The organism is Nitrospirillum goiasense (genome assembly GCF_034427435.1).
Taxonomy (GTDB): Bacteria; Pseudomonadota; Alphaproteobacteria; order Azospirillales; family Azospirillaceae; genus Nitrospirillum.
Map to the genome: position 1 here is coordinate 1 of NZ_JAXQNP010000003.1, position 57,671 is coordinate 57,671.

At 66.0% G+C, this 57,671-nt stretch carries 48 protein-coding genes, 2 pseudogenes and 1 other annotated feature (1 of these 51 running past the window's edge); of the genes and pseudogenes, 29 read left to right on the top strand and 21 right to left on the bottom strand.

The features are described 5' to 3' along the window. Positions 1-40: 40 nt before the first annotated feature. The 3 genes and pseudogenes from ULB03_RS14360 to ULB03_RS14370 all read right to left on the bottom strand — a co-directional run bounded on the left by ULB03_RS14360 (position 41) and on the right by ULB03_RS14370 (position 2,709). Positions 41-1,294 (bottom strand): annotated as a pseudogene (locus ULB03_RS14360) (IS3 family transposase). Further along, positions 872-988: a sequence feature (AL1L pseudoknot), on the bottom strand. (Overlaps the previous pseudogene by 117 nt.) Positions 1,295-1,823: 529 nt before the next feature. Next, positions 1,824-2,126, bottom strand: coding sequence for a cupin domain-containing protein (locus ULB03_RS14365; RefSeq protein ID WP_322483829.1), 303 nt, complete (start codon positions 2,124-2,126; stop codon positions 1,824-1,826). Positions 2,127-2,424: 298 nt separating this feature from the next. After that, a complete protein-coding gene (locus ULB03_RS14370; RefSeq protein WP_322483830.1) occupies positions 2,425-2,709 on the bottom strand; it encodes a hypothetical protein in 285 nt (94 codons plus the stop codon). Positions 2,710-2,806: 97 nt separating this feature from the next. Between ULB03_RS14370 and ULB03_RS27450 the strand changes: the two are divergent. Both ULB03_RS27450 and ULB03_RS14375 read left to right on the top strand, forming a co-directional pair. After that, positions 2,807-3,109, top strand: a pseudogene (locus tag ULB03_RS27450) (RHS repeat-associated core domain-containing protein); the annotation flags it as partial. A gap of 439 nt (positions 3,110-3,548) precedes the next feature. Beyond that, a complete protein-coding gene (locus ULB03_RS14375) occupies positions 3,549-4,043 on the top strand; it encodes a hypothetical protein (protein WP_322483831.1) in 495 nt (164 codons plus the stop codon). Positions 4,044-4,281: 238 nt separating this feature from the next. Here ULB03_RS14375 and ald read toward each other — a convergent pair whose 3' ends face one another. Next, positions 4,282-5,397, bottom strand: coding sequence for an alanine dehydrogenase (ald, locus tag ULB03_RS14380; protein WP_322483832.1), 1,116 nt, complete (start codon positions 5,395-5,397; stop codon positions 4,282-4,284). 160 nt (positions 5,398-5,557) lie between these two features. Between ald and ULB03_RS14385 the strand changes: the two genes are divergently transcribed. Together ULB03_RS14385 and ULB03_RS14390 are read left to right on the top strand one after the other, a co-directional pair. Then, complete coding sequence (locus tag ULB03_RS14385; protein WP_322483833.1) at positions 5,558-6,064, top strand: Lrp/AsnC family transcriptional regulator; 507 nt, start codon at positions 5,558-5,560, stop codon at positions 6,062-6,064. A gap of 110 nt (positions 6,065-6,174) precedes the next feature. Further along, complete coding sequence (locus ULB03_RS14390; RefSeq protein WP_322483834.1) at positions 6,175-6,909, top strand: SDR family NAD(P)-dependent oxidoreductase; 735 nt, start codon at positions 6,175-6,177, stop codon at positions 6,907-6,909. 387 nt (positions 6,910-7,296) lie between these two features. On the opposite strand, the gene ULB03_RS14395 is transcribed toward ULB03_RS14390, so the two are convergent. Both ULB03_RS14395 and ULB03_RS14400 read right to left on the bottom strand, forming a co-directional pair. After that, on the bottom strand, positions 7,297-8,172 hold the full coding sequence (locus ULB03_RS14395; RefSeq protein ID WP_322483835.1) for a dienelactone hydrolase family protein: 876 nt from the start codon (positions 8,170-8,172) through the stop codon (positions 7,297-7,299). A 64-nt stretch (positions 8,173-8,236) separates the two neighbouring features. Beyond that, a complete protein-coding gene (locus tag ULB03_RS14400) occupies positions 8,237-9,499 on the bottom strand; it encodes a CaiB/BaiF CoA transferase family protein (protein ID WP_322483836.1) in 1,263 nt (420 codons plus the stop codon). 209 nt (positions 9,500-9,708) lie between these two features. Here ULB03_RS14400 and ULB03_RS14405 point away from each other — a divergent pair, with 209 nt between their 5' ends. From ULB03_RS14405 to ULB03_RS14415, 3 genes are all read left to right on the top strand, one after another. Further along, a complete protein-coding gene (locus ULB03_RS14405) occupies positions 9,709-10,110 on the top strand; it encodes an acyl-CoA thioesterase (protein WP_322483837.1) in 402 nt (133 codons plus the stop codon). A 96-nt stretch (positions 10,111-10,206) separates the two neighbouring features. After that, the gene (locus tag ULB03_RS14410; RefSeq protein WP_322483838.1) at positions 10,207-10,548 is read left to right on the top strand and encodes a hypothetical protein; all 342 of its coding nucleotides are present in this window, start codon (positions 10,207-10,209) and stop codon (positions 10,546-10,548) included. Positions 10,549-10,796: 248 nt separating this feature from the next. Continuing rightward, positions 10,797-11,885, top strand: coding sequence for a GGDEF domain-containing protein (locus ULB03_RS14415; RefSeq protein ID WP_322483839.1), 1,089 nt, complete (start codon positions 10,797-10,799; stop codon positions 11,883-11,885). Positions 11,886-11,927: 42 nt separating this feature from the next. Here the strand turns inward: ULB03_RS14415 and ULB03_RS14420 are convergent, their stop codons facing one another. Together ULB03_RS14420 and ULB03_RS14425 are read right to left on the bottom strand one after the other, a co-directional pair. After that, complete coding sequence (locus tag ULB03_RS14420) at positions 11,928-12,590, bottom strand: TetR/AcrR family transcriptional regulator (RefSeq protein ID WP_322483840.1); 663 nt, start codon at positions 12,588-12,590, stop codon at positions 11,928-11,930. A gap of 287 nt (positions 12,591-12,877) precedes the next feature. Next, the gene (locus ULB03_RS14425; RefSeq protein WP_322483841.1) at positions 12,878-13,171 is read right to left on the bottom strand and encodes a DUF3309 domain-containing protein; all 294 of its coding nucleotides are present in this window, start codon (positions 13,169-13,171) and stop codon (positions 12,878-12,880) included. 392 nt (positions 13,172-13,563) lie between these two features. Between ULB03_RS14425 and ULB03_RS14430 the strand changes: the two genes are divergently transcribed. The 6 genes from ULB03_RS14430 to ULB03_RS14455 all read left to right on the top strand — a co-directional run bounded on the left by ULB03_RS14430 (position 13,564) and on the right by ULB03_RS14455 (position 16,554). Beyond that, the gene (locus ULB03_RS14430) at positions 13,564-13,767 is read left to right on the top strand and encodes a CsbD family protein (protein ID WP_322483842.1); all 204 of its coding nucleotides are present in this window, start codon (positions 13,564-13,566) and stop codon (positions 13,765-13,767) included. 282 nt (positions 13,768-14,049) lie between these two features. Further along, the gene (locus tag ULB03_RS14435) at positions 14,050-14,790 is read left to right on the top strand and encodes a lipid-binding SYLF domain-containing protein (protein ID WP_322483843.1); all 741 of its coding nucleotides are present in this window, start codon (positions 14,050-14,052) and stop codon (positions 14,788-14,790) included. Between the two features lie 250 nt (positions 14,791-15,040). Further along, positions 15,041-15,523, top strand: coding sequence for a ferritin-like domain-containing protein (locus ULB03_RS14440; RefSeq protein WP_322483844.1), 483 nt, complete (start codon positions 15,041-15,043; stop codon positions 15,521-15,523). 68 nt (positions 15,524-15,591) lie between these two features. Further along, complete coding sequence (locus tag ULB03_RS14445; protein ID WP_322483845.1) at positions 15,592-15,840, top strand: hypothetical protein; 249 nt, start codon at positions 15,592-15,594, stop codon at positions 15,838-15,840. A gap of 65 nt (positions 15,841-15,905) precedes the next feature. Then, positions 15,906-16,367 carry a hypothetical protein gene (locus ULB03_RS14450; protein ID WP_322483846.1) on the top strand — a complete coding sequence of 154 codons (462 nt, stop codon included), beginning with the start codon at positions 15,906-15,908 and terminating at the stop codon, positions 16,365-16,367. A 37-nt stretch (positions 16,368-16,404) separates the two neighbouring features. Beyond that, a complete protein-coding gene (locus ULB03_RS14455) occupies positions 16,405-16,554 on the top strand; it encodes an entericidin A/B family lipoprotein (protein WP_322483847.1) in 150 nt (49 codons plus the stop codon). 70 nt (positions 16,555-16,624) lie between these two features. Here the strand turns inward: ULB03_RS14455 and ULB03_RS14460 are convergent, their stop codons facing one another. The 3 genes from ULB03_RS14460 to ULB03_RS14470 all read right to left on the bottom strand — a co-directional run bounded on the left by ULB03_RS14460 (position 16,625) and on the right by ULB03_RS14470 (position 19,305). Beyond that, positions 16,625-17,914: an Hsp70 family protein gene (locus ULB03_RS14460; protein ID WP_322483848.1), complete on the bottom strand. Its 1,290-nt coding sequence runs from the start codon at positions 17,912-17,914 to the stop codon at positions 16,625-16,627. 95 nt (positions 17,915-18,009) lie between these two features. Beyond that, positions 18,010-19,044 (bottom strand): LacI family DNA-binding transcriptional regulator, encoded by a 1,035-nt coding sequence (locus ULB03_RS14465; RefSeq protein ID WP_322483849.1) that lies wholly within the window; start codon positions 19,042-19,044, stop codon positions 18,010-18,012. Between the two features lie 42 nt (positions 19,045-19,086). Next, on the bottom strand, positions 19,087-19,305 hold the full coding sequence (locus ULB03_RS14470; protein ID WP_322483850.1) for a hypothetical protein: 219 nt from the start codon (positions 19,303-19,305) through the stop codon (positions 19,087-19,089). Between the two features lie 427 nt (positions 19,306-19,732). Here ULB03_RS14470 and ULB03_RS14475 point away from each other — a divergent pair, with 427 nt between their 5' ends. The 7 genes from ULB03_RS14475 (at position 19,733) to ULB03_RS14505 (ending at position 32,344) form a co-directional block, all read left to right on the top strand. Continuing rightward, entirely contained in the window at positions 19,733-21,931 is a 2,199-nt protein-coding gene (locus ULB03_RS14475) for a TonB-dependent receptor (protein ID WP_322483851.1), read from the top strand. Positions 21,932-22,051: 120 nt separating this feature from the next. Continuing rightward, a complete protein-coding gene (locus tag ULB03_RS14480) occupies positions 22,052-24,085 on the top strand; it encodes a glycoside hydrolase family 3 protein (RefSeq protein WP_322483852.1) in 2,034 nt (677 codons plus the stop codon). Continuing rightward, a complete protein-coding gene (locus ULB03_RS14485) occupies positions 24,085-25,560 on the top strand; it encodes a glycoside hydrolase family 30 protein (RefSeq protein ID WP_322483853.1) in 1,476 nt (491 codons plus the stop codon). The genes ULB03_RS14480 and ULB03_RS14485 overlap by 1 nt, the downstream gene beginning before the upstream one ends. Further along, positions 25,557-26,951 (top strand): DUF1593 domain-containing protein, encoded by a 1,395-nt coding sequence (locus ULB03_RS14490; protein WP_322483854.1) that lies wholly within the window; start codon positions 25,557-25,559, stop codon positions 26,949-26,951. Before ULB03_RS14485 ends, ULB03_RS14490 begins: the two co-directional genes overlap by 4 nt. A 46-nt stretch (positions 26,952-26,997) precedes the next feature. Next, entirely contained in the window at positions 26,998-29,217 is a 2,220-nt protein-coding gene (locus ULB03_RS14495) for a beta-glucosidase (protein WP_322483855.1), read from the top strand. 79 nt (positions 29,218-29,296) lie between these two features. Next, on the top strand, positions 29,297-30,886 hold the full coding sequence (locus ULB03_RS14500; protein WP_322483856.1) for a carboxylesterase/lipase family protein: 1,590 nt from the start codon (positions 29,297-29,299) through the stop codon (positions 30,884-30,886). Between the two features lie 135 nt (positions 30,887-31,021). Then, complete coding sequence (locus ULB03_RS14505; RefSeq protein WP_322483857.1) at positions 31,022-32,344, top strand: sugar MFS transporter; 1,323 nt, start codon at positions 31,022-31,024, stop codon at positions 32,342-32,344. A 64-nt stretch (positions 32,345-32,408) separates the two neighbouring features. On the opposite strand, the gene ULB03_RS14510 is transcribed toward ULB03_RS14505, so the two are convergent. Next, entirely contained in the window at positions 32,409-33,335 is a 927-nt protein-coding gene (locus ULB03_RS14510; protein ID WP_322483858.1) for an AEC family transporter, read from the bottom strand. A gap of 6 nt (positions 33,336-33,341) precedes the next feature. After that, a complete protein-coding gene (gene ruvX / locus ULB03_RS14515) occupies positions 33,342-33,920 on the bottom strand; it encodes a Holliday junction resolvase RuvX (RefSeq protein WP_322483859.1) in 579 nt (192 codons plus the stop codon). A 101-nt stretch (positions 33,921-34,021) separates the two neighbouring features. Here ruvX and gatC point away from each other — a divergent pair, with 101 nt between their 5' ends. Then, positions 34,022-34,309: an Asp-tRNA(Asn)/Glu-tRNA(Gln) amidotransferase subunit GatC gene (gene gatC, locus ULB03_RS14520; protein ID WP_322483860.1), complete on the top strand. Its 288-nt coding sequence runs from the start codon at positions 34,022-34,024 to the stop codon at positions 34,307-34,309. Continuing rightward, the gene (gatA, locus tag ULB03_RS14525; protein ID WP_322483861.1) at positions 34,309-35,793 is read left to right on the top strand and encodes an Asp-tRNA(Asn)/Glu-tRNA(Gln) amidotransferase subunit GatA; all 1,485 of its coding nucleotides are present in this window, start codon (positions 34,309-34,311) and stop codon (positions 35,791-35,793) included. The genes gatC and gatA overlap by 1 nt, the downstream gene beginning before the upstream one ends. Positions 35,794-35,871: 78 nt before the next feature. Here the strand turns inward: gatA and ULB03_RS14530 are convergent, their stop codons facing one another. The 4 genes from ULB03_RS14530 to ULB03_RS14545 all read right to left on the bottom strand — a co-directional run bounded on the left by ULB03_RS14530 (position 35,872) and on the right by ULB03_RS14545 (position 39,450). Continuing rightward, positions 35,872-37,761: a DUF3857 domain-containing transglutaminase family protein gene (locus ULB03_RS14530; RefSeq protein ID WP_322483862.1), complete on the bottom strand. Its 1,890-nt coding sequence runs from the start codon at positions 37,759-37,761 to the stop codon at positions 35,872-35,874. A 380-nt stretch (positions 37,762-38,141) separates the two neighbouring features. Further along, positions 38,142-38,909: a ribonuclease T2 family protein gene (locus tag ULB03_RS14535; RefSeq protein WP_322483863.1), complete on the bottom strand. Its 768-nt coding sequence runs from the start codon at positions 38,907-38,909 to the stop codon at positions 38,142-38,144. Between the two features lie 107 nt (positions 38,910-39,016). Further along, a complete protein-coding gene (locus ULB03_RS14540; protein WP_322483864.1) occupies positions 39,017-39,199 on the bottom strand; it encodes a hypothetical protein in 183 nt (60 codons plus the stop codon). Continuing rightward, positions 39,196-39,450, bottom strand: coding sequence for a hypothetical protein (locus ULB03_RS14545; RefSeq protein ID WP_322483865.1), 255 nt, complete (start codon positions 39,448-39,450; stop codon positions 39,196-39,198). The genes ULB03_RS14540 and ULB03_RS14545 overlap by 4 nt, the downstream gene beginning before the upstream one ends. Positions 39,451-40,103: 653 nt before the next feature. Between ULB03_RS14545 and ULB03_RS14550 the strand changes: the two genes are divergently transcribed. From ULB03_RS14550 to ULB03_RS14580, 7 genes are all read left to right on the top strand, one after another. Next, the gene (locus tag ULB03_RS14550; RefSeq protein WP_322483866.1) at positions 40,104-41,300 is read left to right on the top strand and encodes an efflux RND transporter periplasmic adaptor subunit; all 1,197 of its coding nucleotides are present in this window, start codon (positions 40,104-40,106) and stop codon (positions 41,298-41,300) included. A gap of 4 nt (positions 41,301-41,304) precedes the next feature. Then, positions 41,305-44,463: an efflux RND transporter permease subunit gene (locus ULB03_RS14555; RefSeq protein ID WP_322483867.1), complete on the top strand. Its 3,159-nt coding sequence runs from the start codon at positions 41,305-41,307 to the stop codon at positions 44,461-44,463. Further along, positions 44,460-45,929 carry an efflux transporter outer membrane subunit gene (locus tag ULB03_RS14560; RefSeq protein ID WP_322483868.1) on the top strand — a complete coding sequence of 490 codons (1,470 nt, stop codon included), beginning with the start codon at positions 44,460-44,462 and terminating at the stop codon, positions 45,927-45,929. Before ULB03_RS14555 ends, ULB03_RS14560 begins: the two co-directional genes overlap by 4 nt. A 108-nt stretch (positions 45,930-46,037) precedes the next feature. Further along, a complete protein-coding gene (locus ULB03_RS14565; RefSeq protein WP_322483869.1) occupies positions 46,038-46,868 on the top strand; it encodes a transporter in 831 nt (276 codons plus the stop codon). 54 nt (positions 46,869-46,922) lie between these two features. Continuing rightward, complete coding sequence (locus tag ULB03_RS14570; protein ID WP_322483870.1) at positions 46,923-48,590, top strand: methyl-accepting chemotaxis protein; 1,668 nt, start codon at positions 46,923-46,925, stop codon at positions 48,588-48,590. A gap of 373 nt (positions 48,591-48,963) precedes the next feature. Further along, complete coding sequence (locus ULB03_RS14575) at positions 48,964-51,423, top strand: glycoside hydrolase family 3 protein (RefSeq protein WP_322483871.1); 2,460 nt, start codon at positions 48,964-48,966, stop codon at positions 51,421-51,423. 70 nt (positions 51,424-51,493) lie between these two features. Further along, positions 51,494-52,252, top strand: a complete 759-nt coding sequence (locus tag ULB03_RS14580) for an SGNH/GDSL hydrolase family protein (protein ID WP_322483872.1) — start codon at positions 51,494-51,496, stop codon at positions 52,250-52,252. 62 nt (positions 52,253-52,314) lie between these two features. Here the strand turns inward: ULB03_RS14580 and ULB03_RS14585 are convergent, their stop codons facing one another. The 4 genes from ULB03_RS14585 to ULB03_RS14600 all read right to left on the bottom strand — a co-directional run. Further along, the gene (locus tag ULB03_RS14585; RefSeq protein WP_322483873.1) at positions 52,315-53,319 is read right to left on the bottom strand and encodes a DUF418 domain-containing protein; all 1,005 of its coding nucleotides are present in this window, start codon (positions 53,317-53,319) and stop codon (positions 52,315-52,317) included. Between the two features lie 74 nt (positions 53,320-53,393). Further along, the gene (locus ULB03_RS14590) at positions 53,394-53,558 is read right to left on the bottom strand and encodes a hypothetical protein (protein WP_322483874.1); all 165 of its coding nucleotides are present in this window, start codon (positions 53,556-53,558) and stop codon (positions 53,394-53,396) included. Between the two features lie 176 nt (positions 53,559-53,734). Next, the gene (locus ULB03_RS14595; RefSeq protein ID WP_322483875.1) at positions 53,735-55,384 is read right to left on the bottom strand and encodes a tryptophan halogenase family protein; all 1,650 of its coding nucleotides are present in this window, start codon (positions 55,382-55,384) and stop codon (positions 53,735-53,737) included. A gap of 90 nt (positions 55,385-55,474) precedes the next feature. After that, positions 55,475-57,671, bottom strand: partial view of a TonB-dependent receptor gene (locus tag ULB03_RS14600; RefSeq protein WP_322483876.1) — the 3' portion only. The gene runs 686 nt beyond the window's last position; only the last 2,197 of its 2,883 coding nucleotides appear in the window; its start codon lies off the right edge, out of view; its stop codon occupies positions 55,475-55,477.

Sequence of the window (57,671 nt, forward strand, 5' to 3'; positions counted from 1 at the left end):
ATGAACCGCGCCGGGATTGTCGGAGGCAGTTTGGTTTGAGTCACGCGGCCATTGCCGATTGGTCCAGCATGGCGTGGAAGCGTGCCTCGGCTTCGGCTGGCGGGATGTTGCCGATAGGCCCCAGGATCCGCCGGTGGTTGAACCAGTCGACCCATTCCAGGGTGGCATACTCGACGGCCTCGAAGGAACGCCATGGCCCACGCCGGTGGATCACCTCGGCCTTGTAAAGGCCGTTGATGGTTTCCGCCAGGGCATTGTCATAGCTGTCACCAACGCTGCCGACCGAGGGTTCGATCCCCGCGTCGGCCAAGCGTTCGGTGTACTTGATCGAGACGTATTGGACGCCCCTGTCCGAATGGTGGATCAACCCGCCGTGCTTGACCGGTCGCCGCTCATGCAAGGCCTGCTCCAAGGCATCAAGCACGAAGGCGGCATGGGCCGTCCGTGACACCCGCCAACCGACGATGCGCCGAGCGAAGGCGTCGATGACGAAGGCCACATAGACGAACCCCTGCCAGGTGGCGACGTAGGTGAAGTCCGACAGCCACAGCATGTTCGGCCGGGGTGCATGGAACTGGCGGTTGACGTGGTCCAGAGGACAAGGCGCCGCCTTGTCGCTCACCGTGGTCTTCACCGGCTTGCCCCGGATCACGCCCCGCAGGCCCATGTCCCGCATCAGCCGGGCGACCGTGCAGCGAGCAACAGTTCGGCCCTCTCGCCTGAGCTGGTGCCAGACCTTGCGCACGCCATAGACAGCGAAGTTTTCGTCGAATACCCGCCGGATCGCGATCTTCAGCGCCGTGTCCCGCCTGGCCCGTTCCGGCAGACGGTCTGGATCGGTTCGCCGGGATGCATGCCGATGATAGGTGGACGGGGCGATCGGCAGGACCTGGCAGATCGGCTCGACCCCGTGCGTACCCCGATGCTCGTCGATGAAGGCGATCATGGCTTGAACCGGCGGTCGAGCTCCGCCATCGCAAAATACGCGCTGGCCTTGCGCAGGATCTTGCTGCTCCGCGCTGCCCTATGGGTCATTCGCCTGCCGCAGTTCCCGGTTCTCCCGTTCCAACGCCTTCAGCCGTTCCGCCGTCTCGCTTGGAACACCGGCCCGCGTGCCAGCTTCAACTTCGGCCTTCTTCACCCATTCGTTCAGCGTCTGGCCGGAACAGCCGATCTTCGCCGCGATCGACATCACCGTCGCCCATCGCGACGGATGGTCCTTCTCATGATCCAGCACCAATCGAACCGCGCGGGCTCGGACCTCGGGGGAGAACTTGTTCGTCGTCTTGCTCATCGTGGCTTCAATCTCTCAGGAGTGGAAGCCTCCGACAATCCCGGAGCGGTTCACGAGTTTACTGCGGATCGACCTTGGGAACGGCGCAAATACGTTTGTGCGTGTCCTATCGCACTTCCAGATCGCCTCGTACGCTCATCAGTCCAGAGTAGCTGAAGTGGATGTGGGGGATGTCTACGGTGCACCGATCCTTTGGACGATCACAGTCATGCGATCAGCGCTTTCCAAATGGCCGATTGTGGACCATCGAAAGTTGGAGCCGGAGCTGACACTTCCGGTAGAGTACTTCATGAGGGACAAGATATCTGGCAAGTATTCAATTTATCGAAGCTGTGATGGCTATATACGGCCCAGCACTTTTGACGAATGCAAGGCATTGGAAGCTGCTGCGGTTTGGAGCCAGGGACACGTCGAAGATCGTCTCCGAGACCATTTTGCGGGACGCCCCAATCGCTGGGTCGATTCTCTAAGCCTCTGCCCTGAACGGTGGAAACGAAAAGGCTCAACGTTGCTGCCGGGATCGCAGCGGTTAAGCGGCCTCCCCGCCCGTCGGTCCCCAGAACAGCACCCAGGTGGCGAAGTCGTCGCTGAAATCTTCGAAGCGATGCTCGGCGCCGGCTTCCACGAACAGCAGGTCGTGCGGCTGGAAGGGGCGGCGCTCGCCGTTCTTCACAAAGGTGCCGGTGCCGCTGATGATCACATAGATTTCGTCGCGGACGTGGGGGCCTTGCGGGTCATGGCCCCGAGGGGCGTAGACGCCCACCTTCATGGTGCCGTGCAGCAGCAGGTATTGGAACCGGTCCTCCGCCGGAACATCGGGCAGGTTCGTCACTGCGGGAGACGCCGACAGGAGCCAGGGCGGGGTTTGCATTGCGGTCCGGTCTCCGGTCGCGTTGGGTGGGGCGATCAGGTATTGGTCGAGGGCACGGCGGCGTCCTGTTCCTGCTGCAGCAGCAAAAAGGCCCGGCGTCGCCGCCGGGCCTTCGCACTTACTCAACCGCTGATCCGGCAGGATCAGGCGATGGCCTTGTTCGCCGCCAGGTAGCGGGCGTCGCCCTCTTCCACCAGGGCGGGGTGGGTCAGCCTGCCACGGAACACGTTCAGGCCGTTGCGCAGGTGCGCGTCGTCGGTCAACGCCTGCTGCAGCCCTTGTCGGCCAGGGCCAGGACGGAGGGGGCGGTGGCGTTGTTCAGGGCGAAGGTGGAGGTGTGGGCCACGGCGCCCGGCACCAGCACGGCGCCGATGACCAGGTCGGCGTCCAGCACCGCCTGCTCGATGGTGTCGATGTTGGCGTACAGCGTGTTCACGCGGCGGCCGTACTGCTGGTCGATCTGGCGCAGCCGGTCGAGCGACTTGTCCAGTATGGTCACTTCCGCTTCCAGGTCCACGTCATCGGCGCCGGATGATCTGGCCATCACCAAAATTGAGTCAGAGCCCTTATTCCATGCCGATTCGCAGGGGGAGGGCACCGGTGAAATCCTGCCGCCCAACGCCTAAAGCTATGGTCCCTATGGCGAGCCAGGCACTACGAGCACGACGAGTCTGTTCCGGTATACTGGGCAGGTCTATGATCCGGAGACCGGCCTCTATCACTACAAGGCGCGTGCTTACTCGCCAGCCTTGGGTCGGTTTTTACAGACAGATCCGGTTGGATATAAAGACAATCTCGACCTTTATGCCTACGTTGGAGATGATCCGCTAAATGCTACTAATCCAACGGGAACGAAAGCTGCTGGTACGTGGGTTCCGGAGGGGCCGCTACCAATATATGTTCCACAACAACTAGCGCCTGGAAGAACCGGAGGGAGAGGTTAATACGCTCGGGCAAGGCATGTCGTAAGGATTTGAAAATCTTGGTCAGTTGGTTTCATATCTTCCAGATCGTATTGCTGAATTAGGACTTTCCTCTGGAAACATATTCAATGAAGCAGTTCCCGACGCAGAGAATGTAATTTCTGGAGGAGGTTCTGGTGAGGAGCGAACATTCAGTTGGATAAATAAGGGGTGCCGAACTACTAATGAGCAACTCCGCAAAGATTGGGAGGCTAAGTTTGGTAAGCCGTGGCCTAAAGATCCGCAAACAGGTAAAAACCAAGATGTCTCACATGAAGATCCGCTTGCTGATGGTGGTGTTGATCATGTCTCCAATGTGGAGCCTCGCCCTCGGGATGAGCATACTCAGCGATATAAGGATGCTGGGGATTTAAACGATGGGTAAAGCGGAGGAGCGCGCTCAACGGAGGGAGTACATCGAATGGACCCGATTTATGATAAAATTGATTTTAAAAAAATAACCAAGATAACGCCTGACTTGGGTGAACGGGGCGTAAAGGGGGGATTTTCCCTCTTTCTGGATGAGGCGACTAAATATCTGTGTTCGCACGCATGGGTGTCAAGAATAGAGGAGAGTTATGTCGGGATATTTGTCGATGGTATTGTGGGTGTATTCTTATTTTTGATAAATCCGTCCAGAAGCAATGTTGATAATTGGGTTTGGGTCATTGTTGGTGATTTGCCTCCAGCATACATTACGTGTGAAGATTGCCCAAATCCTGCCGCCGCGCTGGATGGTTATATTGGCGCTATGGAGGAATGGGTTAAGGCGGCAGAAAATAACGATCCTGTTTCTGAAATAATACCTGTGAATTTGCCAGCGTCTCCAGAGAATGCGGAAAGATTGCGTGGAAGACTGAAATTCTTAGGCGAGAAAATATTATCTGAATATCAAGATGATTTGCGTGCATTCTAAAATATTGAAACAATTATTGATTATTAATTTTTCAATATTTCTGCTCTCTTGAACATAAAACATGTATTTTTCATCTATTAACAATAGCAATATTATAAACATTGATATGCCTATAAATTCAAATATGATATGTTTTTGGGTGTACTGAGACGCTATTTTCTCTGATATAGGAATCAAAAAAAGGCCCGGCGTCGCCGCCGGGCCTTCGCAACTCAACTCAAACGCTGATCCGGCAGGATCAGGCGATGGCCTTGTCGGCGGCCAGGTAGCGGGCGTCGCCCTCTTCCACCAATGCTGGGTGGGTCAGCTTGCCACGGAACACGTTCAGGCCGTTGCGCAGGTGGACGTCGTCGGTCAACGCCTGCTGCCAGCCCTTGTCGGCCAGGGCCAGGACGAAGGGGGCGGTGGCGTTGTTCAGGGCGAAGGTGGAGGTGCGGGCCACGGCGCCCGGCATGTTGGCCACGCAGTAGTGGATGACGCCGTCGACCACATAGGTGGGCTCGGCGTGGGTGGTGGCGTGCGAAGTCTCAAAGCAGCCGCCCTGGTCGATGGACACGTCCACCAGCACGCTGCCGGGGCGCATCTTGGCCACCATCTCCTTGGTGACGACGCGGGGGGCGTTGGCGCCCGGCACCAGCACGGCGCCGATGACCAGGTCGGCGTCCAGCACCGCCTGCTCGATGGTGTCGATGTTGGCGTACAGCGTGTTCACGCGGCGGCCGTACTGCTGGTCGATCTGGCGCAGCCGGTCCAGCGACTTGTCCAGCACGGTGACTTCCGCTTCCAGGCCCACGGCCATGCGGGCCGCGTTCAGGCCGACCACGCCGCCGCCGATGACCACGACCTTGGCGGCCGGGGTGCCGGGCACACCGCCCAGCAGGATGCCGTTGCCGCCGTAGCTCTTCTCCAGGCACTTGGCGCCGGCCTGGATGGACATGCGGCCGGCGACCTCGCTCATGGGGGCCAGCAGGGGCAGGCCGCCACGGACGTCGGTCACGGTTTCATAGGCGATGCAGATGGCGCCGGAGGCGAGCAGCAGCTCGGTCTGCTCCGGATCGGGCGCCAGGTGCAGGTAGGTGAACAGAACCTGGCCGGGGCGCAGCATGCGGCACTCGTGCGGCTGCGGCTCCTTCACCTTCACGATCATGTCGGCCTTGGCGAAGATCTCTTCGGCGGTGTCCACCAGGGTGGCGCCGGCGGCGGCATACTGCTCATCCGTCAGGCCGATGGCGGTGCCGGCGTTCTTCTGCACGATGACCGAGTGGCCGTGGGCCACCAGCTGGCGCACGTTGCCGGGGATCAGACCGACGCGATACTCGTGGTTTTTGATTTCCTTAGGAACGCCGATCAGCATGGATATCTCCCGGATCATCTGGGTTGGCGCCGCCTGTCCGGTCGCGCAACCGTTGCCTCGATTTCGGAAGCCAAGATAAGGCCGAAAGCCGGTGCATGTCCTTGCGTTCAGGGATAGGCCGGGGCCACAATGCGCAAGATACCATCGGTAGGGGCCTCTAATGCGGCAGGGTCTGCGAACAACAGTGCTGGATAGGATTGATCGTGCCATCCTGACCCGGCTGCAGGAGCATGGCCGCATTCCCAATTCGGAACTTGCCGCCCACGTCCACCTGTCGGAAAGCGCCTGCCTGCGCCGCGTCAAGGCGATGGAGGAGGCTGGCATCATCAGTGGCTACACCGCCATCCTGGACCCGGCCTCCTGCGGGCGGCCGGAGAGCGTGTTCGTCCAGGTGACCCTGGAGAAACAGACGGAACCCTACCTGCGCGCGTTCGAGGAGGCGTTGGCCACCTGCCCGCAAGTGATGGAGTGTTACCTGATGTCCGGCGACAGCGATTACCTGCTGCGCGTCGTGGTGGCCGGCGCCGCCGATTACGAGGCCCTGCACAATCGCATCCTGACCCGCCTGCCGGGCGTGGCCCGCGTCCATTCCAGTTTCACCTTGCGCACGGTCATGAAACGCACGGCCCTGCCGCTGGCCGATATCGTCACCGTGGGCGGCGATTGACGGGCGCGATGCCAGGCCGTAAACCGCAAAGCCAGCCGTTGCGGTGAGGCCTGGGCACCTCGCGCCCGCCGTGTCGCTGGAAGAACCTTTTTTCAAGGAAAGTGTCCCGCATGACCGAGCCTGCCGCCCCTGTCCGTTCCGGCCGCCTGAAGGGCCGTGTCGCCGTTGTCACCGGCGCCTCGCGCGGGCTGGGCGCCGCCATCGCCAAGGGGCTGGCGGCGGAGGGCGCGCACGTCGTGCTGATCGCCCGCACGGTGGGCGGGCTGGAGGAGGTGGACGACGCCATCCGCGCCGCTGGCGGCACCGCCACGCTGATCCCCCAGGACATGGCGGCCGACCCCGCCCAGTTGGACGTGCTGGGCCCGGCGTTGCTGGACCGGTTCAAGCGCGTGGACATCCTGGTGGCCAACGCCGGCATGCTGGGTTCCATCGGCCCCATGGCCCATGCCGACGTGAAGCAGTGGGACAAGGTCCTGGCCCTGACGCTGACCGCCAACATGCGCCTGATCCGCACCCTTGATCCGCTGCTGCGTGGTTCTGACGCAGGCCGCGCCGTCTTCATCACCGACCGCTATGGCCATGAGCCGGTGGCCTATTGGAATGCCTACGCGGTGGCGAAGGCGGGGCTGGAGATGATGGCGCTGACCTACGCGCGGGAGGTGCTGCAAAGTCCCCTGAAGGTGAACCTGGTCGATCCCGGCCCCATGCCCACCAAGCTGCGCGCCCAGGCATTCCCTGGGGAAAAGCCGGATACCCAGCCGCCGGTGACCCGTGTCGTGCCCACCATCCTGGACCTGGTGGCGCCCGACAACACCCGCCACGGGGAATGCATCGCCCTGTACTGAGCGCATGGGGGGCGGGGCCTTGCATTCAAGGCCGGTTAACGCATAGCTGCGTTAGCTTACGCTCCGGAGCGTAGTGATATTGGTCACAGCAGGGCCGGTCCGGCGGGCCTAGGCTTTCTCTTGTACCGGGGTTGGCCCCAACCTCTCCGGTACCGGAACGGCGACCCAGGTCCCGTTTCTGCTTCCCCGTCCGGGTGGGTTGCTCCCCGCGCCCAGCCCGGCATCTATGAAGGCCCGCCGCTCCCCCGCAGGCGGGCCTTTTTCTTTTTCTATAGTTCCCTGAGGCGCCGGGCGAGCACATCCGTGGCCTCGGCTTCCTCGCTCCGCCCTTCGGTGCTCGCTCCGGCGGACGCGGTCGCGTCCTGGGCCAGAAATTTACGAATTCATTCAAGCGTGCGGCACGTAGGGTACGCCGTGCTTCTTGAACCACTCCAGCATCTGCTTCCAGGCGGCCTTGGCGTCGACGGGGTTGTAGCTGGGGCGGTAATCGGCGTTGAAGCCGTGGCCTGACTCCGGGAACACCATCAGCTTACTTTCGCCCGCGGCCTTGTCGCCCTTGGCCAGGGCGGTCCGTATCTGTTCGACGCTGGCGACGGGGATGCCCTCATCCTTGGCGCCATAGAGGCCCAGCACCGGGGCGTTCAACTGGTCGACCAAGTCGATGGGGTTCTTGGGATGGTCGGCGTCGGTGTTGCCCACCAACCGGCCGTACCAGGCGGCGCCCGCCTTCAGGTCCGGGTTGTGGGCGGAATAGAGCCAGACGATGCGCCCACCCCAGCAGAAGCCAGTGATGGCCATGCGCCGGGTATCGGCCCGGGTATCGGTCTGCAGATGGGCCACCGTGGCATCCAGGTCGGCCATGACCTGGGCGTCCGACACCTTGGACACGATATCGCGGACCAGCATGGGGATATCGGGCACCTTGGTGGCGTCGCCCTGGCGGAAGTACAGGTCGGGGGCTATGGCATAGTAGCCTGACTTGGCCAGGCGTCGGCACAGGTCGCGGATATGCTCATGCAGGCCGAAGATTTCCTGCACGACCAGCACCACTGGATGATGTCCGCCCTTGCCCGCCCATTTGGGCACGGCGCGATACGCCCCCATGGTGGCGCCGCCAGCCACGGGCACTTGCACCATGCCCGCATCCAGGTCGTCGGCATCGGTGATGATGGTTTGGGCCGATATCGGCAGCACGGCCAGCGCGAAACCCGTGGCCAGGCCGGCCGTGGCGAAGCCCCGGCGGTTGATCCCAGTGTCGTCCATGGAAACGTTCCCTTCGGTTGCCGCTGTTATTCTATGTTGGAAATCTGCCCGATCCGCATCGCGGTCACAGCGCGCCGGCATGCCGCAGGCGCCCGATCTCTTCCTCATCCAGCCGCAGCCAATCGCGCAGCACCGCGTCGGTGTGCTGGCCCAGGGTGGGCGGCGCCTGACGGTAATTGACCGGGGTATCGCTGAACTTCATGGGGCTGCCGATCAGTTCCACCGTGCCCGGCAGCCCGCCGCCCGCCGGGCCGGTGCCGCCGGCCTGGGGGTGGGGCAGGGTGATGCGCATATCCCGCGCCGCCACCTGGGGGTCGGCGAACACTTTGTCGATGGTGTTGATGGGGCCGCAGGGGACGCCCAGGGTTTCCAGGGCATCGATCCAGAATTGACTGGTTTGCGCCTGCATGACAGTGGCCACCAGGGGCACCAGGACGTCGCGGTGGCGTACCCGCGCCTGGTTGGTGGCGAACCGGGGATCGCTGGCCCAGGCCGCGTTGCCCGTCAGGTGACAGAACCGGGCGAACTGCTCATCGTTGCCGATGGCCAGGATGATCCACCCATCCATGGTGGCGAATGTCTGGTAGGGCACGATGGTGGGGTGGGCGTTGCCCACGCGCGGCGCCAACTGGCCACTGGTCAGGTAATATTGGCCCGGATGGGAAAGCCAGGCCACCTGGGTGTCGAACAGCGACAGGTCGATGGCCTGTCCCCGGCCGGTGAGGTCGCGGTGGCGCAGGGCTGCAAGGATGGCGATGGCGGCGTAGGTGCCAGTCATCAGGTCGGCCACGGCCACGCCCGCCTTCAGCGGTTGGCCCTCCGGCTCCCCGGTCAGGGACATGAAGCCGCCCATGCCCTGAACCAGATAGTCATAGCCGGCCCGCGCGGCATAGGGCCCGGTGTGCCCGAATCCGGTGATGGAGCAATAGATCAGGCGGGGGTAGGCGTCCCGCAAATCCTCATACGACAGCCCATAGCGCGCCAGGGTCCCGGTCTTGTAGTTCTCCACCAGCACGTCGGCGTGGTTGACCAGTTGCAGGGCCAGGGCCTTGCCGGCCGGTGTCGTGAAATCCAGGGTCAGCGAGCGCTTGTTGCGGTTGGCCGACAGGTAGTAGGCGCTTTCCCCGGTGTCCTGCCCGACGTCGTCCTTCAGGAAGGGCGGGCCCCAGGTGCGGGTATCGTCCCCCTGAGCCGGCCGTTCCACCTTCACCACGTCGGCGCCCAAATCCCCCAGGATCTGCGTTGCGCTGGGCCCCGCCAGCACCCGGCTCATGTCCAGAACCTTAAGGCCGGCCAGCGGGCCGGTGGCGGGAATGGGTTGGATCATGGCGCGGCGCTACCCTGGGCGGGGTCCCTCGGTTCGTATCGCGCGATCTTACACAAGCCGCCGCGACGGCGGCTAGGGTGCATTGGCTGTGGTTCCTGGCTGCGCCAGGGGGGATGCGCATGGGCGCTACGGCGAAGCCCGCGCTTCCCCTGGACCGCGTTTCACGCTCTGATGTCCCAACTATTGCCCTGCCGAACCCGAGGTTCCCGATGCTCGATAAGAACGCCAAGATGCCCGACGAGATTCCCGTCATCCGCACCATCGCCATGCCCGCCGACACCAATCCCGCCGGCGACATTTTCGGCGGCTGGCTGATGTCGCAGATGGACCTGGCGGCGGGCAATGTGGCGGCCCGTCTGGCCCGGGGGCGCGCCGCCACCGTCGCGGTGGACGCCATCGCCTTCCTGGGGCCGGTATTCGTGGGGGACGAGGTCAGCCTGTTCGGCCGGCTGGTGTCGCGCGGGCGCACCTCGATGCGCATTGAGGTGGAGGCCTGGCGCCGCAGTCGCGACGCCGATGACAGCAACAAGGTGACGGAGGCCGTCTTCACCTTCGTCGCCATCGATGAGAACAGGCGGCCGCGTCCACTGCCGCCTGTTGACGGCTCATAACTGGGCCAAAGTTCCCTCGACATCCGGGGGCCGGGATGGGCACTGTATCCGGGCATCCCAATTATCGGGGCATTCCATTCCAGGTGGACCCGCGCCATGGCCGACCCCCGTGACGAACTGCTGCGCCAGATCCGCGCCATCCGCCGGCGCATCGACCCGCAGGTGCTTGAAAAAGCCGCGGCGGCGGCGGAACGCATCCAGACGGCGCGGGGGGCGTCCGCTGCCAGTGGGGGCGGCGCCAGCGGGGCTCCAGCCGAGGCGCCCGCTGACATTCCCTTTGATCGCCAGGCGGCCCGCGACGTGGTGATGACCTTTCTTCAGTCACGCCACGACGGCGGTCGGTTCGCCATGAAGTTGATGGAAGAAATGAAGAAGCCCGAGGCTGCGGCCAAGGCCTATGGCCAGGCCCTATCCTCGAAGCCCATCCGCAAGTCTTGATGTGGGAAATAAGATTTCCATAAAAAGAAAGAAAATTATTACAGCGCCGCCCACAGTCAAAACCACCTCCCGGGATCAGGGCATTGGGTGAGGGAACGGTTGCTGACGCCGGGAGCACTGGCGTAATCCTTCCCCGCCATGGCACTATAGCCAAGAATACCGTTGTCGCTCGGCATGCGGGGGAGTGGGCACCCCCGTGTCCTTGATCCTCATTGCGGCTGGTGACGGTAAAACAGGGAACGGACCCGGTGGGCCACCATATCAAACAGGTCGTCTGGCCGGATCGGGCCTACGTCGACGACAAGTTCGACCACCATCGGTTGTTCAGCACCATCATGACGGTGGCCACATCGGTCACCGTCAGTGGCCTGTGGGGGTGGGACTACGTCATTGACGCGGAGGGCGCGCAACGGACCATCGGCCTGCGGCTGCTGATGTCGCTCATCATCCTGCTGCACGCCTTGCTGCTGCATTTCCGTGTGTCGCGCCGTTTGACCACGGCCTATGCCTTCCTTGGCGCGTTCACCTGCCAGATGCTGTTCATCGAGGTGCTGAACCGTCTGGACCATGGCATGCAGGCGCAGTTTTCTGGATTTCTGTTCTTCACCTTCCTGCCGCTGCTGGTGATGCAATACGTGCCCTTCACCACGGGCGCCCTTTTCATGGTGCTGATCATCGCTTTGCCGCCGGTGGCCGGTGTCGTCGGCTTCGCGCACGGTTTCGAATATGTGAAATACCCGCTGCTGCTGGGCCCGGTGGGGGCCATGTTCATCTGCGTGCTCTTCGCGTTCGAGCAGATCAACTACACCAATTATGAGAATCAGCGCCTGTTGCGTCTGGTCGCCATCACCGACAGCCTGACGGGGGCGGGAACGCGCCGCCACATCACCGAAACGGCGGCCCGTGAGATGGTGCGCGCGCGGCGTTACGGTGGCCCCCTGTCGGTGTTGATGCTGGACATCGACCACTTCAAACGCATCAACGACACCTGGGGACACCAGGCTGGGGATCAGGCCATCCTGGCCGTCGTCGAGCTATGCCGCGCCACCATCCGTGAGACCGATGTCATCGGCCGCTTCGGCGGGGAGGAGTTCGTGATCGTGCTGCCGCAGACAGGCCGGGGGGAGGCGGAGCGGGTGGCGGAGCGGTTGCGCGCCGCCGTCGCGGCGACGCCGGTGGCCCTGACGCCCGATGTCAGCGTCACCCTGACCTGCAGCCTGGGTGTCACCGAACTGGCGGATGACGACGAGACGGTCGACGGCCTGTTGGCCCGCGCGGACGAAGCCCTCTACGCGGCCAAGAACGCCGGCCGTAATCGCGTCGCCGTGGCGGCCTGAGGGCGCGCACCGCCACAGGGCGGGCCCCAAGTGTGGAAGCGGTTAGGCGGGATACAGGGCGTCGCTGTGCACGCGCAGTGGCCTGGGCGTGGACTGGGCGCGGGCGGGGCCCAGGACGGCGGCCACCAGGCGCTGCGTCCATCCGGGCTCATCCACCGGTTGGTGACGGATCAGCAAGCGGCTGTACAGCGTATTGTAAAGCAGTTCCACCACGACCGCTTCATCCAGGTCCGGCGGCAGTTCCCCAGAGCGCACCCCTTGATGCAGGATCTCGCGGATGCGTTCCCGGCGGGGGTTCAGCACCTGGGTGCAATAGGTTTCCAGGACCTCGGGATTGTTCTGGCCCTCAACGATGATGCTCGCGATCACCCGGCCCATGGGGCCCGCCATGGTGCCGGCCATGACCTCCACCATGCTTTCAAGGTCGCGCCGCGCGGAGCCCGTGCCGCGGATGGGGGCGGCGACCTCGACCACCTCCAGCAATGAGGCGACGGCCAGCGCGCCCTTGGTCGGCCACCACCGATAGATGGTCGTCTTGGCGCACCCGGAGCGGGCCGCGACCGCCTCGATGGTGAAGCCGGACAGGCCCTCCTTGACCAACAAGTCATAGGCGCTGCTCAGGATCGCTTGGCGGGACTTGTCACACCGCGGGCGGCCGCGGACGGAGCGCTGCTGGGGGACCAGGGCAAGGGCAGTGTCGGTCATGGGCCTGTCATCACGCTCAAAGGACATTGGAATTTTCGTGGACGGCTTCCTGGCAGCCCCCCTGACCCGGCTGCGCGCATCCCATATCCAGTTCGTCTTATCCCATAGGCCGGCAACAAACAAGATGCGCCACGGCGACGACGGGTCAGAAAATTAACGAAAAAGACGGGAACTGCATGATGGACCAACGGGTTCACTGGTTGCCACCAAAGACGACGGCCCCAGCACATCACATGCTGGGGCCGCCTGGGAAAGTGAAGGTGCGGAAAGTGAGGGTGGGTCGGAAATCACAGCCGGCCAATCAGGATCAGGATCAGCACGATGACAATCACGGTGCCCAAGCCACCGGCCGGATAATAGCCCCAGTGGACACTGTGGGGCCAGGTCGGCAGGGCGCCGATCAGGAACAATATTAAAATGATGAGGATGATGGTTCCAAGATTCATGGCGGCCTCTCTTAGAGATCGGAAGGCATTGCGATCATGAAAAACCATTGTGACCAAAACATGTTTTTGGAAATTCGCTGAAACATAAAACGGCCTATCTGCCGAATAAGGGATGTTCTGGCGCTTTCCGTCCATCCTCTGTTATGGCCCGTCATACTCCATAACGGATGGTGATCAATAAGTGAATGTTACGGAATATATCATTGGTCATATTGATGCTGCGGCGTATCGAGCCTGGGCCTGACGAAATAAATAAGGTCATTTTCTTCCAATCGCCTACTTCATCTTTTGATGGCGATTGCCTCAGTATCCGCCCAGACACGCCACATTCCCGCCACAGGGTGTGTCGAGCATTGTCTGGTCAACGACGCGTCAACTCTTGCGGACGCATCAACTCTTGGGATGTTTTGCCCGCCCCGGTCCAGACCCTCATGGGAACTGATCCGGAGGACGCCGAAACGTCCCGGTCCGAAACCGGAGGCGCCGTATCCGCGGCCCGCATCGCAACCCAATTGAGGAGAACGACCATGAACAAGAACCGCATCGAAGGTAATGCCAAGATCGCCGGCGGCGCCGTCAAGGAAACGGCCGGCAAGGTCTTGGGTGACGATCAGATGGCCGCTGAAGGCAAGGCCAAGAAGGTCGAGGGCCATGCCCAGAACGCGGCCGGCAAAATCCAGGAAGCCGGAAAGGCGTTGAAGGACACGGCCAAGAAGGCCTTGAACGAGTAAAGCGCCGTGGTTTGCCGCTGCGCCCGCCGCCGCACCGGTGACGGTCTACGGGTCGTCACCCCCACGCCCCCAGAGGGCAGGTTCCCGGAGGACAGCCCCTCAAAGGCTGAACCTCAGGAGCAGGCCCTTTGGGACGAGCCCGTGGTCGGGGCGGCGGGCGCCTCGAGCCACCAGAAGGGGCGGCTTTCTGCGCTGTCCCCATCAACCCCCTCCGCCGCCTGGCCATCCGGCGGCGACGGCTTGGCCGGACTTGACGGCCGGCCCAATAATGGAGCGACGATAATGCCTGTGTCGTACACGTCGACGGCGGCCAAGCCGTCCCTGCACTCCCGGATCATCCCCGCCGCCCTGTCGGCCCTCATGGTTTTCGGCGCCATGACGGTGACGGCGCCGCATGCGCTGGCCGCCGCCACGCACGGCACCGACCAGAGCAATTTGGTGGAACGCGCCCGCGTAACCATCGACGATTTGCGCAAGGACAAGGAATTCGGCAACGCCCGCGAGCTGATGCGGCGCGCCAAGGGTGTGCTGATCGTTCCGCAGTTGATCAAGGGCGGATTCTTCGTGGGCGGTGAGGGCGGCGATGCCGTGCTGCTGACCCGCGGTCCCAATGGCGATTTCAGCTACCCCGCCTTCTATACCCTGGGTTCCGCGTCGTTCGGCCTGCAGATCGGTGTCGAGCAGGCGGAACTGGTCATGTTCATCATGAGCGACAAGGCCCTGTCGTCGGTCCTGCAGGATGAGTTCAAGATCGGCGCCCAGGCGGGTCTCGCCGTGGTGACCCTGGGGTCCACCGCCGAGGCGGCCACCCCGACCTCGTTGAATGGCGACATCATCGTCTGGGCGTCCGCCAGCGGCGCCTACGCCGGCCTGACGCTCAACGGTTCCATCCTGAAGCCGCGCGACAGCTGGAATGAGGCCTATTACGGCAAGCCGGAAACGGTTTCGGCCATCGTGACCGCGCGCAGCGCCAAGAATGCCGATGCCGATGGGTTGCGTAAGAACTTGGCATCCATTCGCTAAGCCGCGATCGCCGACAGTTGGGGAAGGGGCGCCCGCCCCTTCCCCTTCCTCACTGTCGCCAGAGACAAGGGTATTCGGGCCAAAAGATATAGAGGAATTCTACCAATCCAGGCCGATATGTAAGACGTTATAATAGACGATTTATGGAAACTATTCCGCATTGTTATTTGTTTATTGAAGGTCATGCTGACCCACACTTTTCGGCGTGGCAATCACGACAGGAGCAATCATTCCAGGAGAGGAGCAGACGATGATCCCACCCACCGTTCCGCCGACCACCCCCTCCGCCGGTACCGAACAGTCGATCAAGGTGCTGAACGACCTGATCGAGAAGACCTTGGATAGCGCCCTTGGGTACAAGGACGCCGCGGAGGAGGCGACCAACGACAGCTTCAAGACGCTGTTCTCCACCCGGGCCCGCCAGCGTCGCCAGTTGACCACCGCCTTGCAGGCGGAGGTGATCAGCCTGGGCGGCCAGCCGGAAACCGATGGCACCGTGCTGGGGGCCGCCCGGCGCATGTTCGTCAACCTCAAGAACGCTGTCACGGGCAGTGATCAGAGCGTGGTCGCCGCCGTCGAGGCTGGCGAGGATGACATCAAATCCAGCTTCGAAAAGGCGCTGCAGGGCGATCTGCCCATGCCGGCGCGTGAAGTCGTGGCCACCTGCTATGACAGCATCAAAGCCGACCATGACCAGATGAGCACCCTCAAGCACGCGCTTGAGCGCACTTAAGCGGCTGTTTTCCTGGGCCGCGGACGCAGGGGCGTTAAGGCGCGCCCCCTGAACAAGCAAAGGAGAGGATGATGAAGAGCGAAACCATCGACGCCGCGGCCACCGCCGCCCGGTCCGTGCGCAACGCCGCGCGCGAGGACGCCGACCACTTGACCGACGCCATCAAGGCGGAGGCCAGTGATCTGTACCGGACGCTGGCCGCCAAGGGCGAGGCGGCGGCCAAGGCTGTCGGCGGCCAAGTGGAGGCGCAGCCCATCACCAGCCTGCTGCTGGCCTTTTCCGCCGGATTCATCGCCAGCCGCCTGCTTTCACGCTGACGTGGGCCCACTGAGGTGGGACAGCGGGCGGCGGAAGAGTGCCGAGACGAACAGGGGGAGCGTTGATGGAAGGCTGGACCAAGTTGGCCGTTATGGCCTTGTCGCAACTGGGGGTGATCCCCTTTGGTCCGGTGCAACGGTCCTCTCCGGCCCCGCTGGTCGACGGCGTGGTGACCCTGGTCATCACCGGCGTGCTGGCGATGCTGGCGGTCATCGGCGCCGTTGGTTTCCTGTGCGCGGCCCTGTGGGCCGGCCTGGAACCGGCCATGGGGCCGATCTGGACGCCCGCCCTGGTGGGGCTGGCCCTGGTCGTCCTGTGCCTGATCCTGCTGCTGGTGATGCGCATGACGCTCAACCGGCGGGAGCCGCCGCCCCCGGCGGTGAACCCGGCGCTGGACCTGGACCCCGAGGTGCTGCTGGCCGAGGCCCAGCGCTTGGTGGTCAAGCACAAGGTGCCGGCCCTGCTGGCCGCAGTGGTGGCCGGACTGGTCCTGGGCAATCCCGGCGCCCGGTCCGTCCACAAGTGATAGCAACAGCAACCCCTAGCCCATGAGGAGGGCCACGATGTCTACCAAACTGCGCGCGCTTGTTCTTTTATCCATGCTGGGCATGGGGGCGCTGGTCAGCGCCTGCCATACGACCGCCGGCGCCGGCCAGGACATTTCCGCGACCGGCGACGCCATCAGCAAGGAGGCCCACAAGGACACGCCGTGACCTTGCTGAGACTGGCCTCTCAAGAAAACACCCGCCGAGGAGTTCCCCGGCGGGTGTTTTGCTGTTGGCATCAACCGTACCGGCGCATGGCCTCCAGCGTCAGGCCCAGCCCGACGGAACCGAACTTGTCGCCCTCCACCACCCGCGCGGCGGGGAGTTCGCGCAGGATGCTGGCCCGGACGTTGGGCAGCAGGGTGGAACCGCCGGTCAGGAACACGGCGTCAATCTTGTCGGGGGCCAGGCCGCTGTCGGCCAGCGCCTTGCGGATCATGCCGGCGATCCCGTCGGTCAGCGGGGTGGTCGCGGCGGCGAAGCCGGGGACGGTGAAGGGCATGACCAGGCCTCGCTCGATGAAGTCGAACGGAATCTCGACCACCAGATCCGCCCCGCCCGGCTGGGCCGCAGTCGCGCTGAGGCGGATCTTGGTGCGCTCCACCGTCATGGCGACGCGGTGACCCAGATGCTCCTCCACCACATGGATCAGGCGCTCGATCAGCTCGGGGCGGGCGGATTCCCGCAGCACCTGGCGCAGTTCAGCCATGACCTTTGGGGCGTAGAGGAAGTTGATCTTGGACCAGGTCGCCAAGTCGTTGAAATAGCTGTTGGGGGCCAGCAGGCCGGCGCGCTTCATGGGCGACTGGTGACCCAGGTGCGGCATGACGCCGTGAAGCGACAGCAGACGGTCGAAATCGGTGCCGCCGATGCGCACGCCGGTGCTGGCCAGGATGTCCTTGCCGCGGTCCGCCATTCGCCGCCGCTCCGGCCCAATGCGCACGATGGAAAAGTCGGAGGTGCCGCCGCCGATGTCGGCGATCAGCGCGATCTCTTCCGCGTTCACCTGGCGCTCATAGTCCAGGGCCGCGGCGATGGGTTCGAACTGGAAGGAGACGTCGGTGTAGCCGATGTCGCGCGCGATTTCCGCCAGCGCGGTCTCCGCCCGCCGGTCGGCCGCGTCGTCGCCATCCACGAAATGCACGGGGCGGCCGTGGACCACCTGGGTCAGGGGGCGGCCGGCCTGCTCTTCGGCCCGGCGCTTGATCTCCCGCAACAAGGTCTTGAGCACGTCGCGGAAGCTGATGCGCCGCCGGTCCAGCTGCGTTTCCATGTCGATCAGGTCGGTGCCCAGCACCGATTTCAGCGACCGCATCAGGCGGCCGTCGGCGCCCTCCGCGTAAATCTGGATCGCGGCGCGGCCGAACTCCTCGCGCTTCGCGGCGAAGTCGAAGAACAGCGCGCTGGGTAGGGTCGTTTCCTCTCCCTCCAGCGGCAGCAGGCGGGCGTGAGGCTCGTGCCCATCAAGGACGTCAACGATGCCCAGGGTGCTGTTCGACGTTCCAAAGTCCAGGCCGCAATAGCCCATGATGCGCGCTCCAACGACGGCCGAAACAATCGGATTTTTAATTGGGGGCGCGGTTTGTAACGGAAATCATTCTGGGCCGCCAGGAAAAAGGGCGGTCACGCCGGCGGGGCCGTCGATTCCCGGACCACCAGGCTATGATCGAACACCTGCTTCAGGTAGTTGCCCACCTGCCCGGCGGTGCGGTTGATGATGAAGCGGGCCGCCGCCGCCCCCATTTCCACCACCGGCTGGCGCACCGTGGTCAGGGGCGGGCAAACGACACTGGCGGCGGGCAGGTCGTCGATGCCGGCGACCGACAGGGCGCTGGGCACGGGGATGCCCATCTTATACGCCACGGACAGGACCGCCATCGCCATGCTGTCGTTGGCGGCGAAAATGGCGGTGGGGCGTTGCTTCTGGCACAGAAGGGCGCGGGCGGCGGGCAGGGCGCTGTCGAAGGTGAACATCCCCGGCTGGATCAGCCGCTCGGGAATGGGGCCGCCGTCGAACAGGGCGTCCCGATAGCCCGCCTCACGCTGGGCGGCGGCGGCGTGCAAGGGGTGGCCCTGGATGAAGCCGATGTCGCGGTGCCCCTGGTCCATGAGGTGGCGCGTCATCTGGAAGGCGGCCTGGTAGTTGTCGATATCCACGCCCCAGCCCCATTTGTCGTCACCGTTGGCATCCAGGGTGGGGGAGATGCGCACGCAGTTGATGCCGCGGTCGGCCAGCAGGGACAATAGCTGCGGGTTGTCGCACAAGGGCGGGATCAGGATGACGCCGTCCACCCGCAACGTGGACACCAGCGTCTCCGTCAGGGCGCTGAAGTCGGACGCCCCCAGATCCACGTATTCCGTCACCAAATGATAGCCGCCGGCGCGACAGGCCTGGATGGCGCCCAACTGCAGTTCGGTGATGTACAACATGGCGTTGTCCGAAACGCCGCCGGGGGAGACCAGCGCGATCAGGAAGCTGCGCGATCCCGACAGGGCCCGGGCCGACAGGCTGGGGGTGTAGTTCAGGGTGCGGGCCGCCTCCATCACCCGGGCACGGGTCTCGGGGCTGGCCTTCGGCTCACCGTTGAGGACACGGGACACCGTCTTGATCGAGACGTTGGCCACGCGGGCGACATCGTAAATGGTGGCCTTGCTCAATGCGCCTCAACTCCAACCAGACTTAATGCCCTAGCACGCCTATCACCGCCGCGTCCGTGGTGCCCTGGACGGCGTCGGGATCATATCACCGGCGTCCTGCAAAGATAGCGCCTGAAAGCCCATGGGCGTGGGGAATGGAAACGGCATGTCGGGATTGGCAGGGCCGAAGAAATCCTCTTGCGCGGTCTTGTTCTCGATGATAACAAAAAGGGGCCAAACAAGGGCCCAATATTTTTTAGGCATCGGGGACAGCGCTGTCATCGCGACCCTGAAAGACCGAAACGACAAGGCGGGGCCCAAACAAACGGGAGAGACAACCATGCGTGACGCACGGGCGTTCAGGCGCGAGGTCAGCCAGTAAGGCGGCCGCCTTTAAACGACCATCATCGGATATGAGCCATCGCGCCGACCCAAGGCGACGGTGAAGGAACGGGTCTCGCCTGGAACCCGAACCATCCCCGTCGGCGGCCCCTGACAGTGGCCCCTGTCAGTGGCCATCGTCGCGGTGCACGCCGCGGTGCGCCCGCTTGTGGCGCCGTCCAGCCCTGAAACCCCGGGGCTGGCGTGGGGATGCTCATGCTCAAGCGAACCCCGAAGAGGCACGACAGAGGCCTCGAGGGTCCGCCACCTGGGGGCTGTCCCCCGCGACGACAACAATAAAGAAGCAGAATTGGGAGAAATGGGAGAAATGCGTACATACGCCCTGTTGGCCGCCACCGCGCTGGCCAGCCTGATCACCGCGCCCGCTCTGGCCCAGACGGCCACCGCGCCCGCTCCGCAGAACGCGCCCCAGGGGGCATCTGCCCAGCAGCAACTGGAAGACATTGTCGTCACCGCCGAGCGGCGTGAGGAAACGACGCAGCGGACCCCCATCGCCATCACCGCCTTTTCCGGCGACACCCTGCAGCAGCGCGGCGTGTCCAGCTCGACCGACCTGAACAACATGGTGCCCGGCTTGGCCGTGGGCAATAACGGCGGTTCCGTCCAGATCGCCATCCGCGGCATCGGCAGCACCAACGACACCGAGGTCGGCGACCCCGCCGTGGCCTTCAACGTCGATGGCGTCTACATGGCCCGCTCCCGCGCCGCCATCGGCGCGCTGTACGACGTCGACCGCATCGAGGTGCTGCGCGGGCCCCAGGGCACGCTGTATGGCCGCAACGCCACCGCCGGCAGCATCAACGTCATCACCAAGCGTCCCAGCGACAAGTTTGAAGGCAACGCCTCGCTGGATTACGGCAACTACAACAGCCTGCAGACGTCCGGCATGCTCAACGTGCCGCTGACCGATACCCTGGCCGTCCGCGCCGCCTTCCAGACCAGCCGCCACGACGGCTATACCAACAACGGCCGCTCCAGTGATTTCAATGACGAGGATACCCAGGCCGGCCGCCTGCAAATCCAGCTGAAGCCCAGCGAGACGTTCAAGGCCCTGCTGTCGCTGGATGTGTTCCACGAGGGTGGCGTGGGCTATGCCAACGGGCCCATCGGCCAGTACGCCAAGTTCGGCTCGCCCTATACCTTCCCCATGTCGGCGGACGGCAGCCTGAACCACACCAACAAGGGCGTGGGGCTGACCACCGATTGGGACCTTGGCTTCGCCACGCTGACCTATGTCGGCAGCTATCGCGAGGATACTGACCGGACCCACGGTGGTTCCACGCAAAGCGGCACCTGCCAGGCGCCATCCGGTCCCTATTGCGCGTCCACCATCTTCCGCTCCGACGAGAACCAGACCTCGCACGAATTGCGGCTGGCCAACAGCGACGGACCGCTGAAGTGGGTGGCGGGCCTCTATTATTTCAAGGAAAACAACGACGTCCTGTTCGCGTTGGACCCCGTTGCCGGCATCACCTCGCTGGCCTTCGTCCAGCCCAAGGTGTCGGAGGAGTCCAAGGCGGCCTTCGCCCAGGCGACCTACAGCCTCACCGACAGCCTGCGGGTGACGGGCGGCCTGCGCTATACCGAGGACGCCAAGGCCCGCACCGGCGCCACCGAGGCCTTCGGCCACATTGTCGGCAACACCTATGTCGGCGGCTCCCCGCTGTATCTCAACGACGCGGATCTGAGCTGGAATTCCACCAACTGGAAGGCTGGCGCCGAATACGACCTGGCGCCCGACAGCATGCTCTACGCCTCGGTCGGCACGGGCTACAAGGCGGGTGGCTATGGTGATGGCCAGCCGCCCAACAACAACCCCTACCAGCCGGAAAAGCTGACCGCCTACGAAGTGGGGCTGAAGAACCAGTTCATGGACAAGAGGCTGCAGTTGAACCTGACGGGCTTCTACTATGACTACCGGGACTTCCAGGTCAGCGCCATCGGCCAGGTTGCGGGCCAGGCGTCCACCGTCACGGTCAACGCCGGCACGGCCGAGGTCTACGGTGTGGAGGTGGAGGGCGCCGCCCTGCTGACCGGCAGCGACCGGGTGGACGGCAGCGTGTCCTACATCCATGCCCGTTACACCGACTTCATCCTGGCCACGGGCGATGTCTTCCACCCCAACAGCGCCGCCGTCTACACCGGCAACCGGCTGGCCAAGTCGCCGGAGTGGACCATCAACCTGGGCTACCAGCACATGTGGGATCTGGCCTCCGGCGCCATGATCACCGCCCGTGTCGACAGCGTTTATGTCGGGGACCAGAACCTGGACTATCGCAACTTCGCCGTCACCGAGCAGAAGGCCTACACCAAGACCAACCTGTCGCTGGCCTATGACGACGCCGACCGCCGCTGGCGGGTCATGGCCTATGTCCGCAACCTGGAGAACAACGCCGTGCTGGTCGTGGCCAACCCCGACACCAACGGGTCCGGCAACCGCCTGGCCGGCTCTGGCGCCTATGCCCCGCCCCGCACCTTCGGCGTGAGGGTCTCGGCCAACTTCTAACCCTTTACCCCGACCCCCGAGGCTATTGCCTCACTCCCCTGGGCGTGCCGCAGGAACCTCCTTCCCCGGCGGCACGCCCCTTTTTCCGGTTCGTTTCCAACCGACGGGATGATGAGACCCATGCCCCTGCCGATCCGCCGCCGCGTTACCGCCCTCCGCCTGGCCACCCCGCGCTTGGCCACCGTGGTGACCCTGAGCGTGCTGCTGGCCACGCCTGTGGCCGTGCCCGCCTGGGGCGCGCCGCCGCAGCCGGTGCTGGGCAGCCGGGTGAAGCCCTTGTTGACGGTGGATGGCCTATCCTTCCGCGACCTGAACGGCAACGGCACGCTGGATCCGTACGAGGATTGGCGCCTGCCGGTCGATACCCGTGTGGCCGACCTCCTGACCCGCATGACGGTCGAGGAAAAGGCCGGCACCCTGTTGCACGGCACCGTGCCGCCGGAGGGCGGCTTCTCCTTCGCCACCATGCGCGGGCCCTACGACTTTACGCTGGCCACCCACATGATCCGCGATCTGGGCATCACGACCCTGATCACGCGCCAGGCGACCCCGCCGGCGCAATTGGCGGAGCAGGACAATGGCCTGCAAGCGGTGGCCGAAGGCGGACGCCTGGGCATTCCGCTGACCCTCAGCACCGACCCGCGCAATCATTTCCAGGTGACGGCGGGCGCCAGCCAGCTGTCGGCCGGCTTCTCGCAATGGCCGGAGCCGCTGGGCCTGGGCGCCATCGGCGACCCCGCCCTGGTGCGCCGCTTCGCCGACATCGCCCGCCAGGAATACCGGGCGGTGGGCATCCACCAAACCCTGTCGCCCCAGGCCGACGTGGCGACGGAGCCGCGCTGGTCCCGCATCAACGGCACCTTTGGCGAGGACCCGGCCCTGGATGGCCGCCTGGTGCAGGCCTATGTCGAGGGCTTCCAGGGGGGCGATGACGGTCCCGGAGCCACTGGCGTTTCGGCGGTGGTGAAGCATTGGGTGGGCTACGGCGCGGCGGCGGAGGGCTTCGACAGCCACAACAGCTATGGCCGCTATTCCCTGGTGCGGCCCGCCCATTTCGACCTGCACGTCCTCCCCTTCAAGGGCGCCTTCGCCGCCCATGTCGCTGGGGTCATGCCCACCTATTCCATCCTGAAAGAGATGGTGGTGGACGGTAAGCCGGTGGAGCAGGTGGGCGCGGGCTTCAACCACTGGCTCCTGACCGACCTGTTGCGCGGCACCTATGGCTTCCAGGGCGTCATCCTGTCCGACTGGGCCATCGCCAACGACTGCAACGCGGTTTGCCGCAACGGCTTCCCAGCGGGGGAACGGCCCAGCTTCAAGGACTTCTCCACCGCCTGGGGTGTCGAGGATCTGTCCACCCCGGCCCGTTTCGCCAAGGGGCTGGAGGCCGGCCTGGACCAGTTCGGCGGCGTGGACGATCCGGCCCCCCTGTTGGCCGCCGTGAAGCAAGGCCTGGTGACGGAGGCGCGGCTGGACCAGTCGGTGCGCCGCATCCTGGCGCTCAAGTTCCGTCAGGGGCTGTTCGAGAACCCGTATGTGGACGCCCAGGCCGCCGCCAAGGTGGTGGGCACCCCGCAGTTCCTGGCCGAGGGGCTGGCCGCGCAATCCCGGTCCATGGTCCTGCTGGAGGCGGGCAAGGGCCCCGTGCCACTCACCGGCCGCAAGGTTTTCCTGCGCGGCGTCTCGCCCGAGGCCGCCAAGGCCGCCGGCCTGGTGGTGGTGGACGACCTGAAGAAGGCGGAGGTCGCGATCTTGCGCTTGTCCGCGCCCTTCCAGACCCTGCACCCCAACTACACCTTCGGCAGCCTGCAGCACGAGGGTGACCTGGGCTTCCACGACGGCAACGCGGATTATGAGGCGCTGAAGGCCGTGGCCGCCGCCAAGGTGCCGGCGGTGGTCAGCGTCTATCTGGACCGGCCGGCCATCCTGACCAACATCCGTGACAAGGCCGCTCGCCTGTACGTTGATTTCGGCGTCAGCGACCAGGCCTTCCTGGACGTGGTGACGGGCAAGGCGCTGGCCCAGGGGCGCCTGCCGTTCGAACTGCCGCGCAGCATGGCGGCGGTGGCCGCCCAGGCGTCGGACGTGCCGTATGACAGCACGGATCCGCTGTATCGCCTGGGGGCTGGCGGCGCCAAGGCGGGGCAGCGGTGATGATGAACCGGCGGGAGTTGGTGGCCGCCGCCGGTGCCGCCACGGTCGTTGCCGGCAGCCGCTTGGCCCTGGCCGCCGGGACGGGCGGGATCGAATGGCGATGCACCACCCAGACGGCGGCCTGGGTATCGCTCCCGGGTGCTGAATGGGCCGCCGCCGGGTCCGATCCCTTTGGCCGGGACGTCGAGGTTCGGCTGGATCGTCCGCAGCAGACCATGGTGGGGTTCGGCGGCGCCTTCAGCGAGAAGGGCTGGGAGGCGCTGCGGACCTTGCCTGAGGCCCAGCGGGCCGCCGTCCTCGATGCCCTGTTCGCGCCAGGGGAGGGCCCGGAGGCGGGGCTGTGCTTCACCCTCTGCCGCACGCCGATGGGCGCCAACGACATCGCCCGGGGCTGGTACAGCTATGACGAGGTGGACGGCGACTTCGCGCTCGACCATTTCAGCGTCGCCAATGACCACGAGACGCTGATCCCCTTCATCCGCGAGGCGCGGGCCCGCCAGCCGGACCTGCGGCTGTGGGCGTCGCCGTGGAGCCCGCCCACCTGGATGAAGACCAACCGTCATTACGCCATGACGCCCGCCTGGCCGGGGCAGCCAGCCAACGGCCTGAAGCCGGATCAGGTTGGCAAGGAAGGCCAGGACTACTTCATCCAGGACGACCGCTATTTCGACGCCTACGCCCGCTATTTCCGGCGGTATGTCGAGGCTTATGCCGAGGCTGGCATCCCCATCGGCACGGTGATGCCCCAGAACGAGTTCAACTCCGCCCAGCCTTTCCCCAGCTGCTGTTGGACGCCCGCCGGCCTGGCCCGCTTCCTACCCCATCTGGGGCGGGAGATGGAGAAGGTGGGCGTCACCCTCTATTTCGGCACCTTGGAACGGGCCAACGCCGACCTGCTGAGCCGGGTGATGCGCGACCCGGCCGCCGGCCCGCTGATCCGGGGCGTGGGGGTGCAGTGGGCCGGCAAGGGGGCGCTGCCCATCATCGGTGACCGCCATCCCGACCTGGCCATCTGGGGATCGGAGCAGGAATGCGGCACCGGCACCAACGATTGGCATTACGCCCGCTATGGCTGGGACCTGATGAAGCGCTATCTGCTGAACGGGGCCAGCGCCTGGCAATATTGGAACATGGTTATGCCCACGGGCGGGATGAGCGGGTGGGGCTGGCCCCAGAACGCCCTGGTGACCGTGGATGGCCCGTCCGGCAAGGTGCGCTTCAACCCTGATTTCCAGGTGCTGAGACACCTCAGCCACCCGGTGCGGCCCGGCGCGCGCCTGTTGCCGGCGGAAAGCTTCACGGGGTTTGAGAACCAACTGGCCTTCCGCAACCCGGATGGCGGGGTGGTCATCGTCGTCCAGAACGAGATGGCGGCCCCCCAGCTCATCCGCGTCAAGGTGGGGGACCGTCTGTTGACGGCCCGCCTGCCGGCCGACAGCTTCAACACCTTCGTCGTTCCGGGGAGGTTGTTATGAAGATTCTGTCGCTTGTCCTGCTCGTCGCCCTGGTGCCTTGGACGGCCCATGCAGCGCCCAAGCCCCGCGTCTTCGTCCTGACGGACATCGCCAACGAGCCGGATGACGAGGAATCCTTCGTCCGCTTCTTGCTGTACACCGATCAGATGGATGTGGCCGGCGTGGCCGCCACCACCTCCACCTGGCTTCGGGACCAGGTGCATCCAGAACGGCTGCGGGAACGCATCGCCGCCTATGGCCAGGTGTTGCCCAACCTGCGCGCCCACGACCCGGCCTATCCCGAGGCGGCCGCGCTGATGGCCCGCGTCACCGCGGGGCCGGCGGTCTACGGCTTGGCGGGCGTGGGCGAGGGGCACGACAGCGCCGCGTCCACCGCGCTGATCGCGGCCGTGGACGATCCCGATCCCCGGCCCCTGTGGGTCACCATCTGGGGTGGCGCCAACGTGCTGGCCCAGGCCCTGTACCATGTGGGCGCCACCCGCACGCCCGATCAGGTGGCGGCCTTCGTTTCGCGGCTGCGGGTCTATGCCATTTCCGACCAGGATGACAGCGGCCCCTGGATCAGGACGCGGCATCCCGGGCTGTTCTGGATCGGCAGCATCCATGCCTTCAGCCACTACTCCACCGCCACCTGGACCGGCATCTCGGGCGAAGGCTTCTACCAATTCCCCGGCCCGGATGGCGCCTCCGTCTCCCATGAATGGCTGGACGCCCATATCCGCAAGGGCCCCTTGGGCGGCCTTTATCCCCAGTGGAAATACATCATGGAGGGCGACACCCCGTCCTTCCTGTACCTGGTCGCCAACGGGCTGAACGTGCCGGACCACCCCGATTACGGCGGCTGGGGTGGCCGGTACGGCCTGGCCGCCGATGGGCTGGGCCTGCATACCGATGTCGTCGACACGGCCATCGGCGCCGATGGCCAGCCCCACCGTAGCGCCCAGGCCACGATCTGGCGCTGGCGCCAAGCCTACCAGAACGATTTCGCCGCCCGCATCGGCTGGACCCTGACAGCGGATCGCGCCCAGGCGTCCCATCCGCCGCGGGTGGTGGTCAACGGGCAGGCGGGCGACGATCCCATCGCGGTGACGCTGAAGCCTGGGGCCAGCCTGACCCTGGATGCCGGCGCCTCGGTCAACCCCGATGGCGGTCCGCTGACCTTCCGCTGGTGGCAGTACAAGGAACCCAGCACCTGGCAGGACGCCCTGGTGGTGGTGCCGGAACTGGCCATCCAGGGGGCGGATGGGCCCAAGGCCGTCATCACCGCGCCCACGGCGCCGCCCCTGCTGCCAGGGCCGCAGCGCCTGCACCTGATCCTGGAAGTGACCGGCGGCGGCACGCTGCCGCTGACCCGCTATCGCCGCGTCATCGTCGACGTGCCGCCCGCATGACCTTTTCTTCTTCCTTAAGCACAACAACCTGACGGAAACGCACCTCATGACCGCACGCACCCGCTCCTTGCTGATGGGCACGGCCCTGTCGCTTTCCCTCGCCACCGCCGCGCTGGCCGCCGATGGCGCCCGGCCGTGGATGGACACCAAGCTGTCGCCGGATCAGCGCGCGGACCTGTTGAATAAGGAACTGACGCTCGATGAGCGCATCGGCCTGGTGCATGGGCCCATGGCCATGCCTTTCCTGGGCGCCAAGCTGCCCGAGGGGGCCATCGGCTCCGCCGGCTACATTCCCGGCGTGCCGCGCCTGGGCATCCCGGCCTTGCAGGAAAGCGACGCCAGCCTGGGGGTCGCCAACCCCATGAACGTGCGCCCGGGCGACCCGTCCACGGCCCTGCCGTCCGGCCTGTCGCTCGCGGCCACCTGGAACCCCGATACCGCCTACAAGGGCGGGGCCATGATCGGCAAGGAGGCGCACGCCAAGGGCCTGAACGTCCTGCTGGCCGGTGGCGTCAACCTGGCGCGCGATCCGCGCAACGGCCGCAACTTCGAATATCTCGGCGAGGACCCACTGCTGGCTGGCATCCTGGGCGGTGAGTCCATCCGCGGCATCCAGGACCAGAACGTCGTTTCCACCATCAAGCACTTCGCGGTGAACGACCAGGAAACCCAGCGCATGACCCTGGACGTCAAGATCGGCGAGGCGGCCGCCCGCGAAAGCGACCTGCTGGCCTTCCAGATCGCCATCGAGAAGGGCAAGCCCGGCTCCGTCATGTGCGCCTACAACAAGGTCAACGGCGCCTATGCCTGCGACAACCCCTTCCTGCTGAACAAGGTGCTGAAGACCGACTGGGCCTATCCCGGCTGGGTCATGTCCGACTGGGGGGCCGTCCATGGCGTCGAAGCGGCCGTGAACGGCCTGGACCAGGAATTGGGGGAGCAGATCGACGTCATGCTGAGCCCTGCTGGCAAGGTCTGGTTCAATGAGCCGCTGAAGGCCGCCGTCCAGGATAAGACCGTGCCGGCGGAGCGCCTGTCCGACATGACGCGGCGCATCCTGCGCTCCATGTTCGCGGCCGGGCTGTTCGACAACCCGGCGGCCAAGGCGCCCATCGATTTCGACGCCCACGCCCAGGTCACCAAGGCCGCCGGGACGGAGGGCATCGTCCTGCTGAAGAACAAGGCCGACCTTCTGCCGCTGGCGGCGAAAGGCAAGACCATCACGGTCATCGGTGGCTTCGCCAATGTCGGTGTGCTGTCGGGTGGCGGGTCGTCGCAGGTGGTGTCCGATGCCGGCCCCGGCGCCAGCATCCCCCTGGGCGGCGACGGCATGATGGGCGCCTTCCGCACCGTGGTCTATCACGCGTCCTCCCCCCTGAAGGCTATCCGCGCCAAGGCGGGGGAGAAACAGGTACGCTACACCGATGGCGCCTATCCGGCGGAGGCCGCGGCCCTGGCCAAGAGCACCGACGTCGCCGTCGTCTTCGCCACCCAGTGGATGAGCGAGGGCGCCGACGCGCCGGACCTCAGCCTGCCCAATGGCCAGGACGCCCTGATCGCCGCCGTTGCCGCCGCCAACCCCAACACCATCGTGGTGCTGGAGACGGGCGGGCCGGTGCATATGCCCTGGCTGGACAAGGTGGCGGGCGTGGTGGAGGCCTGGTATCCCGGCAGCCGGGGTGGTGAGGCCATCGCCGACATCCTGTTCGGCGACGCCAACCCGTCCGGCCGCCTGCCCATCACCTTCCCGGCGAGCGACGCCCAGTTGCTGCGCAGGGACATTCCTGGTGCCGACAAGCCGGAGTTCAGCCCGGCCGAGATCACCTATACCGAGGGCGCCGACGTCGGCTATCGCCACTATGCCAAGACGGGGGCCAAGCCCCTGTTCCCCTTCGGCTACGGTCTCAGCTACAGCCACTTCGCCTACAGCGATGTGAAGGTCACGGGCGGTGACACGCTGACCGTCAGCTTCGAGGTGGCCAACACCGGCAAGCGCCCGGGCCAGGACGTGCCCCAGGTCTATCTGACCAATGCCGCCGGCACCAAGACGCAACGGCTGATCGGCTGGTCCAAGGTGTCGCTGGCCCCCGGCGAGAAAAAGCGCGTGACCGTCACCGCCGATACCCGCCTGCTGGGCAGCTTCGACGAGGGCGCCCATGCCTGGCAGGTGAAGGCTGGCGAGTATCAGGTGGCCGTCGGCGCATCGGCCACGGACCTGACGCTGAAGGGCGGTGCGGCGGTGACCGCGTCCACACGGCGGCCATAAGCCTTCCTGGAACCTTGGGTTGCCGCCGGTGCCGGCTATTGCTGGCACTGGCGGTACTGATCCTGACGAGGGGAATGTGATGTTGAAGATGATGAGGCGGTTGATGGGCGGCGCCGCGCTGGCGCTGCTGCTGGCCGGGCCCGCCCTGGCGGCCGAGGCGCCGGTGGCCCAGGTGGAACAGGGCAAGGTGTCGGGCGTCGTCACGGAGGGGGTCGCGGCGTTCAAGGGTATTCCTTTCGCCGCCCCGCCGGTGGGCCCCCTGCGCTGGCGCCCGCCCCAGCCCGCCGCCGCCTGGACCGGCGTGCGCTCCGGCGCGCAATACGGCGCCGATTGCATGCAAAAGCCCTTGCCGGGCGACGCGGCCCCGCTGGGCGTGCCCCCGGCGGAGGATTGCCTGTACCTGAACGTCTGGGCGCCGGCGGACACGGCCGCCAAGCCGGCGGCCAAGCGCCCGGTGATGGTGTGGATTTATGGCGGCGGCTTCGTCAACGGCGGCAGTTCGCCCGCCGTCTATGACGGGTCCAACTTCGCCCGTGACGGCGTGGTGCTGGTCAGCTTCAATTACCGCGTCGGCCGCTTCGGCTTCTTCGCCCACCCCGCCTTGACGGCGGAGGCGGGCCAGGGCCCCACCGGCAACTTCGGCTATCTCGACCAGTTGGCCGCCCTGCATTGGGTGAAGCGCAACATCGCCGCTTTTGGCGGCGACCCCGACAACGTCACCGTCTTCGGCGAATCCGCTGGCGGTGTCTCGGTGCACATGCTGCTGACCTCGCCCTTGGCCAAGGGCTTGTTCAACCGGGGCATCATCCAGTCGGGTGCGGGGCGTGAGCGCCTGTTGCCGACCCCGCCCGTGCATGCGGAGGGCGACGCGCCGTCGGGTGAAAAGGCGGGTGTGGCCTATGCCGTCCAGCACGGCATCAGCGACACCGGCGCTTCCGGCCTGGCGGCGCTGCGGGCCTTGCCGGCTGATACCGTGGTGGATGGCCTCAACATGGCCACCATGAACACCCCGACCTATGCCGGCCCCATGGTCGATGGCGCGGTGGTGCAGTATGCCGCCCCGGTCCTGGCCTATGCGGCCGGGAAGGGGGCCGATGTTCCGGTGATGGTGGGTGCCACCGGGGCCGATGGCTTCTTCTTCGGCGGAACGCTGGACAGCGTCCTGGCCCCCTTCGGTGCCGAGCGCGACCAGGCCCTGGCGTTGCTGGACCCGGACGGCACGCGCGACGTGAAGCTGATCGGTCACCGCGCCGCCGGTGCCGCCATGTTCATCGAGCCCGCGCGCTACACCGCCCGCCTGCTGTCGGCCCATAAGTCGCCCGTGTATCTTTTCCGCTATTCCTACGTGGCGGAGAGCATGCGCAAGGAATGGTGGGGCACCCCGCACGCGACGGAAATCCCCTTCGTCTTCGATACCGTCAAGGCGCGTTACGGTGACGCCCTGACGGCTGACGATGCCGCCGCCGCCAAGGCCGCGCACGCCTATTGGGTCGCCTTCGCCAAGACCGGCAAGCCCGATCCGGCGGGCTTGCCCGCCTGGGCCCCCTTCAAGGCGGGCAAGGACGAACGTCTGATGGAGTTCGGCCTCAAGGGGCCGGTGCTGGAGGATGATCCGCTCAAGGCGCGGCTGGACCTGGTGGAAAAGGTCGCTGAACAAAAGAGCAAATGATCATTGTGCGTTGCGAAAAATTTCTTTTCGCAACGCAATAAAATAGGAATGTGTCGTAATAGGCATTGAACCCGGGCCCGGTGGATGTCAAACCCCTCGGGCCCGGACTTACCATACCGACTGGACGAACGATCGATGTCGACCGCATCCGCCCACAACAAATCCATGACGTCGCTGGCCCCGATCGTCGTCATGCTGTTTTTCGCCTGGGGCTTCGCCACGTCCATCGTGGACGCCGTGATTCCCAAGCTGAAGGAACAGTTCGCGCTGAACTACACCGAGGCGATGCTGGTGCAGTTCGCCTTCTTCCTGGCCTACTTCGTCGTGTCGGTTCCGGCGGGCGCCCTGCTGGCGCGCCTGGGCTATCTGCGCGGCATCGTGGCCGGCCTCAGCATCATGACCCTGGGTTGCCTGCTGTTCGTGCCGGCCTCCAGCATGGGCCTGTTCGCCGCCTTCCTGCTGGCGCTGTTCGTCATGGCGGGCGGCATCACCGTCCTCCAGGTGGCGGCCAACCCGCTGATGTCGCTGTTGGGCCGGCCGGAAACGGCGTCCAGCCGCCTGAACCTGGCCCAGGCCTTCAATTCCTTCGGCACGACCCTGGGCCCCATCCTGGGATCGGTCTTCATCCTGTCCAAGGCGGCGGATGGGGATGCCAGCGCGCGCGGCGTGCATGTGCCTTTCCTGATGATCGCGGGCCTGCTGATCGTTCTGGCCGTGCTGTTCTGGTTCCTGCGCGGGCGCGAGGGAACGGCCACCGACCAGCAGTCGGGCGGTAGCGGCCTCAGCCTGAAGGTGCTGCGCCACAGCCAGTTGGCCCTGGGCGTCGTCTCCATCTTCGTTTATGTCGGTGCCGAAGTGTCCATCGGCAGCGCCATGGTCAACTACCTGACCCTGGACCGCACGCGGGACGTGGCATCGGACTTCGGCACCTGGGTCGCCGGCCTGATTCACCTGCATGATGTGCTGAACACACCGGAATCCAAGGCCGCCGTGTTGGTCAGCCTCTATTGGTTCGGCGCCATGGTGGGCCGCTTCATCGGTTCCTTCGTTCTACGCTTCGCCCGTCCGGGCATCGTGCTCATGGCGTGCTCGCTGGCGGCCGCCCTGTTGGTCAGCCTGTCCATGGCCAGCAGCGGCACAATGGCGATGGCCACCATCCTGTCGGTGGGCCTGTGCAACTCCATCATGTTCCCCACCATCTTCACCATCGCCATCGATGGCCTGGAGGAGGAGACGCCGCAGGGTGCGGGCATGCTGTGCCTGGCCATCTTCGGCGGCGCCGTGGTGCCCATGATCACCGGCAAGGTCGCCGACATGACCAGCCTGGTCCTGGCCCTCATCGTGCCCGTGGCCTGCTACCTCATCATCGCCGGCTATGGCCTGTTGACTGGCCTGCATCTGCTGTCGGGCAAGCCCGCCGCCAAGGGCGGCGCGCCCCGCGCCGTGTCCATGCACTGAGGCACGACAGCATCGTTGAGAGAGGTCGGCGGCGCGGGGGTGACCTCGCGCCGCCGTTGTTTTTTCACCCGGTCGCCAGCGCCAGCACAATGGGCAGGGTCACGGCCGCCGCCAGGGTCTGCACGGTGATGATGCCAGCCATCAGCGGCGCGTCGCCGCCCATCTGGCGGGCCAGGACGTAGGCGCTGACGGAGGTGGGCAGCGCGTTGTACAGCACCACGGCGGTGAAGGCGTTGCCTTCCACGCCCAGGGCCCTGGCCAGCAGCGCCGTCACCAGGGGCAGTACCGCCAACCGGGCGGCGCTGCTGATCGCCACCGCCACCTTGGCGCCCCGGATGGCGGAAAAGCCCAGGCCGGCCCCCACCGCCAGCAGGCCCAGGGGCAGGCTGGCCTGGCCCAGCACGGCCATGACGGGCGACACCACCGGGATCTGGCGGATGCCCGCCAGGTTCAGGGCGGCGCCGGTGATGACGGAGCAGACCAGCGGGTTGCTGAGGATCTGCCACAGGGTACGCAAGGGGTGTCCTCGCATGCCGGCGGGCACGTCGCCGTGGCGCCGCATCACCAGGATGCTGAGCACGTTCGCCATCGGCATGCAGAACAGCACGCCGATGGCCATGAGCGCCGTGCCATGGGGGCCCAGCAGGGCGGCGCCCAGGGCCATGGCGACGTAGGTGTTGACCCGCACCGCGCCCTGGAAGACAGAGGTATAGGCCGGGTCACTACCGGACGGGCGCCGGCAGGTCAGCTGCAGCGCCAGGCTGACCAGCAGGATGCCCCCCACCATGGCGCCCCCCATGGCCCAGATATCCATGCCCGACAGGTCGGTCTTGGCCGTGCTGTCGATCAGCAGCGCCGGGAACAGCAGGTAATAGATCAGCCGTTCCGCCGCGCCCCAGAAGGCGGCGTCGATCAGCTTGAGCCGCCGTAGGGCGAAGCCGATCGCGATCAGCAGGAAGGTGGGCGCCAGCGCCGTCAGGACCTGCAGCATGTCTGGTCAGTCATTCCGCCCTGTGTCATCCCGGCCAGTATCGTTCCGGTCATCTTCCTGGCCGTCGCCGGCCTCATCCGCCGCCGCCAGGGCGGCGCGCGCGGCCTGGGCCGCCAGGTAGTCCAGCGCGCCTTGAAGGATGTAGGCCGCGGCCATGCGGTCGACCACCTCGTCCCGGCGTTTGCGGGTCATGTCCCAGTCGATCATCATGCGGCTGACGGCCGAGGTGGACAGCCGCTCGTCCCAAAAGGCGATGTCCGGCACCGTGCCGCCCAGCAGGTGGGGCTGCTCTATCAGGTTCTGGGCGAAGCTGCGGGCGGACTGGGCCGCCGGGCCGTCGCTGCCGTCCATGTTGCGGGGCAGGCCGATGATGAAACCGGCGACGTTGCGGCCGCGCAGCTCCTTGGCCAGGTCCTGCACGTCCGTCGTGAACTTGCGCCGCATGATGGTGCCCACGGGCGAGGCCACCGCCAGGCCGGGATCGGAGATCGCCATGCCGATGGTTTTCGAGCCCAAATCCAGGCCCATCAGCCGCCCGCCGGGGGGCAAGTGGGCCTTGAGTTCCCTGAGGTTGCGGATCGCCATACCGGGTGTTACCTTCCGCGCCGCCCGGGGGCCGGCGGCATACGACACGCCGCCTGCCATCGCCCCCGTGGCTCCTTATTTCGAAGGAGAGACTTAGCACCATGTCCCTCGACAAGGCCACCGTGGCGAAGATCGCGCATCTCGCCCGCATCAAGGTCCCGGACTCCGATCTGGAGCAACTGGCCGGCGAACTCAGCACCATCATGACGTGGGTGGAAATGCTGGGCGAGGTGGACACCCAAAACGTGGAACCGATGACCAGCGTGGTCGCGGCCAACCTGCGCCGCCGCCCCGACGCCGTGACCGACGGCGGTTATCCGGAAAAGGTGGTCGCCAACGCCACCGACGCCACCGAGAATTTCTTTTCCGTGCCCAAGGTTGTCGAGTGATGACGAAGCTGACCCACCTGACCATGGCCGACGCCTTGGCCGGCCTGGCCGCCAAGGAGTTCACCGCCGTCGAGCTGACCCAGGCGCACCTGGACGCCATGGCGGCGACCAAGGAACTGAACGCCTACATCATCGAGACGCCGGACGTGGCGCTGAAGCAGGCGGCCGCCGCCGACGCCCGCTATGCCAAGGGCGAACAGCGCGCCCTGGACGGCCTGCCCCTGGGCATCAAGGACCTGTTCTGCACCGAGGGGGTGCAGACCACGGCCGCCAGCCACATCCTGGACGGTTTCGTCCCGCCGTATGAGAGCACGGTGACCAGCCAGCTGTTCCGCGACGGCGCCGTCATGCTGGGCAAGCTGAACCTGGACGAGTTCGCCATGGGTTCGGCCAACATCACCAGCCACTACGGCCCGGTGATCAGCCCGTGGTCGCCCAAGGACGCGGCCGGCAATTTCACCCGCAAGCTGGTGCCCGGCGGCTCCTCGGGCGGTTCCGCCGCCGCCGTGGCCGCGCGCCTGGCGCTGGGCGCCACCGGCACCGATACCGGCGGTTCCATCCGCCAGCCCGCCAGCTTCGTCGGCATCGTCGGTATCAAGCCGACCTATGGCCGCTGCTCGCGCTGGGGCATCGTCGCCTTCGCCTCCTCCCTGGACCAGGCGGGCCCCATGACCCGCACGGTGAAGGACGCGGCGCTGATGCTGGGTTCCATGGCCGGCTACGACCCCAAGGACAGCACCTCCATCGACCTGCCGGTGCCGGACTATGCCGCCGCGCTGACCGGCGACATCCGCGGCCTGCGCGTGGGCATTCCCAAGGAATACCGCGTCGACGGCATGCCGGCGGAGATTGAGAAGCTGTGGCAGCAGGGCATCGAATGGCTGAAGGCCGCCGGCGCCACGCCGGTGGAGATCAGCCTGCCGCACACCAAGTACGCCCTGCCGGCCTACTACATCGTGGCCCCGGCCGAAGCCTCCTCCAACCTGGCCCGTTATGACGGCGTGCGCTTCGGCCTGCGCGTCGAGGGCAAGGACCTGAAGGAGATGTACGAGAACACCCGCGCCGAAGGCTTCGGCGCCGAGGTGAAGCGCCGCATCATGATCGGCACCTACGTGCTGTCGGCCGGCTACTACGACGCCTATTACCTGAAGGCGCAGAAGGTGCGGGCCCGCATCGCCGAGGACTTCACCAAGGCGTACGAGCAGTGCGACGTCATCCTGACGCCCACCGCCCCGTCGGCCGCCTTCGGCATCGGCGAGAAGATGGACGATCCCATCGCCATGTACCTGAACGACGTCTTCACCGTGCCCGCCAACCTGGCAGGCCTGCCCGGCCTGTCCGTGCCGGCGGGGCTGAGCGGCGAAGGCTTGCCCCTGGGCCTGCAGGTGCTGGGCCGTCCGTTCGATGAGGCCACCGTGCTGAAGGTCGGCCACGTCATCGAACAGGCCGCCGGCCCGCAGCCGCTGCCGCCTTTGGTGTCGTAAGGGCTGTTCCGGTCCCGGAATGATAAAAGGCGGCGTCCTCGCGGGCGCCGCCTTTTTCTATGGTGCGCCCAGCCGGGATCAATGACCGTTGGCGTTGACCGGCATGAGGGAGATCGTCGCCCGCTGATCGGCGGCGATGGCCAACAGGGCCTTGGCGGCGGACTTGCGCACGTCGCCGGTGCACAAGGCCTGGTCGACATGGGTGTCGAAGGTGCGGCGCACCGTCACCACCTGCCCCTTCTGCGACCACTGGCTGACATATTTCAGATGGTCGTCGGCGATGGTAGCGTCGCCGGGCAGTCTGGTCACCGTGTAGCCGGCGGGCAATTCCAGCGACCGCGTTTCCTCCATATGACCGGTGTAGCAGGGGGTTGGCTCGGTGTCCTTGATCCGGGGGATATTGAGGTCGCCCATCAGAAGGTCGCCGATCGGTCGGACGATCTCCAACCCGTTGGGTGGAGCGAAGCCCGCGCCCGTCAGCATTTCCGGCTTGGGGTCGGCGCTGTAGGTGCCGCCGATGCGGTAGCTGGCGGACAAATCCAGGGGAGATTGATTGACAGCGTACGTTCCGGTGCCAGCCCAGCCCCAGGCCTGGAGGTATTCCGCCGCCATACGATCCGGGCCTTGGGCCTGCGCATTCTGGGCGGTTTCTCGCAGGCCGATGCTGAAGGGGCCGTTCGCCTCCGAGTCCATTGTGCCTGTGATGGCGCCCGTTGCGTCCATTTTCGCGGTCGCAACGACCTTCAGCGATGAACCGGCCGGCAAGATCGGCACCTGACGCACCGCGCCGCCGGTTGAGACGACATGCAGGACGGGTTTGCCGTATTCGGAGAACGGCAGGACGCCGAAGGGGGCGACCATGGCGGTGGTGTCGACGTAGAGATGGAACTCTGGCAGCCAACTGATCACATGGTCGAATTGGGCGAAGGTGGGGGCTGTTGGCAAGCTGTAGCCATTGCCGCTGTTGATCAGGACCAATTCGCTGGCGATGCCCTTGGCCTTCAGCAGGGCGCCAAACAGGGCGGCGTGGTCCTTGCAGTCGCCATACCCGTTGGTCAGGATGGCTTCCGCCGCGTGCGGGATAATACCGTTTCTCCCAAATTCCAACCCCACATACCGGATGTGGGTGCTGACCCAGGCGTACAGCGTCTCGGCTTGCTGCCGCTTATCGGTAACGCCGGCGGTAATCTCGTCGGCCTTGGCCTGTATCTTCGGCGTGACGGTTTCGGTCGCTGCCGTTTCCGCCGCGTAAGCCTTGGCCAGGCTGTCATAGTCCTTGAACGTGGACACGAAGAAGCGTGTCCCCCGATCCTTCTGGGAGACAGCCGCCAGATCTTCCGTCAATGGATCGGGGTTGCTGTATTGCCAGCGATAGAGGATGCGATCACCCGCCGTCTCTTGGGTGATGGAGATGCCATGCGCGTCTATGGCCAGGGGCATGTCCCGGGGTAGGGAGATGGTGGCCCGCTCATCCCGCACCAGCCAGGTGGGCGGGAAGGTCACATTGTCCGTGAACTGGCCCTTGAAGAAGGGCACCTTGACATGGTGTCGTGCGGTATAGGCGACAGTATCCCCGGCGGCGACGTCGGGAAAGATGATGGTCTTCATCTTCAAGTCGCTGAAGAGCGGCACATTGGCGGCCCCCGGTGCCGCCTGCGTCAGGATGGCGCTCACGTCGACGGGCAGCTTACGGCCGTCGGCCTTCAGGGTGTAGGCGTCGACGATATCCAGATCTTCAAGATTCTCGCTGTAATATTCGCTCATTTGACCCATATTATGGGCGGCGGCGGTGGTCTTTGCCAACAGTTCCAGATGGCCGGTCTTTGTATAAGTTCCGTCGCGCTCCACAATTATTTCAGCGCTGGATTCTTTCCACTCGATGGGCTTTTCGGCCGCCTGTGCGGCCGTCAGCGGTGTCCCCATCGCCCCTGCCAGCAGCGCCCACATCACTTTTTTGGAGGTGCCCATGCCTGTTCTTTCTGGTTGGAAGTGTAAATGAGACATTAACAGACTATTATTTGCCCATTGGTGAAATTAAACATCTATCTTGAGAAATAAGAATGCAAATTGGTTTTATAAATTCAGGCGGCTGAAATGCCGCAGGGCAGCCCAAATGGGGCTGTGCGGTATCCTGTGGCGATGTTTCCGTGGAAGGAAGCGCTTTGAAGCGCGCGGCGCACGTCAAGGGCGCCGCCGCAATGCCCTGTAAAGGTCTATCGAAAAGAAAACCATGAAGTTCAGGACGGCATGCTGGATCATTTCCCGGCCGTCAACGCTCTTCAACTCATCGAAGAAAACGCTGATCGAACCAGTGGGCAATGAGGCCGTCTCCGCCAGGCTTGGCCGCCTTACTTGAACCCCGCCACCTTCAGCGCCTCATCCGGGTTGCCCTTGTCGCAGCGGCCGGCCTGGTCGGCAGGGCTTTCGGTCAAGTGGACGGCGTCCAGGGCGGTGGTGCCGTCGTCGGCCGCCTTGAGGGTGAAGGTGATCTGGGTCAGGAAGGCGGCCTTGCCCGTGCCCAGCACGGCGGACTGGCGCGCGGCCTCGCCGAAATCGGCGGCCAACGCGTCGCATAGGGCCTTGCGGGTGACGCTCTTACCGGTGGCGTTGGCCAGTAGCGTGCCGGCCTTGCTGTTGCCCAGCGTCTTCACCATCGCGCCGGCCTGGGCGTAGTACTGATCGGCGCTGAGGCCGCTGCAATAGCCGTGCTTCTGCCATTCATGCAGCGTCAGGCCGGAGGCGATGCCGGGCATGACCTCCGCCAAGGTGCTCTGCACCGCAGGTGACAGCGGGGGCAGCACACGGTCCTTCCACGTCGGGTCGTTGTCCTTGGCGGAGAGGGAGCATGCGCTGCTCCATTGAGGCCACAGGCCATGCAGGGTCAGGTGGGTGGCGCCGAAGCTGGTGGCGCGGTCGCCGGCCGCGCATTCCGGATGGCCGTCGCCATGCAGGTAGCAGAACTCCGGCTCCCAGCTCAGCACCAGCATGTAGGTGTGATGGCCGGGTGTCTGCTTGTCCGCCGGAATGGAGGGGGAGTCCCCCGCCAGGGCGGGGCCGCCACTCAGGAGGAAGGCCGCCAGGGCGGCCATGGCGGTTTGCTGAACACCCTTGCGCATCGCGTGTATCCCCCATCCGGTTCGCCCCTATGGAGTGTGGGACAAAGCCGCCGGCGTCAAGGGGGAAATGGTCCAAATGGGGAACACGGAAGCGATAGGAGGGGCCGCTACGTCCGTCGGAACAGGCTGGCCAGGAACTGCAGCAGGAACAAGAACACGCCGATGCCGACGATGATGCGCAACGCCTCGGCCAGGACCGGGGGCAGCAGGCTCATCGCCAGGTCCACCAGCATGATGATCAGCAGCAGGCTGAGAATGGCGTAGAGGATGGAACGAAGGGGGGCGTTCATGGCGCGATCTCTTTCGGCAGTGGGCCAGGACGGGATGAACCGGGACCGGTTTCGGTGCGGCCCTCTGTCGGGCTGGCGCGTCGGATCACGGCCGCGGCCGCTTGGCCGAGAAACGCGACGAAGACCAGGCCCGCCAGCAACGGCGGCAGGGCGCCGATCACCGGCGGTAGCACCTGCATCGCCAGGTCCGTCAGGGGAACCAGCAGCAACAGAACGACAGTGACCGACAGTAGATTATGCAGGGCGTTCAACACCGACGACCTCAGGCGTTCTGTGATGGACCGTGGCGGCCCACCCCGTGATCCGTTCGGACGGCTTCAAAATCCGTTCCCGGGTAACGAAATCGGGAAATAGCGGGGTCGGTTTCACCGTCAACCGGCAGGCCGGCCAAAGCGCTAGGGAGGGCGCCGGAATGCCTATCCGCGACGTCCGGTCCACCTCCGCCGGGTGAGGGGCGTATCAGCGTGGTGGATGACGAAAGAGGGGGCCCACGGTCGCGCGGGTGAACCTTCCGCCGTTGGTGATAGGACCCTGCGGCAAATGGCGCTGTCCGTGGCCCTTGGCCATTCGCGATCAGGCGCTGGTCCCTTATCGCAAGGGAAAATGGCCTCATTGCGGCGCGGAAGCCGTAACATTACAGTCAAATTTTCTTGGCAATGGTTGCCTTGCTGGGAAAATTCCCCAGCAAGGCAATAATTCGCCGCCCGCCTGCGCTGAAATAGCCCATTGCCACTTTCCGCCAAAGGTGCGATTTCGCGCTTCCTTGTTTTTGCGGTGCAATGCACGGGTGCGTCATCGCGCCACGGTTTCTTAACCTTGACCCGTGCGGCGCCAAACGGCGTGTGGAGTATCCAGGGTGCGTTTTCGCCGCTTTCTTTCCGGTTCGGGCCACGGGCTGCAGTGGTTGGGTGCCACCCTTCTGCTGGTCGCCGTGGTCGCCATGATCGTGATCCGCGAGAGTGACGTTGCGCCGGCCGTGGCGGCGACGGCGCCCCAGGCCGATCCCGCCCCGGGCACCTTCCAGGTGACACCGGGCCAGTGGGCGACGCTGGGGATGGAGGCCGTGACCCCGCACCCCTTCCAGACCCATATCGACACCGATGGCCGGGTGGCGGCCAATGATGAGGCGACCACCCCGGTCTATTCCCCAGTCACCGGCCAGGTGGGCACGGTGGTGGCCCGTGTGGGCGATCATGTGGCCAAGGACGCGGTCCTGATGACGGTGGAGGCCGCCGACATCGCCCAGGGCCGCAGCGACCTGGCCAGCGCCGCCTCGGCGGTCGCGGCGGCCGATGCCCAACTGCGCCAAGCCCGCGCCACGGAGCAGCGGCAGCACGACCTCTACCAGGCCGATGGTGGCGCGTTGAAGGACTGGCAGCAGTCCCAGGCCGATCTGGTGACGGCGGAAACGGCGGCGCGCACCGCGCATGCCGCCCTGGCCGCCGTGCGGGACCGCTTGCGCGTTTTGGGCCGCACGCCGCAAGAGATCGCCGCCTTGGCGAACGACGGTGCCGCCCTCGCGCCCACGCCGGTGCGCGCACCCATCGCCGGCACGGTGCTTCAGCGCCAGGTGGCCCCGGGCCAGTATGTCAATGGCGCCGCCAGCGGCGGCGCCGTCGCCTTCACCATCGCCGACCTGTCCTCGGTCTGGCTGCTGGCCAATGTGCGCGAGGCCGACGCCCCGGCCGTCGCGGTGAGGCAAGAGGTGGAGGCGCGGGTGCCCGCCTATCCCGCCCGGGTGTTCCGCGGCCATGTGACGGCGGTGGCGCCGGCCCTGGATCCCGCGACGCGGCGCCTGGCGGTGCGCGTCACCTTGGATAACGCCGATGGCGCCCTGAAGCCGGAGATGATGGCCACCGTGCGCCTGGTCTCCACCCCGGCCACGCCCGTCCTGGCCGTGCCCGAACGGGCGGTGATCCATGAGGGCGACGAAGCGCGCGTTTGGGTGGCCGATGCCAGCCATCACACCCTGGCCCTGCGCACCGTCACCCTGGGGCGGCAGCAGGACGGCCTGGTGGAGGTGCTGAACGGCCTGAAGGCGGGGGACAGCGTGGTGACCAAGGGCGCCCTGTTCATCGACCGCGCGGCGCAGGGCGACTGACATCATGAACAAGGTCGTCATTTTCGCGCTACGCCAGCGCGTCCTGATGCTGGCGGCGTTGGCCGCCCTGCTGGTGGTGGGTGTGGGTGCTTTCCTGCACCTGAACATCGAGGCGTATCCCGACCCGGTCCCCCCCATGGTGGAGATCGTGACCCAGAACAGCGGCCAGTCGGCCGAGGAGATCGAGCGCTACATCACCGTGCCCATCGAGGTGCAGATGGCCGGCATCCCCCATGTCACGGCCATCCGCTCCGTCTCCCTGTTCGGCCTGTCCGATATCAAGATCCAGTTCACCTACGACTTCACCTATGACGAGGCGGTGCAGCGGGTCACCAACCAGCTGTCGCAGCTGTCCAACCTGCCGTCGGGCGTGCAGCCGGCCATTTCGCCGGAAAGCCCCATCGGTGAAATCCTGCGCTATCAGGTGGTGGGCCCGCCGGGCTATTCCGTCACCGATCTCAAGACCCTGCAGGACTGGGTGCTGCAACGGCGGTTCAAGGCGGTGCCGGGCGTCATCGACGTTTCGGGCTGGGGCGGCAAGACCAAGGCCTATGAGGTGACGGTGGACCAGCGCAAGCTGACCGCCTATGGCCTGACCATCCCGGGCGTGCTGCAGGCCCTGAACAACGCCAACATCAATGTCGGCGGCCAGACGGTGAACATCGGCGACCAGGCCATGGTGGTGCGGGGCGTCGGCCTGATTCATTCCGCAGATGATATCCGCGGCACCATGTTGGCCGCCAACGGCGGCTCGCCGGTGCTGGTGGGCGACGTCGCCACCGTCACCGTGGGTAACCAGCCGCGCCTGGGCATCGCCGGCCGTGACGACCAGGACGACATCGTCCAGGGCATCGTGCTGATGCGGCGGGGGGCGGAGAGCAAGCCGACCATCCTGGCCGCCAAGGCGGAGATGGAGAAGATCAACAATTCCGGCATCCTGCCGCCGGGCGTGTACCTCAAGACCATTTACGACCGGTCGGACCTGATCGACCTGACCACCCATACCGTGATGCACAACATGGTCATGGGCATCGTCCTGATCTTCTTCGTGCAGTGGCTGTTCCTGGGCGATTTGCGCAGCGCCGTCATCGTGGCGGCCACGGTGCCCTTCGCCTTGTTCTTCGCCATCCTGATCATGACCCTGCGGGGGGAGTCCGCCAACCTGCTGTCGGTGGGCGCCATCGACTTCGGCCTGATCGTGGATGCCACCGTCATCATGGTGGAGAACATCTTCCGTCACCTGGCGCAGCCGCCCAAGGATCGGTTCGCCAAGGCGTCCATCCTGCACAGCGTGCGGCAGGACGTGATCCTGAAGGGCCGCTTCGGCGTCATCGCCAACTCGGCCGTCGAGGTCAACCGGGCGATCTTCTTCTCCGCCGCCATCATCATCGCCGGTTTCGTGCCGCTGTTCACCCTGTCGGGGGTGGAGGGCCACATCTTCGGGCCCATGGCCAAGACCTACGCCTACGCCATCGCCGGCGGCCTGATCGCCACCTTCACCATTTCCCCCGCCTTGAGCGCCATCCTGCTGCCTGAACAGGTGCGGGAGCACGACACTGTGGTGGTGCGGGTGCTGCACCGCTTCTATCCCCCCCTGTTGCGGATGGCGCTGGCCAACCGGCGTCTGGTGCTGGCCGTGGCCAGCGTGCTGATGCTGCTGGCCATCGCCTGCACCCGCTTCATGGGCATGGAGTTCCTGCCGCACCTGGAAGAAGGCAACCTGTGGATCCGCGCCAACCTGCCCCTGTCCATCTCGCTGGAGGCGGGGACGGAGGCGGTGGACGGCATCCGCCGGGTCATCAAGTCCTACCCCGAGGTGGAGACCGTCATTTCCCAGCACGGGCGCCCCGATGACGGCACCGACGCCACCGGCTTTTTCAACGCGGAATTCTTCGTGCCGCTGAAGCCCTTCGACAACTGGCCCAAGGGCTGGGACAAGGAGCGCCTGACCCGCGATATCGAGGCCAAGCTGAGCGACCGCTTCCCCGGCATCGAGTTCAACTTCTCCCAGTACATCGAGGACAATGTGGAGGAGGCGGCCAGCGGCGTTAAGGGCGAGAACTCGGTCAAGCTGTTCGGCAACGACCTGGAGACGCTGGAAAAGACCGCTAACCATATCAAGCAGGTGATGTCCACCGTCCCGGGCGTGACCGACCTGGGCGTGTTCAAGTCGCTGGGCCAGCCCACGATCAAGATCACGGTGGACCGGGCCAAGGCCGCCCGCTACGGCCTGGCGACGGGTGACGTCAACGCCGTCGTCCAGGCCGCCATCGGCGGGCAGGCGGCCGGCAACCTGTATGAGGATGGCAGCGACCGCAATTTCCCCATCGTGGTGCGGTTGTCGCCCGAGGATCGTGGCAGCCTGGACGCCATCCGCCACATCACCGTCGGGACGACCGCGCTGGGCACGGGCACCGCGCCCATTCCCCTGGCCGACGTGGCCGATATCAGCATGGTGTCCGGCGCGTCCTTCATCTACCGCGAAGGGCAGGGGCGCTACATTCCCATCAAGTTCAGCGTGCGCGGACGCGACCTGGGCGGCGCCGTGCTGGAGGCGCAGCAGAAGGTGGCGGACCAGGTGCAACTGCCCGGCGGCTACCGCCTGGAATGGGTGGGCGAGTTCGGCAACCTGCAGGACGCGGTGCGCCGCTTGGCGGTGGCCGTGCCGGTCAGCCTGGTGCTGATCTGCGTGCTGCTCTACCTCAACTTCTCCTCCATGACCGACACGCTGCTGGCGGCCAGTGTCATGCCCATGGCGCTGATCGGCGGCATCTTCATCCTGGCCGTCACGGGCACGCCCTTCTCCATCTCCGCCGCCATCGGCTTCATCGGCCTGTTCGGCATCTCGGTGATGGAGGGGATCATCGTCATCTCCTACTTCAACCAGTTGGTCCATGCCGGCATCGAACGGTCGGCGGCCCTGGTGAAGGCGGCGGAGACGCGCCTGCGCCCCGTGATGATGACATGCATCGCCGCCTGCGTCGGCCTGTTGCCGGCGGCCCTGTCGCACGGCATCGGGTCGCAGGTGCAGCGCCCGCTGGCCATGGTGGTGGTCGGCGGCATCCTTCTGGCCCCCGTCCTCATCCTGGTGGTCCTGCCCGTGCTGATCAGCCTGTTCTCCAGCCGCACCGCGCTGCCGAGCCCAGCGGTGGAGGCTGAATGATGCGCCGCGCCCTTACCCTCATCCCCGCCCTGTGCCTGGCCGCCTGCGCTGTCGGGCCCGACTACCAGACGCCCGCCGCCCCGCCGCCGCAGGCGCTGGCCGCCCCGCCCCAGGTGGCCGGGCAGGCCCTGCTGGCCGGCCGGGACATCCCGGCCGACTGGTGGGCGCTGTACAAGTCGCCGGCGCTGGACGGCCTGGTGCGCGAGGCCATGGCCCACAACCCGGACGTGGCCGCCGCCCAGGCGGCGCTGCGGGTGGCGCGGGAAAACGCGCTGGCCAACGTCGGTTCTTTCTTCCCGTCCGTCACCGGCAGCTTCCAGGCGACACGGCAGAAAGACCCCACCGGCACCGTCGCGCCCACGGCCGCCAACAACGCGCCGCAACTGAACCTGTTCACGCCGCAGCTCTCCATCTCCTACAGCCCCGACCTTTGGGGCGGCACCCGGCGGGCGCAGGAGGCGTTGGACGCGACGACGGAGGGCCAGCGCTTCCAGACGGAGGCGACCTACCTGACGCTGACCGCCAACGTGGTGGTGGCGGCGGTGACGGAGGCCAGCCTGCGTGGACAGGTGGCCGCCACGCAATCCATCATCGCCGACGCGGACAAGGCGCTGACCATCCTGCGCCACCAGCGGGAACTGGGCCAAGTTTCGGCGGCCGACGTCGCGGCCGGCGAAACCGCCCTGGCGCAAGCCCAGCAAGGGCTTCCGGCCCTGGAAAAGCAGTTGGAACAGCAGCGGCACCAGTTGAACGCCCTGCTGGGCCGCATGCCGGCCGACCCGACGCCGGAGACGTTCCAACTGTCGGACCTGACCTTGCCGGCGGAACTGCCCTACAGCCTGCCGGCACGGCTGGTGGAGCAGCGGCCGGACATCCGCCTGGCGGCGGCCAACCTGCATGCCGCCAGCGCCAATGTCGGCGTGGCCATCGCCGATCGCCTGCCCAACCTGACGCTCAGCGGGGCGACAGGTTCCAGCGCCTCGGCCATCAACAGCCTGTTTTCCCCTGGCAACGGCTTCTGGAATTTCGGCGCCACCCTGACGCAGCCGATCTTCGACGGCTTCAGCCTGATGCATAAGGAACGGGCGGCGCGGGCGGCCCTGGACCAGGCGGCGGCGCAGTATCGCTCCACCGTCGTTCTCGCCTTCCAGAACGTGGCCGACACCCTGTCGGCGCTGAAAAGCGATGGCGACGCCCTGGCCGCCGCCCAGCGGGCCGACGCGGCGGCGGCCCACAGCCTGGCCCTGGCCCGGCGCCAGCTGGAACTGGGCGCGGTCGCGCCCTCGGTCGTGCTGGCGGCCCAGCAGGCGGCGGCGCAGGCGCGCATGGCCCTGGTGCAGGCGGAGGCGGCGCGCCTGATGGACACGGCCGCCCTGTTCCAGGCCCTGGGCGGCGGTTGGTGGAACGTGCCGCCGGCGGAAGCCGGGGGAGAGGGGGGCCATGCCGCCACTCCAGGCGGAACCTAACCTTTCGTTGATTATCTTGTGTTGGAACTATTAACGAACGGGAAACCTATTTCCGGCACCGTCTTGTCGCAGTGACGATTTGTCACGGACGACAGGACGGGGCTGGCTGTGCGCACTTCTACCCAGACGATCGGGCCCCTGCTGATGGTGGCCGTGCTTGGCGTGTCCGCTGGCGCGCCTGCCCGCGCCGGGGAGGGCGGGCCGCGTGAAATGACGGCCGATCGGCCGGACAAGACCGAGGTCCCCTACACCATCGATCCCGGCTATATCCAGATCGAGGCGGACATCGCCAGCCACAACCGCGATTTCTATAACGACGACGGCACGCGGCGGCGCGAAACCGTCTACATGGCGCCCAACATCCGCATCGGGGTCTGGGACGATACCGAACTCAGCATCATCGCACCGGCCTACACCGTCATGGCGCTGTCGGAACGGGATGGCGGCCATACCCGGATCCATGGCTGGTCGGACATGACCGTCCGCGCCAAGGTCAATCTCTGGGGTAACGATGGCGAGGGCGCCACCGCCCTGGGCCTCATTCCCTTCATCAAGCTGCCCGTCGCCGCCCAGGCCCTCGGCAACGGTGCGGTGGAGGGGGGCGTCGGCCTGCCCTTTTCCCTGAAGCTGGCGGGGGAATGGGAGTTGGGGGCGCAGGCCACGCTGTCCTTGAATCGCAACGCCATCGGCAACGGCTATGATCCGGACTTGGCCTTGTCCGCCGTTCTCAGCCATCCCCTGGGGGCGGCTCTGGACGGCTATGTCGAATTGTTCGGCGAACGGCAGACGGGCCCCGATGCCGCCACGGTCGCCACGCTGGACTTGGGCCTCACCTACCAGGTGACAGCGACCTTCTCCCTGGATTGCGGCGTGAATATCGGCCTCACCAAGGCGGCGGATGATCTGAACCCCTTCGTCGGCTTCACGATCCGCTTCTGACGCGTCCCCCTTTTCGACCTCGACACCCCGTGCAAACCGGCGGAGGCCCATCCCATGAAACTCGCGCACAAACTGATCCTGGCGTCCGCCTTGAGCGTGCTGTTGATCCTGGTGATCGCGGCTGTCTTCACGCTGACGCTGGGCCGGCTGGCCGAGAGCAAGGCGACGCTGACCGGCACCGCCGCCGTGGCCGCCAAGTCGGTGCGTGCCGTCTCGGCCGGCAATGACCTCTATGCCATCGTCGCGGATGCGGAGATCAACCACAACCTGGATGAAACCCGTGTGGATTGGGCGGCCAGGAAGCAGAGCATCCTCGAAATGTTCAAGGAGCTGCGTGTCGAAGCCGACCTGCCGGAAGAGAAGACCGCGTTGGATGGCGCCGAAGCGGGACTGCGGGAGTACATCACCATCTTTGAACAGGAGATGTTGCCGGCGCTGGAGAAAAGCGACGTGCTGACGACGGCCATGCGGGAACTGGACGGGAAGGTGGACGCCGCGCGGGACCAGATGACCCAGAACCTGGAGAAGATGGCGGCCCTGAACCTCAAGCAGTCGGAGGAGGCGGAAATGGCGTTCGACGCCGCCTCCGCCCAGGGCCATGCCACCGGCCTGACGTTCGCCGGTATCGCCACGGTGCTGACCTTGGTCCTGTCCTGGGTCATGGGCCGGTCCATCACCCGCCCCGTGGACCTGCTGCGCGGGGTGATGGAAAGCATGGCCGGCGGGGCGCGGCGGCTGGAGGTGCCGGGCACGGCCCGGGGCGATGAGATCGGCGCCATGGCCCGCGCGGTCGAGGTGTTCAAGGAAAGCCTGATCCAGGGCGATGCCCTGGTGGCCGAGCAGGAGACGCTGAAGGCGCAGGCGGAGGCCCACCGCAAGGCGGCCATGGCCAACGCCGCCGACACCTTCGAGGCCACGGTGCGGGGCGTGGTGGACAAGGTGGCCGTCGCCGCCGGCGGCATTCAGGTGACAGCGCGTGAGCTGGGTGTGGCGGCCAAGGAAAGCCTGCGCCAGACCACCACCGTGTCGGCCGCCGCCAGCCAGTCCGCCGGCAATGTGCGCAGCGTGGCGACGGCCAGCGAGGAACTGTCCTCCTCCATCGGCGAGATCAGCCGTCAGGTGGAGAATTCCGCCATCATCGCGCGTGAGGCCGTGGTCCAGGTGGACGCCACCCGGGGCACGGTCGACGGCCTGTCGGAGGTGGCCAAGCGTATTGGCGCCGTCGTGCAGTTGATCAGCGATATCGCCGGCCAGACCAACCTGTTGGCGTTGAACGCCACCATCGAGGCGGCCCGGGCGGGGGAGGCCGGCAAGGGCTTCGCCGTCGTGGCGTCGGAGGTGAAGGCCTTGGCCAGCCAGACATCCAAGGCCACGGAAGAGATCGCGGCCCATGTCGCCGCCATCCAGGGGGCCAGCGGCGAGGCCGTGGCCGCCATCGGCGACATCGGCGGCACCATCCGCCGCATTGACGAGATCGCCTCCATCATCGCCGCCGCCGTGCAAGAGCAAGGGGCGGCCACCCAAGCCATCGTCACCAATGTGGGCGAGACGGCGCGGGCCACGGAGGAGATCACCGAGAACATCTTCGGTGTCAACGAACGGGCGCAGACGACCGCCAACGCGTCGGCGCAGGTGGAAGAGTCCTCGGCCGAGCTGTCCGCCGAGGCCGAGGTGCTGCGCGCCCAGGTGGACGCCTTTTTGGCCCAGTTGCGGGCGGCATAAAGGGGACCTCGGCCGGAAAGGGCGACCCTGTCCTTCCCCTAAAGGGTCATGGGACCGTTAACATCCGGCAAGACCCGCCTTGCTTGCCGAGCCTGGATGATAGCGTTATCATCACACCAATTCGCAGCCCGGATAATTCACCGACAGGACGGGGAAGGGGCGGCGGATTTCCTGTCCGGCTTTAGGGAGGCCCGGGTGGGATGGTGCCGCGTCCAAGAAGACCTATGATAAGAACAAGGGACTCCATGAAGCATCGTCAGGCCCTTCTGGCGTCCGTGGCGCCGGTGCTCCTTTTTGCGGCCTTGGCTCCGATATCCGCGTCCGCGCGGCAGGCCGCCCCCCACAGACGTCCCCGCAAGAGGCATCCTCCACCGTGACAGACAGCGCCCGCGGCGTCGCCCACCCCGAGCTGTGGCCGGCCGCCAAGAGCAAGGGGCTGGTGGACGCCAAGACCGAAGCCTTCGTGACCGCCCTGATGGCCAGGATGAGCCTGGAGGACAAGGTCGGCCAGATGATCCAGGCCGACATCTCCACCGTTACGCCGGCGGACCTGAAGGATTATCCCCTGGGCTCCATCCTCGCGGGGGGCGACAGCGCGCCCGCCGGTGGCGACGACCGTGCGGGTCCGGAACGCTGGGTGGAGACGGCGCGCGCCTTCCGCGCGGCGTCGCTGGCCGAGCGGCCGGGACATGTGGCCATCCCCATCCTGTTCGGGATCGACGCCGTCCACGGCAACAACAACGTGGTCGGCGCCACGCTGTTCCCTCACAATTCCGGTCTGGGCGCCGCCCATGAACCCGCCCTGATGCGACGCATCGGCGTCGCCACGGCGCAGGAGACGGCTGCCGCGGGCATCGACTGGGCCTTCGGTCCCACCCTGGCCGTGCCGCAGGACCACCGCTGGGGCCGCACCTACGAAGGCTATTCCGAGGACCCGGAGATCGTGCGCCAGTACGCGGGCGAGGTGGTCCTGGGCCTGCAAGGGCAGGCGGGGGCCGGCCAGGCGCTGCAGCATGGCCATGTCGCCGCCTCGGCCAAGCATTTCCTGGGCGATGGCGGCACCACCGACGGCATCGACCAGGGGGATACGGACGTCAGTGAGGCTGACCTGATCCGCATCCACGCGGCAGGTTATCCGGTGGCGATCAATGCCGGGGTCATGACGGTGATGGCCAGCTTCTCCAGCTGGCAGGGGGTCAAGGCGCATGGCAACAAATCACTGCTGACCGATGTGCTGAAGGGGCGCATGGGCTTTGACGGCTTCGTCGTCAGCGACTGGAACGGCCATGGCCAGGTGCCGGGCTGCACGGCGGAGTCCTGTCCCGCGGCCATCCAGGCCGGCATCGACATGATCATGGCCCCGAACGATTGGAAGGCCCTGTTCACCAACACCGTGGCCCAGGTGAAGGCGGGCGCCATCCCCATGGCGCGCATCGATGATGCCGTGCGCCGCATCCTGCGGGTGAAGGCCAAGCTGGGCCTGTTCGAGGCCGCGCGGCCGTTCGAGCTGAAGGACGGCGTCATCGGCAATGCGGAGCACCGCGCCCTGGCGCGGGAGGCGGTGCGCAAATCCCTGGTGCTGCTGAAGAACAACGGCAAGGTGTTGCCGCTCAAGGCGAAATCCCGTGTGCTGGTGGTGGGGGACGCCGCCAACGATATCGGCCGCCAGGCTGGGGGCTGGACCCTGTCCTGGCAGGGGACCGGCAACAAGAACAGCGACTTCCCTGGGGCCGCCTCGATCTATGAGGGCATCCGGCAGGCGGTGACGGCCGGCGGCGGAACGGTGGACCTCAGCGCCGACGGTAGTTTCACTACCAGGCCGGACGTGGCCGTGGTGGTGTTCGGCGAACTGCCCTATGCGGAGTTCCAGGGCGACATTCCCAGCCTGGAGTTCCAGCCGGGCGACAAGCAGGATTTGGCCCTGCTGAAAAAGCTGAAGGCCGAAGGCATCCCTGTCGTCGCCGTCTTCCTGTCCGGCCGGCCGCTGTGGGTGAACCCGGAGATCAACGCGTCGGACGCCTTCGTCGCCGCCTGGTTCCCGGGGTCGGAGGGCGGCGGCGTGGCCGACGTCCTGGTGGGTGATGCCCAGGGCCGGCCGCGGTACGACTTCACGGGCAAGCTCTCCTATTCCTGGCCCAAGACGGCGGCCCAGGCGACGCTCAACCATCTGCGCCAGCCCTACGACCCATTGTTCCCCTTCGGCTACGGCTTGCGCTACGCCGATGCCAAGGCCACCACCGTGCCGTTGTTGCCGGAGGTGTCCGGGGTGGACGCGGCCGCGGCCAACGTCGACACCTATTTCGTGAAGGGCCGCAACCCCGCGCCCTGGGGCTTCGTGTTGCGCCAGGGGGCTTCCACGGTGCCCGTGCTGGGCGACGGCACGGCGACGGAGGTCGCGGGGTCCCTGGCGGTGAAGCCGATTGACGCGGGCGGCATCCAGGGCGCCGGGCGGCAGTTGAGCTGGACCGGCAAGGGTGAGGCCGCCATCGCCGTGACCGGCAGCACGCTGGACCTGACGCGCCAGGCCAACGGCGCCCTGTCGCTGCAGGTGGATTACCGCGTCGATGAGGCGCCGGCCGGCACCGTGTGGCTGGCCTCCGGCACGGGTCCGGGCAACCCGGGGGCCCTGGACCTGACATCGGTCCTGAAGTCGGCGCCGGTGGGGCAGTGGCAGACCCTCAAGGTCAAGCTGTCCTGCTTCAAGCTGGCGGGCGCCGACCTGTCCAAGGTCACCACGCCTTTCGCGCTCAGCACCAGCGGCACCTTGCGCCTGTCGCTGGCCACCGTGCGGCTGTCGGCCGACCCGGCGGGGGCCATCTGCCCCGGGCATTGATTCTCGAATAAATTAAGATGATTTATGAAATAGAACCCGGCCTTCGGGTTCATGTGGGAGGACCCTTGCAATGAAGAAACTGACCGTCGCCGCCGCCCTGATGCTGACGGGCTTGGCCGCCGCCCTTCCGGCCGTGGCCGAGGATAACAAGCCGCCCAGCGCGGAGCAGGTGGCCAAGTGGCACCAGGAGGAAGAGGACAGGCTGCACACCGACTTCGGCTACCTGAACCGCTATGCCGCCGATGATGAGAAACTGAAGGCCACGCCGGGTTCCGTGCGCGTGGTGTTCATGGGGGACAGCATCACCCAGGTCTGGATCGACAAGATGCCGGACTTCTTCACCAACGGTTACATCGACCGGGGCATCAGCGGCCAGACCACGGCGCAGATGCTGCTGCGCTTCCGCCAGGACGTCATCGACCTGAAGCCGAAGGTCGTCCACATCATGGCCGGCACCAATGACCTGGCCCAGAACTGGGGCCCGGTGTCGCCGCAGCAGCTCAAGAACAACATCATGAGCATGGTGGAACTGGCGCAGAAGCACGGCATCCAAGTGGTGCTGGCCGGCATCCCGCCGGCGCTGGATTTCCCCTGGCGGAAGGGGCTGGACCCGGCGCCCAAGGTCGCCGCGCATAACGCCTGGCTGAAGGACTACGCCGCCAAGGTCGGTGCCCTGTACGTCGATTACAAGGACGTGGTGGGCGACGGCAAGGGCGGCTTCAAGGACGGATATGCGCTGGATGGCATCCATCCCACCCTGACCGGCTACCAGGCCATGGCGCCCCTGGCCGACAAGACGGTGAAGGAAGCGCTGGTCAAGGCCAAGTAAGCGCCGCCGCTGGACGATGGTGGAAAAACGCCTGAAGTCAGGTTGCTTCGGGCGTTTTTCTTTTACGCCGCATCCGCCAGCGCCGCCTTCGGGGTGTGGCGCAGGGGCAGGGACAGGGTGCGGAAGGTGGCGGCGCGCCAGACCCACTCCAGGGGGCCGTAGCGGTAGTGACGCAGCCACCAGTGGGCGACGGCGCACTGCAGGATGACGAAGGCGATGCCGCTGGCCACGCTGTAGAACGGGCCCATGACGCGGTAGAGCCCCAGTCCGTAGCCGTAGAACAGCGGCACGAAGACCAGGGCCTGGGTCACATAGCAGGTTAGGCTCATGCGCCCGAAGGAGGCGAGCGCCCGCACCGGCGCCAGCGCCTGGATGCGGGGATACAGCAGGACGAAGCCGCTGGCCCAAATGGCCATCTGCGCCAGCCCGCAATAGGCGCTGGCCAGGTTCGTCACCTCATAGGCCGTCATGGTCGGCAGGCCGGCCCCCTCGGCCAGGCGCTTCAGGGGATAGAGCACGGCGAAGGCGAGGGCGCCGCTGGCCAGGATGCCTTGCAGCAGGCGGCGGTGCTGGGCGGCCCGCTCCAGGATGTGGTTGCGCCCCACGACCAGGCCCACCAGGAACAGGCCCATCATCTGCAGGTAACGGCCGGTCTCGAGGGTCCAGAAGGTGCGGGCCAGCACGCCCTGCCACAGGTTGGCCTTAACCACGTCCCAGAAGCCGCCGTTGGCATAAATGGGCATCAGCCCCTCATACACCGTCCAGTGGAAGGGGACGGGCGGGGTGGGGGCGGTGCCGCCCAGCAGGCCCGCCACCTGCCACAGGGTGGGCGGCTGGATCAGCAGCACGGCCGCCAAGGCCAGCAGGGCCCGGTCGCCCAGGCGGTGCAGCAGCACCAGCGGCGCACCCATGACCGCCAGGATGGTCAGGATGTCGCCGCAGTAGATCAGGCCGTGCAGATAGCCGATGGCGAACAGCACGGCCAGCCGCCACAGGAAGCGCGCGGACGCGCTGCCCTCCCGCCGTGACCAGCTGCCCAGGATCAGGGAGAAACTGATGCCGAACATCAGAGCGAAGATGCCATAGGCCTTGCCGGCGAACAGGAAAAAGGCCGCGTCGTGCGCCGCCGTGTCAAACGGCTTCAGCCAAGGCGGGGGACGGCCGCGTCGCTCAGGAAGTCGAAATGCTCGATGGTGTGCAGCAGGAACAGACCCACCAGGGCCGTTCCCCGCAAGGCGTCGATGACGGTGATGCGGTTGTTCGACCCGGTTGCGGCCGATCCCGGTGCGCTCCCCGATGCACTCATATCAGGCCATCCTGTTGTTATTTTATCCCCTGGCCGGCCACCTCCCGGGAAATGCCAGCGTTGTCATGCTGCCACCGGCCGGTCGGCGCGGCAATGCCGCTTGATGAGATCGCGGTGGGTGGGCAGGGCGTCGGCCATGCGCCGGATGGCCTCGCGGATGCGGACCAGGCGCGCCGTCAGCGTGAAAGGCCGGCCATGCCAGCCGACAGGCCTGACGGACCGGCTTGTGCGGTGCCGAAAGATGGCCGCGGCCGCAGCCCATGCCGGTAAATCTGCTGGATCAGGTCGCGGTGGCGGGGCAGGGCGGCCAAGGCCTGCGTCGTCCCCGCGCGGATGGCCGCGAAATGCCGGCGCGCCTCGTCCTTGTGGCGGAAGGCGCCGGCCTGGGCGGTGAGGTCGGTGCCATACTCCATGCCATACAGGACGAAGCGCCAACTGGCCTCGCTGAAGGTGTCGAGGTTGAGGTCGAAGTCCAGCCCTTCCGGCGGGCGATGGCGCCAGCGGTCCAGCAAGTCACGCAGCGTGTCGGGCAGCGTGGCGGCGTCGGCGTTGTCGCGCCAGAAGGCGGTGTCGGTGCGCCGGGTCAGGCAATAGTGCAGCTTCAGGAAGTCCGCGGCCCGTTCATAGCGCTGCCGCATGACGCGGTTGAACTGCCGCGCCGCCGTGGCCATGTCGCCCGCCCAAGGGAACAGGCTGGTCAGCAGCACGGCCGCCACCTCGATCATGACGATGCCGGTTGACTCCAGCGGTTCGAAGAAGCCCCCAGATAGGCCGATGGCCACGCAGTTGCCCACCCAGGGCTTTGGGCGGAAGCCCGCCTCGAAACGGAAGGTGCGGGCCGTCTTGCCGTTTGCGGCCGGCCCGATGTAATCGCGCAGCACCTGTTCGGCCCGCGTGTCGTCGGTATGGTCGGAGGAATAGACATGGCCGGTGCCACGCCGGCTTTCCAGCCCAATGTCCCAGGTCCAGCCGGCCTCCTGCGCCGTGGAGAGGGTGTAGCTGGGGATGGGCGCGTCCGGACGGTCGTAGGGGACCTGCAAGGCGACGGCGCGATCGCAGAACAGCCACTGTCGGCAGGATTGATAGGGGGATTTCAGCGCCTGGCCGATCAGTTGGGCGGTGAACCCGGTGCAGTCGATGTAAAGGTCGGCTGTGAGGGGGCCGTGCTGGTGCGTGAGGACGCCGGCGACGGTGCCATCCTCCGCCAGGGGAACGGCGTCCACAGTATCGACGACATGGCGCACGCCCAGGTCGATGGCCACGGTGCGCAACAGCCGCGCGAACTTCACGGCGTCGAAATGATAGGCGTAGTTCAGGGCCCCGGCGTAGTCCGCCTCGCCCGGTCGTTTGGGGGCCAGGCTGGCATCAGCCACGCCCTTCTGCACCGTCACCGCCGCGTCGATGCCGATGTCATCACCGGCATGGCCCAGAAGCCAGTACGGCAGCAGGTCCATGCCCTCAGGGGTGATGGCGGATTCGAAGGGGTGGAAATAATGGCTGCGGCCGGGCGTGTTGGGCGGGCGAACCCAATGGTCGAAGCGGATGCCCTGCTTGAAGGTCGCCTCGCTCTCGCGCATGAACACCGACTCATCGATGCCGATGCGGCGCAGTGTCCGCTGGATGCTGGGAAAGGTGCCTTCGCCCACGCCCAGGATGCCGATATCAGGGGATTCCACCAGGCTGATGCGGGCGCCGCCCGGCTGGGAAATGGCCAGCGTACGGGCGAGGTAGGCGGCTGTCAGCCAGCCCGCGGTGCCGCCGCCGACGATCAGCACGTCGCGCACGGGTGGTGACCCGGTGTCCCTCGATCCCATGCTCTGCGTCATCCTTCCGCCCTCCCCTTGATGGCAGAAACCCCCGGCCCATGACAGGCCGGGGGTTCGGTTACCAACGAACGATCATCCGCGAGCGGAGGATCAGTAGTTGAAGCGCAGCACCGCGGAGTAGCGGCGGTCCGCCACGAACCAGCTGCGACCGTATTGCTGGTCACCATAGCCCATCAGCGTCTTGGTGACGCTGTTGGTCAGGTTCTGCGCTTCGAGGGTCAGGGTGATGTGATCATCGAAGCTGTACGCGACCGAGGCGTCCAGCGTGCCGTAGTCATCCGCGAAGATGGGCAGGTTGTAGGTGACCGTCTGGCCGGCGGCGTTGGTGTAGGTGCCGTTGGTGCCGTTGGCGGTCGGGGTCAACAGGTACTTGCTGCGCCAAGTGTAGGCAAGGCGGGCCGAGATCGGGCCTTTCTCGTACATGCCGGTGATGTTGTAGTTGTAGCGCGACAGCAGGTCCACCGGCAGGCCGTTGATGCGGTTGCCCAGCATGTCGTAGGACAGGTCGCCGGGGCTCTTGCTGTAGATGTAGGTGAAGTTGGTGTCGATACCCAGGCCATCGAACGGGGCCGGCAGGAAGCTGAAGAACTTCTGCAGGCCGATCTCGGCGCCCTTAACATAGGCGGGCTGGGCGTTGAAGTAGCCGCTGACCGCCGCCGTCATGGTCCGCGACGTGCCGTCCGGCAGGGCGAAGGGCACATCCACCGACGTCACGCCGTAGGAGATGTAGTCCTTGATCTGCTTGTAGAAGCCCGCGACGTGGAACTGGCCGCCGTCAGGCATGTACCACTCGGCCGAAACGTCCAGGTTGTTGGCCAACTGCGGCTTCAGGTTCGGGTTGCCCGAGGTCGCGGTGGCGCCGGTGATGACGTGGTTGGTGTCGGTGGTCAGGCTCAACGAACCCGAGGCGTTCAGGTTGTTGAAGCTGGGGTTGGTCATGTTCTGGTAGGCGGCGAAGCGCAGGTGCACCTCGTCGTTCGGCATGAACTGCACGTTGAACGAGGGCAGGGCCATCAGGCTGTTATGCCCGCCATTGTTGGCGGTGTAGCCGCCCGGCAGGTCCGCGGTCGCCCCGTTGTACAGGATCTGGCCGGTGGGCTGCTGGATGTAACCCTGGCTGCTGTTCTCGTTGTTGACAATGCGAACGCCGAAATTGCCGTTCATCTTCCAGCCGCTGCCGAAGAGATTGTCGTCGCCGAAGCGGGCCATGGCGTAGGCGGATTCAGTGCGGGTCTTGGTATGCGACAGGTTGGCGATGGTGTAGGTCACCGGCGCCGTGGTGTCACCCGCCAAGCCGTACAGCTGGTGGATCTTGGTCAGGCTCTCCGGATAGCTCTCCAGCAGCGACCAAGCCGGGAACACGGTGGTGCCGGGCAGGTTGGTGGCGCCCCGGAAGAAGTTGCTGAAGCCCGAGACGTTGATGTCGCTGGCCGCCGCCGTGTTCAGGTACTTCCACGAGGAGGAGGGGTTCCAGGTCGGGGTAAGGCCGGTCCAGTTGTAACCGGTGACGTCGTCCTTTTCCGTCCGGTCGGCGAAGCGGGCGCCGACCTTGAACGAACGCAGGAAGCCGGTGTCGGAGACGTGATAATCGGCGTCGCCCGACCACGCCAGCTCACGGCCGATGTGGTTCTCCAGGTGGTCCATGGTCGCGTACCAGATGTAGCGCGACGGATCGGCCAACTGCGACGGGTTGCTGACGGTGATGACCGGCAGGTCGCCCGTCAGGTTGATGCCGTAGCTGGGCACCGAGGTCTGCGAGAACAGGTCGATGCGCTGCTGCTGCGACTGGGAAATCGCGTACTGGAAGTCGGAGGTGATGGTCAGGTTCTTGGTCGGCGTCCACTTCATGCCCTGAGACAGGTCGGTGGTGACGTTGTGCTGGTTGGTCAAGCCGGGGTTGGCCAGCGCCGTGCTGCCGCCCGACTCGCCGGGAAGCTGCAGCGGATCGGAGGCGGTGGAGCTCAGCTGGTTGGAGCTGAGCAGGCCACCGTTGGAGCCGAAAACGCTGTTGCTGCCGGCGGTGACGTTGACCGAGTTGCTGCCCTGGTTATAGACGCCGGCTTCCTTCGACTTGCTCCAGTAATCGGAGCGGAAGCCCGTCTGGTAGAAGGTCAGGTCGTTGTTGGGCGACCATTCCAGGGATTCATAGGCGCCCAGCCGCTTACGGTCGAACGTGCCCGAGCGCCAATCGAAGCCGCCGGGAACGTAGACGTTCTTGCCGTTGTAGGTCTGGGGGAAATAGGGTTCGACCTGGATGGTGTCGTGGCGGGTGCTGATGTCGCTGTAG

Excerpts from the sequence above, each read along its gene's own strand:
- ULB03_RS14450 (WP_322483846.1), top strand. The coding sequence starts at position 15,906 with ATGGAAGGCTGGACCAAGTTGGCCGTTATGGCCTTGTCGCAACTGGGG.
- ULB03_RS14460 (WP_322483848.1), bottom strand. The coding sequence starts at position 17,914 with ATGGGCTATTGCGGCCTGGACTTTGGAACGTCGAACAGCACCCTGGGC.
- ULB03_RS14530 (WP_322483862.1), bottom strand. The coding sequence starts at position 37,761 with ATGGGCACCTCCAAAAAAGTGATGTGGGCGCTGCTGGCAGGGGCGATG.
- ULB03_RS14370 (WP_322483830.1), bottom strand. The coding sequence starts at position 2,709 with ATGGCCAGATCATCCGGCGCCGATGACGTGGACCTGGAAGCGGAAGTG.
- ULB03_RS14490 (WP_322483854.1), top strand. The coding sequence starts at position 25,557 with ATGAAGATTCTGTCGCTTGTCCTGCTCGTCGCCCTGGTGCCTTGGACG.
- ULB03_RS14400 (WP_322483836.1), bottom strand. The coding sequence starts at position 9,499 with ATGATCCAACCCATTCCCGCCACCGGCCCGCTGGCCGGCCTTAAGGTT.
- ULB03_RS14485 (WP_322483853.1), top strand. The coding sequence starts at position 24,085 with ATGATGAACCGGCGGGAGTTGGTGGCCGCCGCCGGTGCCGCCACGGTC.
- ULB03_RS14475 (WP_322483851.1), top strand. The coding sequence starts at position 19,733 with ATGCGTACATACGCCCTGTTGGCCGCCACCGCGCTGGCCAGCCTGATC.
- ULB03_RS14535 (WP_322483863.1), bottom strand. The coding sequence starts at position 38,909 with ATGCGCAAGGGTGTTCAGCAAACCGCCATGGCCGCCCTGGCGGCCTTC.
- gatC (WP_322483860.1), top strand. The coding sequence starts at position 34,022 with ATGTCCCTCGACAAGGCCACCGTGGCGAAGATCGCGCATCTCGCCCGC.
- ULB03_RS14470 (WP_322483850.1), bottom strand. The coding sequence starts at position 19,305 with ATGACAGCGCTGTCCCCGATGCCTAAAAAATATTGGGCCCTTGTTTGG.
- ULB03_RS14385 (WP_322483833.1), top strand. The coding sequence starts at position 5,558 with ATGCGGCAGGGTCTGCGAACAACAGTGCTGGATAGGATTGATCGTGCC.
- ULB03_RS14440 (WP_322483844.1), top strand. The coding sequence starts at position 15,041 with ATGATCCCACCCACCGTTCCGCCGACCACCCCCTCCGCCGGTACCGAA.
- ruvX (WP_322483859.1), bottom strand. The coding sequence starts at position 33,920 with ATGGCGATCCGCAACCTCAGGGAACTCAAGGCCCACTTGCCCCCCGGC.
- ULB03_RS14560 (WP_322483868.1), top strand. The coding sequence starts at position 44,460 with ATGATGCGCCGCGCCCTTACCCTCATCCCCGCCCTGTGCCTGGCCGCC.
- ULB03_RS14420 (WP_322483840.1), bottom strand. The coding sequence starts at position 12,590 with ATGACCGACACTGCCCTTGCCCTGGTCCCCCAGCAGCGCTCCGTCCGC.
- ald (WP_322483832.1), bottom strand. The coding sequence starts at position 5,397 with ATGCTGATCGGCGTTCCTAAGGAAATCAAAAACCACGAGTATCGCGTC.
- ULB03_RS14570 (WP_322483870.1), top strand. The coding sequence starts at position 46,923 with ATGAAACTCGCGCACAAACTGATCCTGGCGTCCGCCTTGAGCGTGCTG.
- ULB03_RS14510 (WP_322483858.1), bottom strand. The coding sequence starts at position 33,335 with ATGCTGCAGGTCCTGACGGCGCTGGCGCCCACCTTCCTGCTGATCGCG.
- ULB03_RS14590 (WP_322483874.1), bottom strand. The coding sequence starts at position 53,558 with ATGAGTGCATCGGGGAGCGCACCGGGATCGGCCGCAACCGGGTCGAAC.
- ULB03_RS14410 (WP_322483838.1), top strand. The coding sequence starts at position 10,207 with ATGGCCGACCCCCGTGACGAACTGCTGCGCCAGATCCGCGCCATCCGC.
- ULB03_RS14595 (WP_322483875.1), bottom strand. The coding sequence starts at position 55,384 with ATGACGCAGAGCATGGGATCGAGGGACACCGGGTCACCACCCGTGCGC.
- gatA (WP_322483861.1), top strand. The coding sequence starts at position 34,309 with ATGACGAAGCTGACCCACCTGACCATGGCCGACGCCTTGGCCGGCCTG.
- ULB03_RS14455 (WP_322483847.1), top strand. The coding sequence starts at position 16,405 with ATGTCTACCAAACTGCGCGCGCTTGTTCTTTTATCCATGCTGGGCATG.
- ULB03_RS14395 (WP_322483835.1), bottom strand. The coding sequence starts at position 8,172 with ATGGACGACACTGGGATCAACCGCCGGGGCTTCGCCACGGCCGGCCTG.
- ULB03_RS14585 (WP_322483873.1), bottom strand. The coding sequence starts at position 53,319 with ATGTTCGGCATCAGTTTCTCCCTGATCCTGGGCAGCTGGTCACGGCGG.
- ULB03_RS14430 (WP_322483842.1), top strand. The coding sequence starts at position 13,564 with ATGAACAAGAACCGCATCGAAGGTAATGCCAAGATCGCCGGCGGCGCC.
- ULB03_RS14405 (WP_322483837.1), top strand. The coding sequence starts at position 9,709 with ATGCTCGATAAGAACGCCAAGATGCCCGACGAGATTCCCGTCATCCGC.
- ULB03_RS14425 (WP_322483841.1), bottom strand. The coding sequence starts at position 13,171 with ATGGACGGAAAGCGCCAGAACATCCCTTATTCGGCAGATAGGCCGTTT.
- ULB03_RS14580 (WP_322483872.1), top strand. The coding sequence starts at position 51,494 with ATGAAGAAACTGACCGTCGCCGCCGCCCTGATGCTGACGGGCTTGGCC.
- ULB03_RS14390 (WP_322483834.1), top strand. The coding sequence starts at position 6,175 with ATGACCGAGCCTGCCGCCCCTGTCCGTTCCGGCCGCCTGAAGGGCCGT.
- ULB03_RS14445 (WP_322483845.1), top strand. The coding sequence starts at position 15,592 with ATGATGAAGAGCGAAACCATCGACGCCGCGGCCACCGCCGCCCGGTCC.
- ULB03_RS14555 (WP_322483867.1), top strand. The coding sequence starts at position 41,305 with ATGAACAAGGTCGTCATTTTCGCGCTACGCCAGCGCGTCCTGATGCTG.
- ULB03_RS14500 (WP_322483856.1), top strand. The coding sequence starts at position 29,297 with ATGTTGAAGATGATGAGGCGGTTGATGGGCGGCGCCGCGCTGGCGCTG.
- ULB03_RS14540 (WP_322483864.1), bottom strand. The coding sequence starts at position 39,199 with ATGAACGCCCCCCTTCGTTCCATCCTCTACGCCATTCTCAGCCTGCTG.
- ULB03_RS14505 (WP_322483857.1), top strand. The coding sequence starts at position 31,022 with ATGTCGACCGCATCCGCCCACAACAAATCCATGACGTCGCTGGCCCCG.
- ULB03_RS14375 (WP_322483831.1), top strand. The coding sequence starts at position 3,549 with ATGGACCCGATTTATGATAAAATTGATTTTAAAAAAATAACCAAGATA.
- ULB03_RS14480 (WP_322483852.1), top strand. The coding sequence starts at position 22,052 with ATGCCCCTGCCGATCCGCCGCCGCGTTACCGCCCTCCGCCTGGCCACC.
- ULB03_RS14435 (WP_322483843.1), top strand. The coding sequence starts at position 14,050 with ATGCCTGTGTCGTACACGTCGACGGCGGCCAAGCCGTCCCTGCACTCC.
- ULB03_RS14495 (WP_322483855.1), top strand. The coding sequence starts at position 26,998 with ATGACCGCACGCACCCGCTCCTTGCTGATGGGCACGGCCCTGTCGCTT.